This is a genomic window from Streptomyces sp. NPDC087420, from assembly GCF_044744165.1.
GTDB lineage: Bacteria > Actinomycetota > Actinomycetes > Streptomycetales > Streptomycetaceae > Streptomyces.
In genome coordinates this window covers 1-55,321 of record NZ_JBIUXU010000023.1, presented here as the reverse complement: position 1 = coordinate 55,321, position 55,321 = coordinate 1, and the positions used below count along the sequence as shown (strand labels likewise).

At 71.4% G+C, this 55,321-nt stretch carries 56 protein-coding genes (1 of these 56 cut by a window edge); 37 read left to right on the top strand and 19 right to left on the bottom strand.

Annotated features, from left to right (window positions below; translation table 11 throughout):
- From ACIO1C_RS34400 to ACIO1C_RS34380, 5 genes are all read left to right on the top strand, one after another.
- Positions 1–1,113, top strand: the 3' portion of a protein-coding gene (locus tag ACIO1C_RS34400; RefSeq protein WP_401871371.1) for an alpha/beta hydrolase. The gene continues 15 nt to the left of window position 1, outside the view; the window shows 1,113 of its 1,128 coding nt (coding positions 16–1,128); the start codon falls outside the window, past its left edge; it ends in the stop codon at positions 1,111–1,113.
- 222 nt (positions 1,114–1,335) lie between these two features.
- Positions 1,336–2,847, top strand: a complete 1,512-nt coding sequence (locus ACIO1C_RS34395) for a hypothetical protein (RefSeq protein ID WP_401871369.1) — start codon at positions 1,336–1,338, stop codon at positions 2,845–2,847.
- Positions 2,848–3,032: 185 nt separating this feature from the next.
- Positions 3,033–4,631, top strand: coding sequence for an ABC-F family ATP-binding cassette domain-containing protein (locus ACIO1C_RS34390; RefSeq protein WP_401871366.1), 1,599 nt, complete (start codon positions 3,033–3,035; stop codon positions 4,629–4,631).
- A 401-nt stretch (positions 4,632–5,032) separates the two neighbouring features.
- Positions 5,033–5,254 (top strand): helix-turn-helix domain-containing protein, encoded by a 222-nt coding sequence (locus ACIO1C_RS34385; protein ID WP_208298717.1) that lies wholly within the window; start codon positions 5,033–5,035, stop codon positions 5,252–5,254.
- Positions 5,255–5,382: 128 nt separating this feature from the next.
- A complete protein-coding gene (locus tag ACIO1C_RS34380; RefSeq protein WP_401871363.1) occupies positions 5,383–6,174 on the top strand; it encodes an enoyl-CoA hydratase/isomerase family protein in 792 nt (263 codons plus the stop codon).
- A 93-nt stretch (positions 6,175–6,267) separates the two neighbouring features.
- Here the strand turns inward: ACIO1C_RS34380 and ACIO1C_RS34375 are convergent, their stop codons facing one another.
- Positions 6,268–7,050, bottom strand: a complete 783-nt coding sequence (locus ACIO1C_RS34375) for a hypothetical protein (RefSeq protein WP_401871360.1) — start codon at positions 7,048–7,050, stop codon at positions 6,268–6,270.
- A 93-nt stretch (positions 7,051–7,143) separates the two neighbouring features.
- Between ACIO1C_RS34375 and ACIO1C_RS34370 the strand changes: the two genes are divergently transcribed.
- From ACIO1C_RS34370 to ACIO1C_RS34325, 10 genes are all read left to right on the top strand, one after another.
- Positions 7,144–7,641, top strand: a complete 498-nt coding sequence (locus tag ACIO1C_RS34370; protein ID WP_161308281.1) for an Asp23/Gls24 family envelope stress response protein — start codon at positions 7,144–7,146, stop codon at positions 7,639–7,641.
- 41 nt (positions 7,642–7,682) lie between these two features.
- A complete protein-coding gene (locus ACIO1C_RS34365) occupies positions 7,683–7,874 on the top strand; it encodes a hypothetical protein (protein WP_161308280.1) in 192 nt (63 codons plus the stop codon).
- A gap of 6 nt (positions 7,875–7,880) precedes the next feature.
- On the top strand, positions 7,881–8,228 hold the full coding sequence (locus tag ACIO1C_RS34360; protein ID WP_401871357.1) for a hypothetical protein: 348 nt from the start codon (positions 7,881–7,883) through the stop codon (positions 8,226–8,228).
- Positions 8,225–8,980: a DUF6286 domain-containing protein gene (locus ACIO1C_RS34355; RefSeq protein ID WP_401871354.1), complete on the top strand. Its 756-nt coding sequence runs from the start codon at positions 8,225–8,227 to the stop codon at positions 8,978–8,980. Before ACIO1C_RS34360 ends, ACIO1C_RS34355 begins: the two co-directional genes overlap by 4 nt.
- 172 nt (positions 8,981–9,152) lie before the next feature.
- Positions 9,153–9,731, top strand: coding sequence for an alkaline shock response membrane anchor protein AmaP (gene amaP / locus ACIO1C_RS34350; protein WP_401871397.1), 579 nt, complete (start codon positions 9,153–9,155; stop codon positions 9,729–9,731).
- Between the two features lie 335 nt (positions 9,732–10,066).
- On the top strand, positions 10,067–11,371 hold the full coding sequence (locus ACIO1C_RS34345; protein WP_401871352.1) for an ATP-binding protein: 1,305 nt from the start codon (positions 10,067–10,069) through the stop codon (positions 11,369–11,371).
- The gene (locus ACIO1C_RS34340) at positions 11,368–11,826 is read left to right on the top strand and encodes a roadblock/LC7 domain-containing protein (protein ID WP_401871350.1); all 459 of its coding nucleotides are present in this window, start codon (positions 11,368–11,370) and stop codon (positions 11,824–11,826) included. The genes ACIO1C_RS34345 and ACIO1C_RS34340 overlap by 4 nt, the downstream gene beginning before the upstream one ends.
- The gene (locus tag ACIO1C_RS34335; RefSeq protein ID WP_401871349.1) at positions 11,823–12,188 is read left to right on the top strand and encodes a DUF742 domain-containing protein; all 366 of its coding nucleotides are present in this window, start codon (positions 11,823–11,825) and stop codon (positions 12,186–12,188) included. The genes ACIO1C_RS34340 and ACIO1C_RS34335 overlap by 4 nt, the downstream gene beginning before the upstream one ends.
- The gene (locus ACIO1C_RS34330) at positions 12,157–12,774 is read left to right on the top strand and encodes a GTP-binding protein (RefSeq protein ID WP_401871347.1); all 618 of its coding nucleotides are present in this window, start codon (positions 12,157–12,159) and stop codon (positions 12,772–12,774) included. Before ACIO1C_RS34335 ends, ACIO1C_RS34330 begins: the two co-directional genes overlap by 32 nt.
- Positions 12,771–14,015, top strand: a complete 1,245-nt coding sequence (locus ACIO1C_RS34325) for a cytochrome P450 (RefSeq protein ID WP_401871345.1) — start codon at positions 12,771–12,773, stop codon at positions 14,013–14,015. The genes ACIO1C_RS34330 and ACIO1C_RS34325 overlap by 4 nt, the downstream gene beginning before the upstream one ends.
- 77 nt (positions 14,016–14,092) lie before the next feature.
- Here the strand turns inward: ACIO1C_RS34325 and ACIO1C_RS34320 are convergent, their stop codons facing one another.
- The 4 genes from ACIO1C_RS34320 to ACIO1C_RS34305 form a co-directional block, all read right to left on the bottom strand.
- Entirely contained in the window at positions 14,093–14,848 is a 756-nt protein-coding gene (locus ACIO1C_RS34320) for an SDR family oxidoreductase (protein WP_401871343.1), read from the bottom strand.
- Between the two features lie 4 nt (positions 14,849–14,852).
- A complete protein-coding gene (locus ACIO1C_RS34315) occupies positions 14,853–16,637 on the bottom strand; it encodes a glycoside hydrolase family 15 protein (protein ID WP_401871340.1) in 1,785 nt (594 codons plus the stop codon).
- Positions 16,638–16,708: 71 nt separating this feature from the next.
- Positions 16,709–17,524, bottom strand: a complete 816-nt coding sequence (locus ACIO1C_RS34310) for an SURF1 family protein (protein ID WP_401871338.1) — start codon at positions 17,522–17,524, stop codon at positions 16,709–16,711.
- A gap of 53 nt (positions 17,525–17,577) precedes the next feature.
- Complete coding sequence (locus ACIO1C_RS34305; RefSeq protein ID WP_401871335.1) at positions 17,578–18,585, bottom strand: DEDDh family exonuclease; 1,008 nt, start codon at positions 18,583–18,585, stop codon at positions 17,578–17,580.
- 131 nt (positions 18,586–18,716) lie between these two features.
- Between ACIO1C_RS34305 and ACIO1C_RS34300 the strand changes: the two genes are divergently transcribed.
- Positions 18,717–19,433: a VIT family protein gene (locus tag ACIO1C_RS34300; RefSeq protein WP_401871332.1), complete on the top strand. Its 717-nt coding sequence runs from the start codon at positions 18,717–18,719 to the stop codon at positions 19,431–19,433.
- Between the two features lie 8 nt (positions 19,434–19,441).
- Here ACIO1C_RS34300 and ACIO1C_RS34295 read toward each other — a convergent pair whose 3' ends face one another.
- Positions 19,442–22,540 (bottom strand): NACHT domain-containing protein, encoded by a 3,099-nt coding sequence (locus ACIO1C_RS34295; RefSeq protein ID WP_401871330.1) that lies wholly within the window; start codon positions 22,538–22,540, stop codon positions 19,442–19,444.
- A gap of 153 nt (positions 22,541–22,693) precedes the next feature.
- On the opposite strand from ACIO1C_RS34295, the gene ACIO1C_RS34290 reads away from it, so the two are divergent.
- Complete coding sequence (locus ACIO1C_RS34290; RefSeq protein WP_401871329.1) at positions 22,694–23,737, top strand: zinc-dependent alcohol dehydrogenase family protein; 1,044 nt, start codon at positions 22,694–22,696, stop codon at positions 23,735–23,737.
- Between the two features lie 99 nt (positions 23,738–23,836).
- Here the strand turns inward: ACIO1C_RS34290 and ACIO1C_RS34285 are convergent, their stop codons facing one another.
- Positions 23,837–25,375, bottom strand: coding sequence for a S8 family peptidase (locus ACIO1C_RS34285; RefSeq protein ID WP_401871327.1), 1,539 nt, complete (start codon positions 25,373–25,375; stop codon positions 23,837–23,839).
- A gap of 286 nt (positions 25,376–25,661) precedes the next feature.
- Between ACIO1C_RS34285 and ACIO1C_RS34280 the strand changes: the two genes are divergently transcribed.
- The 3 genes from ACIO1C_RS34280 (at position 25,662) to moaA (ending at position 28,896) form a co-directional block, all read left to right on the top strand.
- Positions 25,662–26,054 (top strand): DUF485 domain-containing protein, encoded by a 393-nt coding sequence (locus tag ACIO1C_RS34280; protein WP_401871325.1) that lies wholly within the window; start codon positions 25,662–25,664, stop codon positions 26,052–26,054.
- Positions 26,051–27,682: a cation acetate symporter gene (locus ACIO1C_RS34275; RefSeq protein WP_401871323.1), complete on the top strand. Its 1,632-nt coding sequence runs from the start codon at positions 26,051–26,053 to the stop codon at positions 27,680–27,682. Before ACIO1C_RS34280 ends, ACIO1C_RS34275 begins: the two co-directional genes overlap by 4 nt.
- 224 nt (positions 27,683–27,906) lie before the next feature.
- Positions 27,907–28,896: a GTP 3',8-cyclase MoaA gene (gene moaA / locus ACIO1C_RS34270; protein ID WP_401871320.1), complete on the top strand. Its 990-nt coding sequence runs from the start codon at positions 27,907–27,909 to the stop codon at positions 28,894–28,896.
- On the opposite strand, the gene ACIO1C_RS34265 is transcribed toward moaA, so the two are convergent.
- The 5 genes from ACIO1C_RS34265 to ACIO1C_RS34245 form a co-directional block, all read right to left on the bottom strand.
- A complete protein-coding gene (locus tag ACIO1C_RS34265) occupies positions 28,879–29,148 on the bottom strand; it encodes a hypothetical protein (RefSeq protein ID WP_401871317.1) in 270 nt (89 codons plus the stop codon). The genes moaA and ACIO1C_RS34265 overlap by 18 nt on opposite strands.
- A 261-nt stretch (positions 29,149–29,409) precedes the next feature.
- A complete protein-coding gene (locus ACIO1C_RS34260) occupies positions 29,410–29,751 on the bottom strand; it encodes a DUF3099 domain-containing protein (protein WP_401871315.1) in 342 nt (113 codons plus the stop codon).
- Positions 29,752–29,912: 161 nt separating this feature from the next.
- Positions 29,913–31,181, bottom strand: a complete 1,269-nt coding sequence (gene tyrS, locus ACIO1C_RS34255) for a tyrosine--tRNA ligase (protein ID WP_401871313.1) — start codon at positions 31,179–31,181, stop codon at positions 29,913–29,915.
- A 60-nt stretch (positions 31,182–31,241) separates the two neighbouring features.
- Positions 31,242–32,669 carry a metallopeptidase TldD-related protein gene (locus ACIO1C_RS34250; RefSeq protein ID WP_401871310.1) on the bottom strand — a complete coding sequence of 476 codons (1,428 nt, stop codon included), beginning with the start codon at positions 32,667–32,669 and terminating at the stop codon, positions 31,242–31,244.
- Positions 32,666–34,189 (bottom strand): TldD/PmbA family protein, encoded by a 1,524-nt coding sequence (locus ACIO1C_RS34245; protein ID WP_401871307.1) that lies wholly within the window; start codon positions 34,187–34,189, stop codon positions 32,666–32,668. Before ACIO1C_RS34245 ends, ACIO1C_RS34250 begins: the two co-directional genes overlap by 4 nt.
- A 248-nt stretch (positions 34,190–34,437) precedes the next feature.
- Between ACIO1C_RS34245 and fabG the strand changes: the two genes are divergently transcribed.
- From fabG to ACIO1C_RS34230, 3 genes are all read left to right on the top strand, one after another.
- Positions 34,438–35,157, top strand: coding sequence for a 3-oxoacyl-[acyl-carrier-protein] reductase (fabG, locus tag ACIO1C_RS34240; RefSeq protein ID WP_401871304.1), 720 nt, complete (start codon positions 34,438–34,440; stop codon positions 35,155–35,157).
- Positions 35,158–35,161: 4 nt separating this feature from the next.
- On the top strand, positions 35,162–35,932 hold the full coding sequence (gene fabI, locus ACIO1C_RS34235; RefSeq protein WP_401871301.1) for an enoyl-ACP reductase FabI: 771 nt from the start codon (positions 35,162–35,164) through the stop codon (positions 35,930–35,932).
- Positions 35,933–36,117: 185 nt separating this feature from the next.
- A complete protein-coding gene (locus ACIO1C_RS34230) occupies positions 36,118–36,582 on the top strand; it encodes a hypothetical protein (protein WP_401871298.1) in 465 nt (154 codons plus the stop codon).
- A 98-nt stretch (positions 36,583–36,680) separates the two neighbouring features.
- On the opposite strand, the gene ACIO1C_RS34225 is transcribed toward ACIO1C_RS34230, so the two are convergent.
- The gene (locus ACIO1C_RS34225; RefSeq protein ID WP_401871296.1) at positions 36,681–37,355 is read right to left on the bottom strand and encodes a FadR/GntR family transcriptional regulator; all 675 of its coding nucleotides are present in this window, start codon (positions 37,353–37,355) and stop codon (positions 36,681–36,683) included.
- A 92-nt stretch (positions 37,356–37,447) separates the two neighbouring features.
- Here ACIO1C_RS34225 and ACIO1C_RS34220 point away from each other — a divergent pair, with 92 nt between their 5' ends.
- From ACIO1C_RS34220 to ACIO1C_RS34205, 4 genes are all read left to right on the top strand, one after another.
- Positions 37,448–38,725 (top strand): CynX/NimT family MFS transporter, encoded by a 1,278-nt coding sequence (locus tag ACIO1C_RS34220; RefSeq protein ID WP_401871294.1) that lies wholly within the window; start codon positions 37,448–37,450, stop codon positions 38,723–38,725.
- Positions 38,726–38,729: 4 nt separating this feature from the next.
- The gene (locus ACIO1C_RS34215) at positions 38,730–38,846 is read left to right on the top strand and encodes an SGM_5486 family transporter-associated protein (protein ID WP_327237232.1); all 117 of its coding nucleotides are present in this window, start codon (positions 38,730–38,732) and stop codon (positions 38,844–38,846) included.
- Between the two features lie 232 nt (positions 38,847–39,078).
- Entirely contained in the window at positions 39,079–39,285 is a 207-nt protein-coding gene (locus tag ACIO1C_RS34210; RefSeq protein WP_401871291.1) for a hypothetical protein, read from the top strand.
- Positions 39,286–39,359: 74 nt separating this feature from the next.
- The gene (locus ACIO1C_RS34205; protein WP_401871289.1) at positions 39,360–39,878 is read left to right on the top strand and encodes a SixA phosphatase family protein; all 519 of its coding nucleotides are present in this window, start codon (positions 39,360–39,362) and stop codon (positions 39,876–39,878) included.
- Between the two features lie 152 nt (positions 39,879–40,030).
- On the opposite strand, the gene serB is transcribed toward ACIO1C_RS34205, so the two are convergent.
- On the bottom strand, positions 40,031–41,311 hold the full coding sequence (serB, locus tag ACIO1C_RS34200; protein WP_401871286.1) for a phosphoserine phosphatase SerB: 1,281 nt from the start codon (positions 41,309–41,311) through the stop codon (positions 40,031–40,033).
- Between the two features lie 257 nt (positions 41,312–41,568).
- Here serB and ACIO1C_RS34195 point away from each other — a divergent pair, with 257 nt between their 5' ends.
- A complete protein-coding gene (locus ACIO1C_RS34195; RefSeq protein ID WP_401871284.1) occupies positions 41,569–44,088 on the top strand; it encodes an FHA domain-containing protein in 2,520 nt (839 codons plus the stop codon).
- 91 nt (positions 44,089–44,179) lie between these two features.
- Here ACIO1C_RS34195 and ACIO1C_RS34190 read toward each other — a convergent pair whose 3' ends face one another.
- The gene (locus tag ACIO1C_RS34190; protein WP_401871282.1) at positions 44,180–45,004 is read right to left on the bottom strand and encodes a transglycosylase SLT domain-containing protein; all 825 of its coding nucleotides are present in this window, start codon (positions 45,002–45,004) and stop codon (positions 44,180–44,182) included.
- 447 nt (positions 45,005–45,451) lie between these two features.
- Between ACIO1C_RS34190 and ACIO1C_RS34185 the strand changes: the two genes are divergently transcribed.
- The 4 genes from ACIO1C_RS34185 (at position 45,452) to ACIO1C_RS34170 (ending at position 47,944) form a co-directional block, all read left to right on the top strand.
- Positions 45,452–46,597, top strand: a complete 1,146-nt coding sequence (locus ACIO1C_RS34185) for a GAF domain-containing sensor histidine kinase (protein ID WP_401871279.1) — start codon at positions 45,452–45,454, stop codon at positions 46,595–46,597.
- Positions 46,590–47,234: a response regulator gene (locus tag ACIO1C_RS34180; protein ID WP_401871277.1), complete on the top strand. Its 645-nt coding sequence runs from the start codon at positions 46,590–46,592 to the stop codon at positions 47,232–47,234. Before ACIO1C_RS34185 ends, ACIO1C_RS34180 begins: the two co-directional genes overlap by 8 nt.
- A gap of 150 nt (positions 47,235–47,384) precedes the next feature.
- Positions 47,385–47,630 carry a chaplin gene (locus ACIO1C_RS34175; protein WP_401871274.1) on the top strand — a complete coding sequence of 82 codons (246 nt, stop codon included), beginning with the start codon at positions 47,385–47,387 and terminating at the stop codon, positions 47,628–47,630.
- A gap of 59 nt (positions 47,631–47,689) precedes the next feature.
- On the top strand, positions 47,690–47,944 hold the full coding sequence (locus tag ACIO1C_RS34170) for a chaplin (RefSeq protein WP_401871271.1): 255 nt from the start codon (positions 47,690–47,692) through the stop codon (positions 47,942–47,944).
- Between the two features lie 157 nt (positions 47,945–48,101).
- Here ACIO1C_RS34170 and ACIO1C_RS34165 read toward each other — a convergent pair whose 3' ends face one another.
- Positions 48,102–48,899, bottom strand: coding sequence for a hypothetical protein (locus ACIO1C_RS34165; protein ID WP_401871268.1), 798 nt, complete (start codon positions 48,897–48,899; stop codon positions 48,102–48,104).
- 125 nt (positions 48,900–49,024) lie between these two features.
- Between ACIO1C_RS34165 and ACIO1C_RS34160 the strand changes: the two genes are divergently transcribed.
- The 4 genes from ACIO1C_RS34160 to ACIO1C_RS34145 all read left to right on the top strand — a co-directional run bounded on the left by ACIO1C_RS34160 (position 49,025) and on the right by ACIO1C_RS34145 (position 52,175).
- A complete protein-coding gene (locus ACIO1C_RS34160) occupies positions 49,025–49,816 on the top strand; it encodes an ABC transporter ATP-binding protein (RefSeq protein WP_327237242.1) in 792 nt (263 codons plus the stop codon).
- 82 nt (positions 49,817–49,898) lie between these two features.
- Positions 49,899–50,327 carry an NfeD family protein gene (locus tag ACIO1C_RS34155; RefSeq protein WP_401871265.1) on the top strand — a complete coding sequence of 143 codons (429 nt, stop codon included), beginning with the start codon at positions 49,899–49,901 and terminating at the stop codon, positions 50,325–50,327.
- Positions 50,328–50,412: 85 nt separating this feature from the next.
- Positions 50,413–51,345, top strand: coding sequence for an SPFH domain-containing protein (locus ACIO1C_RS34150; RefSeq protein ID WP_327237243.1), 933 nt, complete (start codon positions 50,413–50,415; stop codon positions 51,343–51,345).
- Between the two features lie 62 nt (positions 51,346–51,407).
- Positions 51,408–52,175 (top strand): sulfite exporter TauE/SafE family protein, encoded by a 768-nt coding sequence (locus ACIO1C_RS34145; RefSeq protein WP_401871262.1) that lies wholly within the window; start codon positions 51,408–51,410, stop codon positions 52,173–52,175.
- Between the two features lie 69 nt (positions 52,176–52,244).
- On the opposite strand, the gene ACIO1C_RS34140 is transcribed toward ACIO1C_RS34145, so the two are convergent.
- From ACIO1C_RS34140 to ACIO1C_RS34130, 3 genes are all read right to left on the bottom strand, one after another.
- The gene (locus tag ACIO1C_RS34140) at positions 52,245–52,757 is read right to left on the bottom strand and encodes an HNH endonuclease (protein ID WP_327237244.1); all 513 of its coding nucleotides are present in this window, start codon (positions 52,755–52,757) and stop codon (positions 52,245–52,247) included.
- 142 nt (positions 52,758–52,899) lie between these two features.
- Positions 52,900–53,439: a YbhB/YbcL family Raf kinase inhibitor-like protein gene (locus ACIO1C_RS34135; RefSeq protein ID WP_401871259.1), complete on the bottom strand. Its 540-nt coding sequence runs from the start codon at positions 53,437–53,439 to the stop codon at positions 52,900–52,902.
- 92 nt (positions 53,440–53,531) lie between these two features.
- Positions 53,532–54,314, bottom strand: coding sequence for a sporulation protein (locus ACIO1C_RS34130; RefSeq protein WP_401871256.1), 783 nt, complete (start codon positions 54,312–54,314; stop codon positions 53,532–53,534).
- Between the two features lie 78 nt (positions 54,315–54,392).
- Between ACIO1C_RS34130 and ACIO1C_RS34125 the strand changes: the two genes are divergently transcribed.
- On the top strand, positions 54,393–55,034 hold the full coding sequence (locus ACIO1C_RS34125) for a DNA-3-methyladenine glycosylase (protein WP_401871253.1): 642 nt from the start codon (positions 54,393–54,395) through the stop codon (positions 55,032–55,034).
- Positions 55,035–55,321 lie beyond the last annotated feature (287 nt).

Here is a 55,321-nt window from a genome sequence, read left to right as displayed (position 1 = left end):
GTGACGGCAGCGGCCGTCTCCACACTCATCGGTGTCGGCGCGGCCGCGGTGGCGGCCGGCCGGTACGCCAGCGATGCCGCGCTCAAGGCATCGCCCGGGCGCTCCCTGCCCGGCGACCCCTGGCTGACCGTGCACGCCACGGCCGCCGGACACGTCACCCTGACCCGCTGCCTCGCCTCCGTGCGGCCCGGGACGTACGGCCTTGAGGCGCCCGGCCTCCACGCGGTCGTCGGGCCCGTCCTCGACGGGGAGGCGCGCGACGCCGACACCGTCGTACGGCGGCTGGAGCGCGTCAGCCGGGGCACCCTCGCCCCCGGCGCGCGCGTGCGGCTCACCCCCCAGCTGTACAGCGGCGATCCCACCACGGCCCTCGGGATCGACCACAAGGACGTGCTGATCCCGGGTGAACTGGGCGCGCTGCCCGCGTGGTTCGTACCGGGGGACCGCGAGACCTGGGTGATCACCACCCACGGCCTGGGCACCACCCGCGAGCACCCGCTGAACCTCCTGCCGTTCCTCACCGGCCAGCAGTTCCCGGTGCTCGACCTCGCCTACCGGGGCGACGCGGGCGCGCCCCGCTCCCCGGACGGCCTCGGGCACCTCGGCGACTCCGAATGGCGCGATCTCGACGCGGCGATCCGCTACGCCGTCCGGTACGGCGCCGAGCGGGTGATCCTGTACGGCTGGTCCACCGGCGCCTCCATGGCGCTGCGCGCCGCGGCGGACTCCACGCTCACCGCGCGGATCTCCGGCCTGGTGCTGGACTCGCCGGTGCTCGACTGGGAGTCCACGCTGCGGGCGCTCGCCTCGGCCCGCCGGGTCCCGGCGGCGCTGATGCCGCTCGCCGTCAGGGCGGCCCAGGGGAGCACCGGACTGCACGGGAACCGGCTGCGCCAGGCCGCGGACCCCCGGAACCTGCGGGTCCCCACCCTGATCTTCCACGGCCCCGGCGACATCCTCACGCCGTGGGAACCCGCCCGCGCCCTCGCCGCCCACCGGCCGGAGCTGATCTTCCTTCACCCCGTGGCGCACGCCCCGCACGGCGCGATGTGGAACGCCGATCCCGAGGACTACGAGGAAACCCTCCGCCGCTTCCTCGTCCCCCTGATGTAGCGGACGCGGATGTGACGGACGCGGATGCAACGGATGCGGATGAGACGCGGATGGAGCGGACGCACCACCCCGCGAACCGCCCCCGCCGGGACTCCGGAAGCGCGCTTTCACCCCATCCGTACCACTCCGTTGAGCTCGTGTGAGGGGCTCCCTCCACCGGGTCAGGAGCGAGGGGAGAGGTTCCGTTTGGGCTTTCGGGCAGTCACCGGGAAGACTGCCCCCGTGACGTCCCGAAAGCCTGATGAGCAATTGGCGCGCAACTCCAGACTCCGACTTGTCACCCCGAGGCCGTTGACCACGGCACGACGGGCTGTGACCGACGGGCGCAGCCGCCCCGCACCCCGGCCGCCCGAGGGCACTCCGCCACCGGCGGAGCTGGCCCGCCAGGCGAGGGCCGTCCTCGCCGACGCCGTACGGATCGCCCGCTGGGCGGCCGCCGACCGTGACCCCGGAGCGGGTCATCTCGCCGCGCACACCCAGGAACGGGCCTCGGCCGCGCTGGACCTGACGGCGGAACAGGTCCGGGCGAGCTGGGACCGCGCCCGGCTGGCCGGACTGGTCGAGCTGCACGGCGGGACCGTGCGCCCCGGCTGGCGGCTCCAGGCCTGGGACCGCGACGACAGCGCCGTCCTGCGCGGCTGGGTGGCGCTCTTCGACGCCTGGTCGCTCGTCCACCCCGCCCCTGAGGACGTCGCCCCGGCGACCGTCGCCGAGGTGGTCGAGGCCGTCCCGCAGGTGCTCTCCCTGTTGCAGCTGTCCGCCGGCCCCGTGACCGCCCCGGCGCTGCTGGACCTGCTCCAGCAGCGCGTCGCGGAACTCCACGAGGAGCGCTGCGAGGTACCGGAGGTGCCGTACGGCCCCGACGGCGCGGAAGCGTCCGGCGCGCCCGCCCCGGCGGACGACGCGACGGAGCCGGCGGACGACGCGACGGAACCGGCCCCCGACGCCACGGACGCTCCGGAGGTCTCCGGCGCCACGGACGCACCGGACGGGTCCGACGTCCCCGCCGAGGTGCCGCTGCCTCCGCTCCTCGACTGGGCCCTGGAGGGCCTGGCCGCCGTCGGCGCGCTGACGCTGGGCAAGGGCCAGGCCACCCTCACCCCCCTCGGCAACTGGGCGGTCTGGGTCAAGCTGGAGCAGATCTGCGTCGCCGCCCAGAGCCCCGCGGGCAACATCGAGCAGCACGCCCAGGACATGCTCCGCGGCTGCGCCCGGCTCACCCCGGGACCGGCGCGCGCCGAATACCGCGCCTGGCTCGCCGCGCGCACCGTCGGGAGCGCCATCATCGAACTGCTCGCCGTCGCCCGCGGCGAGGACGCGCTGCTGCGCGGTCTCGCCTTCGAGGCGCTGCGGGTCGTCGGAGCGCCCGCCGAGCCGTCGGTGCGGGCCGCGGTGAACGACACGTCCCTGCGGCCGTACGCGCTCCTCTGGCTGGCGGAGTACGAGGGCGCCGACCCCGACGACGCCGCCGACGTCCTGACCCGTGAGGAGGCGACCTGGCTCTGGGTCGACACGGCGGCGGCCGTCGCCGACCACGGGGAGACCGACCTGCTGGTACGGCACCTGGAGTCCGCCGTGCAGGGCACGGTGCCCGCGCTGCTCAGGGAGGTCAGGGCCATCGGCCATCCCCGTACGGTCCAGGTCCTGGTCGCCCTCGCCGCCGCACACCCGGACCCGGCCCTCGCCAAGGCCGTGCGCCGGGCCGCGTTCCAGGTGCACACCGGGGGCGCGTGAGCCCCAGCCCGTCCGGACGGGCGGGAACGCCCCGCCCGTCCGGCGGGGCGCCCCCGCCCAGACAAAGCAGTTGCGTGGCCCCGGTAGACTGGTGGCTATGGCACTTCTCCTTGTGCATTAGCCGGCGTCGAAGACTCTCCTCCGCCTGCCCTCTTCCGCCGTCCATACCGCCTTGGAGTCTTTCCGTGATCACCGCAACCGGCGTAGAACTGCGCGCCGGCGCCCGCGTCCTCATCGAGTCCGCCTCGTTCCGTATCGCCAAGGGAGACCGCATCGGTCTTGTCGGGCGCAACGGGGCGGGCAAGACCACCCTCACCAAGTGCCTCGCCGGCGAGGGGATCCCGGCCGCCGGGTCCATCACCCGCTCCGGTGAGGTCGGCTACCTGCCGCAGGACCCCCGCACCGGCGACCTCGACGTCCTCGCCCGCGACCGCGTCCTGTCCGCCCGCGACCTCGACTCCGTCCTGAGGAAGATGCGGGAGAACGAGGAGCGGATGGCCAACGGCCAGGGCGCCACCCGCGAGAAGGCGATGAAGAAGTACGAGCGCCTGGAGACGGAGTTCCTCACCAAGGGCGGGTACGCCGCCGAGGCCGAGGCCGCCACCATCGCCGCCGCGCTGGGCCTGCCCGACCGGGTGCTCGGCCAGCCCCTCCACACCCTCTCCGGCGGTCAGCGCCGCCGGATCGAACTGGCCCGCATCCTCTTCTCCGACGCGGACACCCTGCTCCTCGACGAGCCCACGAACCACCTGGACGCCGACTCCGTCGTCTGGCTGCGCGACTATCTCAAGAGCTACCGCGGCGGCTTCATCGTGATCTCCCACGATGTCGAGCTGGTCGAGACGGTGGTCAACAAGGTCTTCTACCTCGACGCCAACCGCGCCCAGATCGACGTCTATAATATGGGCTGGAAGCTCTACCAGCAGCAGCGCGAGTCGGACGAGAAGCGCCGCAAGCGCGAGCGGGCCAACGCCGAGAAGAAGGCCGCGACCCTGAACTCGCAGGCCGACAAGATGCGCGCGAAGGCCACCAAGACCGTCGCCGCGCAGAACATGGCCCGCCGCGCCGAGCGGCTGCTGTCCGGTCTTGAGCAGGTGCGCCAGTCCGACAAGGTCGCCAAGCTCCGCTTCCCCGAGCCCGCGCCCTGCGGCAAGACCCCGCTGACGGCGGAGGGACTGTCCAAGTCGTACGGCTCGCTGGAGATCTTCACCGACGTCGACCTCGCCATCGACAAGGGCTCCCGGGTGGTCATCCTCGGCCTCAACGGCGCCGGCAAGACGACGCTGCTGCGGCTGCTGGCCGGGGTCGAGAAGCCGGACACCGGAGCGGTCACCCCGGGCCACGGTCTCAAGCTGGGCTACTACGCGCAGGAGCACGAGACCCTGGACCCGGAGCGCTCCGTCCTGGAGAACATGCGCTCCTCCGCGCCCGACCTGGACCTGGTCGAGGTCCGCAAGACGCTCGGTTCCTTCCTGTTCTCCGGGGACGACGTCGACAAGCCCGCCGGGGTGCTGTCCGGCGGGGAGAAGACCCGTCTCGCGCTGGCGACCCTGGTCGTCTCCGCCGCGAACGTGCTGCTCCTCGACGAGCCGACGAACAACCTCGACCCGGCCAGCCGCGAGGAGATCCTCGGGGCCCTCCGTACGTACAAGGGCGCCGTCATCCTCGTCACGCACGACGAGGGCGCGGTCCACGCGCTGGAGCCCGAGCGGATCATCCTGCTGCCCGACGGGGTCGAGGACCTCTGGGGCGCCGACTACGCGGATCTCGTGGCGCTCGCCTGAGTGCTCCCGTCCGCGCGGCGCGCGGCTCCCGTCCGGGGGGTCGCGCCCGGTGATCCACATCTGGTGATCCACTCCCGATGGATCATTCGGCTCAGCGGTGATCCTTCATCTGAGTGAGACGGTCTCGTACTCCGGCGCGTCGTGAGACGGACCGGACCGTACGCGACCCCGAGCTGGCCATTTTCCGACATCAGGCTTCTGACCTGCGTCTTCGGTTAAAGAGCGGGTCAAGAGCGGCTGCGGCCCTGTCCGGAATTCAGCCAGAACTTGTCGTCCGGGACGTCCCCGCACCCCGAAGCGCGCGAAAGCTCGTCGCACGGACCTTGCCGAATGGGTGGCCAGGATGGCGCCAAGGGGTGATCATGAGAAGTCCAGAGCGCACTTCCCACGAGGAGGCACGGGTGGCCGAGACTCTGAAGAAGGGCAGCCGGGTAACCGGCGCCGCGCGCGACAAGCTCGCGGCAGACCTGAAGAAGAAGTACGACAACGGTGCGAGCATCCGGGCGCTGGCCGAAGAAACGGGCCGCTCCTACGGATTCGTCCACCGGATGCTCAGCGAGTCCGGAGTCACACTCCGGGGACGCGGCGGAGCGACGCGAGGCAAGAAGGCCGCTGCGGCCTGACGACCGAGTGTGGCTCCTCCCGGCCACCGGTTCGGTGGTGGCCACCCGGCCGACCGCAACGTCGGCCTGGTGGTTACTGTGCAGTCACTTAGCTCGAACGGCTGACTGCCCGAACCGGAGGCGCCCCTATGACTTCGCTCGATCCAGTACTCGACAAGGACGGCGTACGGCTCACCGTCGAGGACGCGGTCGCCACGGTGACGTTGACCAACCCGGCCAAACGCAACGCTCAGTCTCCCGCTCTGTGGCGGGCGTTGTCGGAAGCCGGACGGTTGTTGCCGGGCAGTGTGCGGGTTGTCATCCTGCGCGGTGAAGGTGTCTCCTTCTCCGCCGGGCTCGACCGGCAGGCGTTCACCCCCGAGGGGTTCGACGGGGAGCCTACTTTCCTCGATCTCGCGCGCGAGTCCGACGAGGCTCTCGACGCGGCGATCGCCGGGTACCAGGACGGATTCACCTGGCTGCGGCGCAACGACCTCGTGTCGATCGCGGCGGTCCAGGGGCATGCCATCGGGGCGGGCTTCCAGCTCGCCCTGGCGTGTGACCTCCGGGTGGTGACGCCCGACGTCCAGTTCGCCATGCGCGAGACCAGTCTCGGTATCGTCCCCGACCTCACCGGCACACATCCGCTGGTGGGGCTGGTGGGGTACGCCCGCGCCCTGGAGATTTGCGCGACGGGCCGCTTCGTCCAGGCGGCGGAGGCCGAGCGGACCGGGCTCGCCAACCTCGTGGTCGACGCGGACGAGCTCGACGCGGCGGTGAAGGACCTGGCGGCCGCGCTGCTGGCGGCTCCGCGCGACGCGGTGATCGAGACCAAGGCGCTGCTGGCGGGCGCGGCGGGCCGCACCTTCGACGAACAGCGCGCCGCCGAGCGCGCGTCCCAGGCCCGCCGCCTCCGCGACCTGGCGGGCCTGTCGGACTGACGTCGCGCCGGCCCCCGACGGGGCTACCGGCGCTCGCACGGCCGTACGGGAAGCCGCTCCTCCCGTACGGCCCCGCGCCCCCGTGCACGCCCCTCAGCTCCCGGCCGCCCCCTGGTCGGCCTCCGCCTCCACCGCCGTGACCAGCACCGTCACCGGCGACGTCCCCGTCGCGGTCACCGCCTCGCGGACCGCCCGTGCCACCGTCGGCGCGTGGTGGCCCGGTGCCGTCGCCACCTCCACCCGTACCTGGTCCCAGGTGACGGTCACCGCCGCGCCCAGGGTCCCGGTCAGATACGCGACCCCCGGCACCCCGGCCGCCACCCGGGCCGCCTCGCCCTGCGCCGCCGCGGCCCGTCGCCCGACCGGCCCAGTGGCCGCCGACTTTCTGACGGCCTCCGCCCCCGGCCCGGTGGCCGGCTCCACCAGGCCCGTGATCCGCAGGTCGACCTCCGCCACGTCCAGCCCCAGCCGCTCCTCCGCCGCCCCGGCCAGCACCTCGCGCAGCCGCTGCGCCACCGCCATCAGCGGCTCACCCGTCGTCGCCGTGAACTCCCCGTCGATCCGCAGCGGTACGGAAACGGCCGCGCCCGGCGGCGGGGGCACCACGGGCAACCCAGGCCCGTCCTGGTCGGCCGGGGAGAGCCACAGCCCGCCCAGCGACGCGCCCGGCACCGCCACCGCCGCGCGCCGCAGCTCCGCCGTCGCCGCCTGCTCCGTCACCCAGATCCCTTCGGACGGGCCGCCCGAAGGGAGCAGCCGGCCCAGACCCAGCCGCTGCCGCACCGCGGCCGTCCATCCGGGGGAGCCCTGGCCGCCGGCGCCCCGGTCCGAGGTGTCCGAAGGGCCCTGGCCGTCCGTGCTGTGCGCTGTCGTCATGGCCCCAGCCTGCCGTATGTACGGTGCGTAACCGCACAAGCACCCCTAATGTGTGCAAAGGAGTCCATCACCGAGCGGAAAGGGCGAATGGCGATGTCAGACACCGCATCCCGCAATCAGTCCGAGCCTTCCGTCAGGGAGGGGGTGGGCGACGAGGGGCGAAGGGTTTCCGCGGGCAAGCGCGGCGGAGGCGCCCCCGGCTCGCGCGGCCGTACCACCATCGCCGACGGCGTGGTGGAGAAGATCGCCGGTCTCGCGGCCCGTGACGTGGTCGGCGTGCACGCCATGGGCAGCGGAATGTCCCGCACCTTCGGCGCCGTCCGCGACCGGGTGCCCGGCACCGGGTCGTCCAAGTCCGTCAGCCGGGGCGTGAAGGCCGAGGTCGGCGAGGTCCAGGCCGCGCTCGACCTGGAGATCGTCGTGGACTACGGCGTGTCGATCACCGACGTCGCCCGGGTGGTCCGGGAGAACGTCATCTCCGCCGTGGAGCGGATGACGGGCCTGGAGGTCGTCGAGGTCAACATCGCGGTCAGCGACGTCAAGCTGCCCGACGAAGAGGACGACGACGACTCGGACACGCGAGTCCAGTAAGGGGTGGTGGAGACGGACGCGAAGCGGAGGAGGAGCGCACGATGAGCATGGCGATGGTCGGTGTGTTGGCCGGTATCGCGCTCGGGTTCGCCGGATATTTCGGCGGTTTCGGAGCGTTTGTGGTGGTGGCCGTGCTGGGCGCGGCCGGGTTCGTCGCCGGGAAATTCGCGGACGGCGATCTGGAGCCCGGCGACTTCTTCCGCAGTCGCGACCGCGACGGCCGGCGGCGGTGATCCCGCGTGGCCGGTGACCGGGTGGTGGCCGCCGAGCGCGGAGTGACGACGATCGCGGACCGCGTGGTGGCGAAGATCGCCGCGCGCGCCGCGAGGGAGGCGCTCGACCGCGTACCGGAAGGCGGCGAGGCACCGCACGCCTCGGTGACGGTGCATCACGGCGCCGCGCGGGTGCGGGTCGGCCTGGAGCTGGACTACCCGTCCGACGTCGGCGCCCGCTGCGGCGCCGTGCGGCAGCGGGTCGCCCAGCGGGTGCACGGGCTGGCGGGTGTGGAGGTGGCCGAGGTGGTGGTCCAGGTCGAACGCCTGCACTCCGTCCACACGCGGGGCACCGACCGGGGGAGGATCCGATGAGTCATCCATTCAACGAGTCCGACGAGTCAGACGAGTCCAACGGATCGAACGGATCGAACGAGTCGACCGGGCCGGACGAGGGACGCGACCGGGTCGACCTCGCCAAGCACGGCGAGCGAGGCGGGGTCGTGCGTACGGACCGGTCCGCCTCGGCCGCACCCGGCGAACCGCGGCCCCCCTTGCCCGACGGCGCCACGGTCTCCGGCGGCAAAGCGGGCCGCTTCTGGTCCGCGCGCCGGATCCCCGCCGCCGTGGCCGCCGCGATCATCCTGGGCGCCGCCGGGCTGGTGCTGTACGACGTCGCGGCGGTACGGGCCGGGCACCACGCGATGTACTGGCGCCGCAGACTGGCCGAGGAGCTGGCCGAACAACCGCTCGACGAGACGTGGCTCATGCTCTCGGCCTGTGTCGCGATGGCGCTCGGCGTCTGGCTGATCCTCCTCGCCCTGACTCCGGGGCTCCGCGCGCTGCTGCCGATGCGCCGCGACTTCGCGCACGTACGGGCCGGGCTCGACCGGTCCGCCGCCGCGCTGGTGCTGCGCGACCGGGCCATGGAGGTCTCGGGCGTGCGCTCCGCGCGGGTCCGGGTGCGCCGGCGCAAGGCACGGGTCCGCGCGCTGGCCCACTTCCGTGAACTCGACGACGTACGGGCCGATCTGGACAGCGCGCTCGGCGCCGGCCTGGGGGACCTCGGTCTCGCCAGGCCGCTGGCCCTGTCGGTACGGGTCCGCAGGCCCAAGAAGAAGGGGTGACCGGATGAGCCGGCGCGGCGAGAAGCGCGGGACGGACCGTCAGGAAAAGAAGGAGCAGAAGGAACAGAAGCAGTGGCGGGCGAGACAGGCGAAGAAGGCGAAGCACGAGCAGAGCGAGAAGAAGGCCGGCCACGGCCACGGGGGCGCGTCCAAGCCCGGCCGTACCGGCGGGGTGTTCCGGATCGTCAACCGGGTCCTGCTCGGTCTCCTCGGCCTGGTGCTGCTCCTCGCCGGGGGTGTGGTGGTCGCCCGGGGGCAGGGCTGGGCGGTGCCCGGCTGGTGGCCGTACAGCGGAGCGCACGACGTCCTGCTGACCCGCCACAACCGGCAGCGCTATCGCGACGACGGCTGGTGGTGGCCAGTGATCATCGCCGCCCTCGCGGTCATCGTGGTGCTCACCCTGTGCTGGCTGCTGGCCCAGTTCCGGCGGGCGCGGCTGGCCGAAATCCTCGTCGACAGCGGCGACGGTGAAGGCGCGCTGCTGCGCGGGCGGGCCCTCGAAGGAGTGCTGGAGAGCGAGGCGGGGTCCCTCGATGGGGTCGCACGTGCGCGCGCCAGGTTGACGGGCCGTCGTACGGCGCCCGCCGCGCGGGTCCAGCTCCTGCTGGAGCCGCACGCCGATCCCGGCGGTGCGATGAACCGCCTGACGGGCGAGGCGCTGGCCCACGCGCGCGGCTCGGCGGGGCTGGAGGCACTGCCGGCGGAGGTCAGGCTGCGGGCCGCCAAGCACCGCCCCGAGAGAGTGAATTGACGGAGAGTGCCCGGCCGGTAACGCATCTGGTGTCTCTGTGGCCCCATTCGTCCCATGGTTTCTGATTCTCCCGTTGACTGGTCCCATGGATCACCGATAGGGCTATACGGCGGCCCGGAGCGGCGGCCGGATTTTCTGTGGCCCGTTTCGGCCGGTGATCCGTGCGGCGGCGGTGATCCGCGCGCGACAACAGTGAAACGGCGACGACAGTGATGTGACGGGGTTACAGCTATGGCAAGTGGTGCCACTGCCGGTCCACGGCGGTGTGAGTGATGCCCGTTCCGTGGTGGCGGCAGAGACGGCGGGCCGAAAGCGCCCTGGCCGAGGCTCAGTCCGTGTTCGACGCGCGGCTGGCGTACGGCGAGAGACTCCAGCAGGACCGGGTGGCCGCGCTGGAGGGGGAGATCGCCCGGCTGGGCGCGGAACTGACCGGGAAGGACGACCTGGTGCGGTCGGTCCTCGCCGAGGTGCGCCACACGGCCGCCACCCGGCTGCCCGAGCTGGCGATGGCCACCGCGCACCCCCATGTGGTGGTCCCCGGGCTGCGCGACGAACACCTGGCCGGCTCCGAGGTGGATGTGTCGCTCGGTCAGGTGCTCGACCAGGTGCGGCAGTTGGTCGTGGACGAGCGGGTACGGGGCGACGACGCGGCCAAGGCGGTGATGCGGGGCGTCATGGGCAAGCTCCAGGCGCTCCACTACCGGCAGCAGACCTTCCTCCAGGGCATGCAGGAGCGGTACGACCATCCGGACGTGGCCGAGGACCTGGTGCGCCTGGACGAACTCAACGAGCTGAACCTCCGGCTCGTCCAGGGCCTGGCCGTGATGTGCGGGAGGTGGCCGGGGCTGGCCCGGGGGGACTCGCCGGTGCAGGGCATCGTCAAGAGCGCCGCCGGGCGGGTGGTCGGCTACCAGCGGATCGCGCCGCCCAGCTACCACGTCCGCGGCCGGCTGGGGGTGGTGGCCCGCGCCGTCGAACCCCTGGCCATGGTCCTCGCCGAGCTGCTCGACAACGCCCTCAGCCACTCCCCGAGCAACATCGACATCGAGGTGGAGGTGAAACACGGCGCGAGCGGCTGCACCTTCTTCATCACCGACTGGGGACTGGGCATGGAGGCGGACGAGCTGGCGCGGGCCAACGGGCTCGCCGCCGGTGACCTGGCGCTGCTCTTCACCGAGCTGGAGGGCGAACCGCCGGGCATCGGCCTGCCGGTGGCCGGTGCCATCGCCCGGCAGTACGGCCTGCGCACCGTCCTGGAGCGGGCCCCGTACAGCAACGGGCTGCGCGCCGCCGTCCTCGTACCGGAGTCACTGCTGATCATGGTCAAGGAGGACTCGGTGACGCCGAGCACGGTGTCACCCAACGTTCCCTCCCCGCGCGTACCGATCCTGGGCGACGAGGAGCCGCTTCCCGTGCACGTTTCCACGTACGTCCCCGCGTCAGGACCGGGCGGTCTGCCCCAGCGCAGGGGGATGCGCGCCCGGGCGGCCGGCGCGGCCGGCGTCCCCGACGCGCCCGGTGTGCCTGATCCCAGCCCGGCGGAGAACCAGAGCCGGTGGGCCGCGGTCCAGTCCGGCACGGCGGCCGGCCGCGCCGCCCCGGACCAGCCCGACCACCCCTCCGAAGAAGGACAGCCATGATGATCGAAGGACGCCGTGAGCCGAAGCTCCGGACGACGGACGAACCGATGTCGTGGGTGCTCGAACCGCTGATGGACATCCCGCACGTGCGGCACGGAGTGGTCCTCGCCTCCGACGGTCTGGTCCAGGGACGCTCCACCAACCTGCCCCGGGTGGACGCGGAGGGCGCGTCGGCCATGCTCGCCGGCATCATCTCCTCCTCCCGTGGCCTCCTCGGCGCCTTCGCGGGCTCCGACGGCCCGGAGGACGTACGACAGGTGGTCGTCGAGGGCCACCACGGCTACGTGTTCCTCACCGGCGCCGGCCGGAACGCGGTGATCGCGGTCTACACCGACACCGACGTCGACCTGGGCGTCGTGGCGCACGAGGTGCAGGTCCAGGTGAAGAAGCTGGGCCGCGCCATGAGCACCCCGGCGCGCCAGCACGGGAGCGGCGCCGTGGGTGCGGTGTCATGACCTCGGAACGGGCGTCGAGGCCGCTCGTACGGCCCTACGTCGAGACCGGCGGCCGGGCCAGGGCCGAACGCTGCGCGCTCGAACGGATCACCCTGCTCCACCGCGTCGGCGGCGACCTCCCACGCGGCCTGAGCGACAAGCAGCGCGAGGCCATGGAGCTGCTCAGGGCCGGTGCCCTGTCCCTGGTGGAGACCGCCTCGTACCTGCGGCTGCCCGTCTCGCTGTCGAAGGTCGTGCTGGCTGACCTGATCGCGGCGGGATGCCTCAAGGCCCGCCCGCCCGCGCCCATCGCGGCGCAGCACGACCCCGAGATGCTGAGAAAGGTGCTCGATGGACTTCGCCGGGCCAAGTCCTCTCCGTGAGGCCCCGCACAGCCCGCCCCCGGCCCGCCTCCCCGAGAACGCCCTGATGCTCAAGGTGGTGGTCGCCGGACCGTTCGCGGTCGGCAAGACCACCTTCGTCAGCGCCGTCTCCGAGATTCAGAGCCGGCACACCGAAGAGCTGATGACACAGGCCGGCGCGCTGGTCGACGACCTGGACGGGGTCGACGCCAAGACCCACACCACGGTCGGCACCGACTTCGGCCGGCTCACGCTGGACGACCGCCTCGTGCTGTATCTGTTCGGCAGTCCCGGGCAGAAGCGGTTCCGCGTCCTGTGGGACGACATCGTCCGCGGCGCGCTGGGCATCCTGGTGCTGGTCGACACCGGCAGGCTGGACGCCGCGTTCGAGGTGATGGACATGGTGGAGGCCGCGGGGCTGCCGTACGTCGTCGGCGTCAACCGCTTCCCCGCCTCACCGGTCCACTCGCCGGACGACGTCCGCGCGGCGCTCGACCTGCCGCCGGGCACCCCGGTCGTCGGCCTCGACGCCCGGGACCGCGACGCGTGCCTGGACGCGCTGATCACGATGACCCAACACGTCCTGTCCCCGCTGGAGATGGTGTGACCACCCCGCTGACGTCCGACCTGACCCGGCTGTACGGCCCCGAGTTCGCCGCCGACGCCTACGGGATCTACCGGCGGCTGCGCGCCGTGGGCAAGGTGGTGCCGGTCGAGTTCGCCCCCGGGGTCCAGGCGATGCTGGTGACGGATTTCGACACCGCGCTGGAGGTCCTGTACGGCACCGGCCTCTGGTCCAAGGACCCGCGCCCCTGGCAGAGGTCCCACATGCCCGCCGACTCGCCGCTGCTGTCCATGCTGGGCTACCAGCGCAGCCCGATGTTCACCGACGGCGAGGAACACGCCCGGTACCGGGGCGCGGTCTCCGACAGCCTCGCCCGCTTCGAGCCGCACGTGCTGCGCGGCATGGTGCGGCGCAGCGCCGACCGGCTCATCCAGGGCTTCGCGGCGCGGGGGGAGTGCGATCTGGTCGCGGAGTTCGCCATGGGGCTGCCGGTCCTGCTGTTCAACGAGATGTTCGGCGTCCCCGACCGGGAGAGCACGCGGCTCGCCACCTCGCTCGCCGGGTTCACGAGCGCGCACCAGGAGCAGGCCAAGGTCGCCTGGGACGCCTATCTCGGGTACATCGGCGAGCTGGTGGACCTCAGGGTGCGCGAGCCGGGTCAGGACCTGACGTCCTGGCTGCTGTCCCATCCGGCGCGGCTCACCAAGCAGGAGGTCGTGGAGGAGCTGCTCCTCTTCGTCGGCGCGGCCTACGAGCCGACCAGCGGGCTGCTCGCCAACAGCCTGCACCGCATGCTGACCGACGACCGGTACTACAGCACGCTCACGGACGGGGCCCTGACCGTGCACGACGCGCTGCGGGTCGTGCTGTGGAAGCAGGCGCCGGTGGCCAACTACGGGGCCCACTACCCCCGTCAGGACACCGTGCTGGCCGGGGTGCCGGTCCCGGCGCACAGCCTGGTCCTGATCTCCTTCGCCGCGATCAACGACGGGCTGGCGCCCGAACGGCCCGAGGAGGCGGGGAACGGGGGCCGTTCGCATCTCGCGTTCTCGGCGGGGCCGCATGCCTGTCCGGCGAAGGACCCGAGCGTGCAGATCGCGGTGACGGCCGTCGAACGGCTCACGTCGTGGCTCCCCACGCTGGAACTCGCCGTCCCCGCCTCCGAGATCGTCTGGCGCCCCACGGGCTTCCTCCGCGCCCTCACGCGCCTGCCGGTGCGCTTCACTCCCATCCACCCGGACCAGGAGGGCACGACCCCGTGGACGTCCCCGGCGTCGGCGTAGTCCTGGGTCGTATCAAGCCCGTCCGGCGATCGAGGACACAGTGCGGCCGGAGGCCGCGCAACCCGCGACGCGCCCGCCTAGAAGCCGTGCCGCGCGCCCCCGTCCACCGGGACCATCAGCCCCGTCAGGTACGACGCCGCGGGTGAGAGCAGAAACGCCGCCGTTCTGCCGAACTCCGCCGGCGTCCCGTACCGCCGCAGCGGGATACGGGCCTCCTGCCGCGCCCGCGCGGCCTCCGCGTCGCCCGACAGCGCGTCCAGTTCGCGGACGCGGTCCGTGTCGATGCGGGACGGCAGCAGGCCGAGGACCCGTATCCCGCGCGGACCCACCTCGGCCGCGAGGGACTTCGCGAAGCCCGCCAGCCCCGGCCGCAGCCCGTTCGAGAGCGTCAGGCCCGGTATCGGCTCGTGGACCGACCCGGACAGCACCAGCCCGATCACCCCGCCCTCACCCAGCTCCGCCGCCGCGGCCCGCGCCAGCCGTACCGCCCCGAGGAACACCGACTCGAACGCCGTCCGCCACTGCTCGTCCGTGTGGGCCGTCGCCGCCCCGGCCGGCGGGCCGCCGACGCTGATCAGCATCCCGTCGAACCGCCCGAACCGCTCCCGGGCGGCGGCCGTCAGCCGCGCCGCCACCTCCGGGTCCGCGTTGTCCGCGGCCATCCCGTACGCGCCGGGGCCCAGCTCCCGCGCCGCCCCGGCCACACCCGCCGCGTCGCGCCCGGTGACGACCACCTTCGCGCCGTCCGCGACCAGCGCCTCCGCCGCCGCGCGGCCAAGCCCCCGAGAGGCACCGGTGACGACATAGACGCGGTCCTTCAGTCCAAGATCCATGGGCCTATCGTGCCGTGCCGCCCTTCGACAGCAGGACGGCGGTCCCCACCAGCCCGATGTGGCTGAACGCCTGCGGGAAGTTGCCCAGTTGGCGCCCGGCCACCGGGTCGTACTCCTCCGACAGCAGCCCCACGTCGTTGCGCAGCTCCAGCAGCCGGGCGAACAGCTCCTCCGCCTCGTCGTGGCGCCCGGTCATCCGCAGGGCGTCGGCCAGCCAGAACGAGCAGACGAGGAACGTGCCCTCCCCGCCCGGCAGTCCGTCCACCAGCGGGCCCTCGGTGCTGTAGCGCCGGACGAAGCCGCCCTGCATCAGCTCCTCCCTGACCGCGTCGACCGTGCCCACGACCCGGGGATCGTCCGGCGGCAGGAAGCCGACCTGCGGGATCAGCAGCGCCGCCGCGTCCAGCTCCGCGGAGCCGTACGACTGCGTGAAGGTGTTCCGTACCGGGTCGTACCCCTTCGCGCAGACCTCGTCGTGCACCTCGTCCCGCATCGCCCGCCACCGCGCCACGTCCCCGGGCAGCGACGGGTCGTCCTCCAGGGTCCGTACGGCACGGTCGGCGGCGACCCAGGACATCACCTTCGAGTGCACGAAGTGCCTGCGGGGGCCGCGCACCTCCCACAGGCCCTCGTCCGGTTCGCGCCACCGCGACTCCAGGAAACCGAGCAGGCTGAGCTGGAGCTTCCAGGCGTGCGAGGTCGCGGGCAGACCGGAGGCGCGCGCCAGGTGGAGGGAGTCCATGACCTCGCCGTACACGTCGAGCTGGAGCTGCTCGACAGCCTCGTTGCCGGTACGGACGGGTGAGGACCCCTCGTACCCCCGCAGCCAGGACAGTTCGGTCTCCGGCAGCCGGCGCTCGCCCCCGACCCCGTACATGATCTGGAGGTCCGCCGGATCACCGGCGACCGCGCGCAGCAGCCAGTCGCGCCAGGCCGCCGCCTCGTCCAGATAGCCGGCCGACAGCAGGGCGCCCAGCACCAGCGTCGAGTCGCGCAGCCAGCAGTAGCGGTAGTCCCAGTTCCGCACCCCGCCGATCTCCTCGGGCAGGGAGGTGGTGGGCGCGGCGATGATGCCGCCCGTCGGGGCGTAGATGAGCGCCTTGAGGGTGATCAGTGAGCGCATGACGGCGTCGCGGTGCGGCCCGTCGTACCGGCAGCGCGCGGACCACTCCCGCCAGTCCTCCAGGCTCTGTTCCAGCGCCTCGTACGGATCGATCAGGTCGGGGCGGTCCTTGTGGGAGGGGTGCCAGGTGAGGACGAACGCCACTTTCTCGCCGGCGCCGACGGTGAACGACGAGTACGTGGTGAAGTGCTGGCCCCACGTCTTGACGTGCGGCTCGCTGCGCAGCCACACGGAGTCCGGCCCCGCGACGGCGACCCGGTGGCCGTCCGAGCGCCGCATCCAGGGCACGACCGAGCCGTAGTCGAAGCGCAGCCGCAGGGTGGACCGCATCTCCACCGAGCCGCTGAGGCCCTCCACGATCCGCACGATGTCGGGTGCGGTGTCGCGCTGGGGCATGAAGTCGGTGACCTTCACCGAGCCGGTACGCGTCTCCCACACGGACTCCAGGACGAGCGTGTCGCCCACGTAGGACCGCCGGGTGCTGTCACCGGCGTCCTTGGGGGCGATCCGCCAGTGGCCGTTATCCTCGTCGCCGAGCAGCGCCGCGAAGCAGGCGGCCGAGTCGAAGCGAGGAAGGCACAGCCAGTCGATGGAGCCGTTCCTGCCGACCAGGGCGGCGGTCTGGAGATCGCCGATGAGCGCGTAGTCCTCGATGCGTGGAGTCACTCTGGGCCTGTTCCCACGTCACCGGGGGGTTAGGCCCTGTCCGTCGGCCCTGTCGGCCGGATCTTCGCGGGTCACACAGGTGCGGGGGACTGCGCGGGGACGTCCTGCTGTTCCGCGTCCGCGTCCGCGTCGGAGTCCGCCGCCGCCGCGCGGTCGCGCTTCTCCCGGCGTACGAGGACCACGAAGCCGACCGGCACCCCGGCGGCGAACAGCCACCACTGGACCGCGTACGCCATGTGCGGGCCGATCGAGCCGTCGTCGGGGTCCGGGATCTGCTGGGGGGAACGGCCGGCCGGGACCGGCGAGGTCAGCTCGACGTAACCGCCGAGGACCGTACGGTCCAGGTACGTGGCCTGTTCCTCGCTGTTGATCAGCATGACCTGGCGGGGCGGCAGGTCCCGCAGGTCGCGGATGCCGCTGCCCTTCGTCGTCTCGTCGGCCTTGAGGCGCCCGGTGATCGTGACCTCGCCCGAGGGCGGGGCCGGGATCTTCGGGAAGGCCCGCTGGTCGTTGCCGGACGGGATCCAGCCCCGGTTCACGATCAGCGCGCGGCCGTCGTCCAGGATGAGCGGGATCAGGACGTGGTAGCCGACCTGTTCGTCACTGGACGTACGGCGGCGGACGACGACCTCGTGGGCGGTGTCGAACCGGCCCGTGGCGGTGACCCGGCGCCAGTAGTCGGAGTACGGGACGGTGTGCCCCGGGGAGGTCAGCTCCGTGACCGGGACGGGCTTCGCCTTGAGGTTGTCCGAGATCAGCGTGTTCTGGGCGACCTTGTGCTCGTGCCGGTGAAGCTGCCAGAAACCCAGCTCGATCATCGTCGGGATGAGCGCGAGCGAGAGCAGGGCGAGAATCACCCACTGCCGGGTGAACAGGAAGCGGTACACGCCTTCGACGGTACCCGCCGGGGGCCGGGCGCCGGACGGCGGGTACGAATCGGTCACCTGTCCGTGGAAGCGGGGGCGTCACCACCGGCGGGCGCGACGTCCCGCAGCAGCTGGGTGAAGGCGGCCTCGTCGACGACCGGCGTGCCGTACGACACCGCCTTGACGGTCTTGGACGTCGAGGACTCCGGATCGTTGGTCACCAGGAGACTGGTCAGCCGGGACACACTCGTCGCCACATGCAGCCCCGCCTCCACCGCCCGGTCCTCCAGCAGTTCACGGTCGACGGACGTGTCGCCCGAGAACGCCACGCGCATGCCCTGCACGAGCGCCTTGCCCGTCTCGTAGCGCCCCGGGTTCGGATACGGGCAGGACGGGCGCTTGCGCGAGGGGCGCCAGGTCGACTGACCCGCCGGACGGTACGACGACTGGGGCCCGATCCGGGGGCGGGCGGGCGTGTCCGACCACTCCGTGAGCGGCAGGCATTCGAGGAGCGGCAGCCGTACGCCGTCCCGCGCCGCCGCGTGCAGACTCGGCCGGAACGCCTCGGCGAGCACCCGCGCGTCGTCCAGCGCGTGGTGCGCGCGCTGCTGCACCACACCGAAGTGCGCGGCCAGCGACTCCAGTTTGTGGTTGGGCAGCGGCAGGGCCAGCTCCTTGGACAGCGCGATCGTGCACAGCCGCTGCCGGGTGGGCGCCGCGCCGCCCGCGCGGGCGTACTCCCGGGCGATCATCGACCAGTCGAAGATCGCGTTGTGCGCCACCAGCACCCGGCCCTCCAGGCGCTCGGCGAACTCGGCGGCGATCTCCGGGAAGAGCGGGGCGCTCTCCAGGACGTCGCTCGTCAGTCCATGGATCCAGACGGGTCCCGGATCGCGCTCCGGGTTGACGAGTGTGTACCAGTGGTCCTCGACCTCGCCCCGGACGTCCAGGCGGTAGACGGCGGCGGACACTATCCGGTCGTCGCGGGCGAGGCCGGTGGTCTCCACGTCGACGACCGCGTACCCCTGGGGGTAGGCGGCCGGCCACATCGTCGCTGTCGTCTGGTCGTCGAGCATGGTCACAGAGAATACGGGCCGCGACTGACAGTGTGGTCGCCCGGGCGGTCCGGCGGCGGCGCGCGCCCGCCGCCGGGCGGTCCGTCAAGTGCGGGTCGCTGTCGCGCCGGTGACGGCCCGGGTGAGACTCTCGCCGGATGACCGACTCCACCACCGCCCACGCCGAGCCCCACGGCGACGCCCTGGGCACCCGCCTCAACTGGCTGCGCGCCGCCGTCCTCGGCGCCAACGACGGGATCGTCTCCACCGCGGGTCTGGTGGTCGGCGTGGCCGGCGCCACCGATGCCCGGGGGACCCTGCTGACGGCGGGTCTGGCGGGCCTGCTGGCCGGGTCGATGTCGATGGCGGCGGGGGAGTACGTGTCGGTCTCCACCCAGCGCGACTCGGAGCGGGCGGCGCTGGCCGTGGAGAGCCGCGAGCTGCGGGAGCAGCCGGAGGCCGAACTCGAAGAGCTGACCGGGCTGTTGGCGGAGCGCGGCCTGTCGGAGAAGGTGGCGCGCGCGGCGGCGGAGCAGCTGACGGCGCGGGACGCGCTGCGCGCCCACGCGAGCGAGGAGCTGGGCATCAACCCCGACGCCCTGACCAACCCGTGGCACGCGGCGGGGGCGAGCTTCCTGTCGTTCACGGTGGGCGCCCTGCTGCCGCTCCTCGCGATCGTCCTCCTGTCGACGGCCTTCCGGGTGCCGGTGACGGTCCTGGCGGTCCTGGTGGCCCTGGCCCTGACGGGCTGGGGCAGCGCGAAACTGGGCGCGGCCCCGAGGACACGCGCGGTGCTGCGGAACGTGGGCGGGGGAGCGGTGGCCATGGGGGTCACGTACGGCGCGGGCGCGCTGCTGGGGGCGGCGGGGGTGTGACGCGTCGTTCACTCCCGTACGAGCCTGCCGGGCGGGAAGGCGTCCTCGTCCCGCACGCGCGTGCCCTGCGCGACGAAGACGGTCAGATGCTCCAGGTGGGCGAGGGGGGATAGGTCGACCGGTCCCGCCCCCTGCACGCAGTCCGCCAGCAGGACCGACCTGAGGTGCGGCAGGTCCGCCAGCGGGGCCAGGCTGCCCGCGAGGCGGCTGTGGGCGAGCGCGACGGTGGTCAGCGCGTGCCAGTCGCCGATCCAGTCGAGGAAGAGCGCCTTCTGCCCGTGCAGCCGTAAGAATTCGAGGGGCAGGGGATCGGCCCGGCCGCTCAGCTCGCCCGCCTGGCGGTCGCCGGAGACGGTCAGGCGGCGCAGCGCGGGCCAGGAGCCGAGCCCGTCCAGCTTCAACTGGTCGGCCCGGCTGTACAGCTGGAGCTCGGTGAGGCGCGGGCCCAGCGGGAGTTCGCCGACGGAGCGCGCGGGCACGGGGTAGTCGAACAGCACCGATTCCAGCGACTCCATCCGCCGCAGGGGCTCGGTCACCAGATCCGGCGGCATCCCGTACAGGTAGAGCGTGTCGATCCCGGTGTCCAGGAGCGGGGACAGGTTCCGCAGCTCCGGGCAGTCGAGCAGGCCCAGCATCCGCAGCGAGGGAAGCCGCGTCAGCGGGGAGAGGTCCCTCAGGACGGCGTTGTTGGTGCAGAACACGGAGCTGACGCTGTGCAGCGCGCGCAGTCCCGACAGGTCGGAGAACGGACCGATGAGGGAGACACACGCGGTCTCCGGGAGGACCCGCAGCGCGCGCAGTTGTTCCTCCGTCCGTACCTGGAGGTACGTGTCGCTCCACGTGCTCGACGCCAGCACCGTACGCGCGTAACGCTCGGTCTCGAACCGGCCCCACGCGTGGGACAACTGGATGGAGACGGCGGGGCGGCCGTCCTCCCGGAACCGGGAGACCACCTCCAGCGCGGCGTCGCCTCCGACCAGGGCCGCCACGCGCACCACGGCGGCGGCGCTGTCCTCGTCCAGCCCCTCGGGGCCCGGCACCAGTTCGAGCACGAGCTGGCCGGCCTTCGCCAGCTCCTCCGCCTCCGCCAGGCCCCGGGGCGGGATCAGTTCCCCCGTACGTCTCTCGATCTCCCCGCGGACCGCCGGATCGAGGACGGGCGCGTGTTCCAGGCTGGCGGCCGCCAGCAGCATCAGCCGGTTGCGGTGCGGCGCCTCGCCGTCGGCACGGCGCAGCAGCCCCCGCAGCAGGATGACGCGTTCGTCGGCCCTGGCGTGCCCGACCGCCATCCTGACCACGTCGTCCCACTGGTCGTCGTGCGCGTTCCTGATGAGGACTCCGAAGTCCCGCTCCTCGACGGCGGCCTTCGCGCCCAGGTAGTCCTGGAACGTGCGGTGCACGAAGTCGACCGTGCCCGGGACCGGTTCACGGAGCAGACCACTGCGGATCAGCAGGTGCTGGAAGACCTGCCCGGCGGTGCCCTGGACCTGGGGCATGGAGTCCAGCCACCTGCCGACCCGCTCCTCGGTCTCCGAACGGGCCGCCTGCGCCTGCCCGTTGCGGATCAGCCAGTACGCCAGCTGCTGCAACAGCGCGGTCTGTTCGTCCCGGGTCAGATCGACCCCCTCGACCGCCAGCACCTCCCGCTCGGTGTCCCGCCGTACCAGCAGCAGGTCCAGCGCCGCGTCGTACAGCTCCTTGCGCGCCCGGGGCAGGCGCGTCCTGCGGTCGCGGTTCAGGGCACACAGCAGCGCGCACATCAGCGGGTTGGTGGCCAGTCGTCCCAGGTCCCGGCGGTTTGTCACCGACTGGACCAGTGAGGCCTCGTACGTGTCCAGCACCTCGGAGTCCCCCGGGCTCTCCTCCCGCGCCGCCTCGTGCCAGTGGGCGACAAACGCCCGGATGTCGTCCCGCTCCATCGGCAGCAGCGCGTGCGCGGTGAACCCCTGGCCCGTCATCCAGTCCTCCGGCACCGCCGAGGGCCTGGTCGTCACCACGTACCGCGCGTCCGGGTACGCCGTGACGAGCCACTTGAGCCACCGTTCCGTACGGCTCCGCAGCCGCGTCGGCACCTCGTCCACCCCGTCGACCAGGACCAGCGCCCGGCCCGACCTGAGCAGCGACTCCGTCCACCCCGGCGGCGCCTCGCCGGACAGCGGCACCCCCGCCGCGCGCAGGAAGTCGGCCGGCTGCGGCAGCTCGTCGGACCTCGTGAACGCCCGGAGGCGCAGGACGAACGGCACACACTGGTTCCACTCCGCCAGCGCGTCGGGAAAGCCGCGCCGCGCGGCGTTCAGCGCCAGCCACTGCACCAGGGTGGTCTTGCCCGAGCCGGCGGGGCCGCGCAGTACCACCCAGCGCGCCTCGGCCAGCGCCTGCTCGGCGGTCACCGACACCCGGCCCACGGCCGGGGAGAGTTCGAAGCCTTCCCGGGAGGCGGACCGGTCGCCGCTGACCGTCAGGCTGATGTAGGCGGTGTCCAGCGGCCACTCGCCGGCCGACCGGCCCAGGGTCAGCCCGAACAGCTCCAGCCGGCTCTGGGTCTCCTCGACGAACTTCGTGTACCGGGCCTCGAAGTCGAGGGCGGCCGTGGCGGGCCGCGGCCCGGCCCTGGTCCGTAAGTCCTCGACCACGTCCTGGGTGCGGGCCGCCGTGCGGGTCTGCTCGACCGCCGCCCGCGCGGCGAACGACGGGTGGGCCGTGAACTGTTCCACGAGGTGCGCGCAGCACAGCGCCAGCAGTTCGTCGTAGAGGTCCAGGCTCCGCGCGCCCAGCCCCGCCGCCGGGGCCCGCAGCCGGCCGCGCAGCCGTTCCGGGTCCAGGTCCGCCGCGAACAGGCGGGCGGCGTCGATCTCGCCCGCCGCCGCGAAGGTGTCCCGCACGGAGTCGACCGCGGCGAGCCGCTCGTGTTCGGGGAGGGAGCCGTACGCCTCCAGGACGCGTCCCGACAGCACCTTCGCCAGCCGGTCGGGCCCCGGGGGCCGGGGGAGCGGGCGTACCGGATCCCGTACCAGACCGGCCCCGGGCCTGGGCGCCAGCAGCGACTTCGCCACCGCTCCCAGGACCGTCGCCGCGAGTCGGGTGACCACAACTTCCAGGCTCGCCACGGGAGTTATTGTACGACGTTCCTGGTGGGCCGGGTGGCGTGCGTCACAGCGGACGAGCCCTCCGCCCGGCTTCCCGGCACCGGGTCCCGGGTGCCCGCAAACCGGGCGTAACGTGTTCGGGTCCCACCCCCCCGGACCGGCAAGGACCCCCCCATGCGCGCCACCGTCATCCACGCTCCCCACGACATCCGGGTGGAGGAGGTGCCCGATCCCGTGATCCAGTTGCCCACCGACGCCGTGGTGCGGGTGCTGCGGGCCTGCATATGCGGCAGCGACCTGTGGCCGTACCGGGGTGAGTCGCCCCGGGAGCCCGGTGCGCGCATCGGGCACGAGTTCCTCGGGGTCATCGAGGAGACCGGCTCCGGGGTGGCGGGCTTCACGGCCGGCGATCTGGTCGTCGCGCCCTTCGTCTGGGCCGACGGGACCTGTGACTTCTGCCACGAGGGGCTCCCCACGTCCTGTGTGCGCGGCGGCTTCTGGGGCGGGGACGGCACCGACGGCGGCCAGGGCGAGGCCGTCCGCGTGCCCTTCGCCGACGGCACCCTCGTCAGGCTTCCGGCCGAGGCGGTCTCCGACGGCCGGCTGCTGACCGCGCTGCTCGCCCTCTCCGACGTGATGGGCACCGGCCACCACGCGGCCGTCGGCGCCGGGATACGGCCCGGCAGCACGGTCGCCGTCGTCGGGGACGGCGCCGTGGGGCTGTGCGCGGTGCTGGCCGCCCGGCGGCTGGGTGCCGGGCGCATCATCGCGCTGGGCCGCCACCAGGCCCGTACGGACCTCGCCAGGACCTTCGGCGCCACCGACGTGGTCGCCGAGCGCGGCGACGCGGCCGTGGAGGCCGTGCGCGAGCTGACGCGGGGCCAGGGCGCGCACGCCGTCGTGGAGGCGGTCGGCACCGAGCAGTCGATGCGTACGGCCCTGAGGATCACCCGCGACGGCGGGGCGATCGGCTATGTCGGCGCGCCCCACGGCAGCGGCACGGGCCTGGACCTGCGGCACATGTTCGACCGGAACATCGCCCTGCGCGGCGGCCTCGCGCCGGTCGGCGCGTACCTCCCCGAGCTGCTGCCCGACGTGCTGGACGGCTCCCTCGACCCGTCGCCGGTCTTCGACCTGACGGTCTCTCTGGACGACGTGGCGGAGGGCTACAAGGCCATGGACACCCGTACGGCGCTCAAGGTGCTCATCACGATGTGATCCGGTGCCGGGCGGGCGGTGGAGGACGACCGCGGGCCGCCCCCGGAGGGACGGCCCGCGTCGTGAGGTGCCGCTCTCATCCGTGCCGGTGGCCGGATGTCAGTGCTTGAAGCGGCTCACCGCGTCCAGCGCGTTGGTCAGACCGGCGCCGTAGAAGCTGTTGTAGCGCTTGCTCCCGGTGCAGGTCGCGTCGATCGTGCCGTCGTTGTTGTAGTCGTACGCCGCCGGGCAGGCCGTGTCGTCGGCCTGGGCGAGCAGCAGCGACTTGATCACCGCGGCCGAGGCGTGCGGGTAGGTCGACTTGAGCAGCGCCGCCACACCCGCGACGTGCGGGGAGGCCATCGACGTACCGGACATGTAGCCCCACGAGCCGCCCGGCAGCGTGCCCAGGATGGAGCCGCTGGTGGCCGGCGCGTTCGGCACCTGGTAGCGGTCGCCCCCCGGCGCCGCGATGTCGATGATGCCCAGACCGTAGTTCGAGAAGGAGGACTTGCCCGCCTTCGCGCCGGTGGCCGCGACCGTCACGACACCCGGGAGCTGGGTCGGTATGTCCAGGCACTCGGACGGGTCGATCACCCGGTCGCCGGGGGTGGTGTCGTTCGGGCTGGACGAGTCGGTGATCGAGTCGGTCGCGAGGTCGTACGCCTCGTTGCCGGCCGCCGCCACGTTGACCGTGCCCTTGCTCTCCGCGTACTTCGTGGCCCGGGTGATGGCGTCGACGAGCGCCCTCTGGTCCGGGTCGTTCTTGCAGTTGAAGTACCACGGGTCGGTGTAGTAGCTGTTGTTGGTCACGTCGACACCGTGGTCGGCGGCCCAGACGAAGCCGCAGACGACCGCCTCGGTGTAGAAGAACCCGGCCGGCGTGGAGACCTTGATGCCGGCCACCTTCACGCCCGGGGCGACCCCGGTCATGCCGATGCCGTTCTTGGCGGCCGCGATCTCACCCGCCACGTGCGTGCCGTGCGGGCTCTCCCCGGCGTTCGGACGCCAGGCGCCGTCCGTCGTGTCGGGCTTGCCCGTCACGCAGTTGACCGACGCGGCGCGGTCGAAGTTCGGCGCGAGGTCGGGGTGCGTGTCGTCGACGCCCGTGTCGATGACGGCGACGGTGACCTTCCGGCTGCCGAGGGTCTTCTCGTGCGCCTTGTCCGCCTTGATGGCGGGCAGGTCCCACTGCAACGGCTCCAGCGGGTCCTGCGCGGCGGTCTTGTCCGAGGTCGCCGAGGCGAGCTCCGCGGAGGTGAGCGCGCGGGGCGCGCCCTCGTCCGTGGTGGACTGCGCCGGCAGCGGCGCGGTGCGGGTGGCACCGGCCGAGTCGACGCCCCTGACCTTGCGCACGGACTTCGCGAAGTCGGGGTTCTGCGAGGACGCGACTATGACGCCTATGCGGTCGTAGGAGGTCACGACCGTGCCACCGGCCCGGCCGATGGCCTTCTCCACCGACTTGAGCGTGGAGCGCCCGCCGTGCGTGTTGACGACGTACGACAGCTTGGGGCCGTCGGTGACGACCGGCGCCGAGGCGGCCGGGACCGCCGGAGCGGCCGTCGCCGTGGCACCGGGGAGGAAACCGAGCGAAGCGGTGAGCGCCAGACCTGCGGGCAGCGCGAGTACGCGTCTGCGTCTGGATCCCAGATGAGCCATGGGTTCTCCACATCATCCGTGAGAGCCGCCCACACGCATGACGCGCGTGGACAGGTGCATGATCAGCGAAAACTACCGTCGACCACCCCCGCGTATCAATGACTTCAGGGACGGCGAGCCGCCGGTCAAGAAGAAAATCCGCCCCGTTCCAGAAGAAAATCCGCCCCGTTGAACCGCTTCGCCACGCCTTCCGTGCCGTTGTCAGAGGGACGCGCAACATCACACGCCTACCCGTGCGAGGTCCCTCATGTCAGTCCCCACCGCGCCCCCGTCACGAGGAGATTCCGTGGCTTCCGATGCACCGCCGCCCCCGGGCGGAACGGACACCAGCCCCGCTCGGCCCACGCCGGACCAGCCCGCGCACCAGCCCACCACCGCCCAGTACGCGGAGGTGCAGGAGAGTGAGGAGTTCGGCGAACTGCGCCGTACCTACCGCTCCTTCGCGTTCCCGCTGACCGTCGCCTTCATCGCCTGGTACCTGCTGTACGTCCTGCTGTCCAGCTACGCGGGCGGCCTCATGGGCACCAAGCTCTTCGGCAACATCAACGTCGCGCTCGTCCTCGGCCTCGCCCAGTTCCTGACGACGTTCCTGATCGCCTGGTTCTACGCGCGGTACGCGTCGCAGAAGCTCGACCCCAAGGCGGACGTCATCAAGTCCCGTATGGAGGCGGACGCATGAGCCACCCACTCCCGCTCCAGCTCGCGGCCACCTCGGACGCCAGCGAGCACCGGCCGCTGATCATCACCCTCTTCGCGGTGTTCGTCGTCGCGACCCTCGTCATCACCGTCTGGGCCGGCCGCCAGACCAAGAGCGCCTCCGACTTCTACGCGGGCGGACGCCAGTTCACCGGATTCCAGAACGGACTCGCGGTCTCCGGCGACTACATGTCCGCCGCGTCCTTCCTCGGCATCGCCGGCGCCATCGCCCTCTTCGGCTACGACGGCTTCCTCTACTCGATCGGCTTCCTGGTCGCCTGGCTCGTCGCGCTGCTGCTCGTGGCCGAACCGCTGCGCAACTCCGGCCGGTACACGATGGGCGACGTCCTCGCGTACCGCATGCGCCAGCGTCCCGTCCGTACCGCCGCGGGTGTCTCGACCATCGTCGTCTCGATCTTCTACCTGCTCGCGCAGATGGCCGGCGCGGGCGTGCTGGTCTCCCTGCTGCTCGGCATCACCAGCGACGCCGGCAAGATCGCCATCGTCGCGCTGGTCGGCCTGCTGATGATCGTGTACGTCACCATCGGCGGGATGAAGGGCACCACCTGGGTCCAGATGGTCAAGGCGGTCCTGCTGATCGCGGGCACCATCCTGATCACCTTCCTGATCCTGCTGAAGTTCCACTTCAACATCTCCGACCTGCTGGGCACGGCCGCCTCCAACAGCGGCAAGGGCTCCGCCTTCCTGGAGCCGGGGCTCAAGTACGGCGCCACGGAGATCTCCAAGCTGGACTTCATCTCCCTGGGCATCGCGCTGGTGCTCGGCACCGCGGGCCTGCCGCACATCCTGATCCGCTTCTACACCGTGCCCACCGCCAAGGCCGCCCGTAAGTCCGTGATCTGGGCGATCGGCATCATCGGCGCCTTCTACCTGATGACCATCGTCCTCGGCTTCGGCGCCGCCGCCCTGCTCAAGCCCGGCGACATCATCGCCTCCAACAAGGCGGGCAACACGGCGGCCCCGCTCGCCGCCCTGGAGATCGGCGGCGGAGCCGGCTCGACCGGCGGCGCCATCCTGCTCGCCGTGATCTCCGCGGTGGCCTTCGCCACCATCCTCGCGGTGGTCGCGGGCCTCACCCTGGCGTCCTCGTCGTCGTTCGCCCACGACATCTACGCCAACGTGATCCGCCGCGGCCAGGCCACCGAGAAGGAGGAGGTACGGGCGGCCCGCTGGGCCACCGTCGCCATCGGCATCGTCTCCATCGCGCTGGGCGCCCTCGCCCGCGACCTGAACGTGGCGGGACTGGTCGCGCTCGCGTTCGCCGTGGCCGCCTCCGCGAACCTGCCGACCCTGCTCTACAGCCTCTTCTGGAAGAGGTTCACGACCGCGGGCGCCCTCTGGTCGATCTACGGCGGCCTGGCCTCGTCCGTCCTGCTGGTGCTGTTCTCGCCGGTCGTCTCGGGCAAGCCCACCTCGATGTTCCCCGGCGTCGACTTCCACTTCTTCCCGCTGGAGAACCCGGGCCTGATCTCCATCCCGCTGGGCTTCCTGCTCGGCTGGGTGGGCACGCTCGTCTCCAAGGAGGAGCCGGACACGGGCAAGTACGCGGAGCTGGAGGTCAAGTCCCTGACCGGCACCGGGGCGCACTGACCCCGCCTGCCCCATCCCGCCCGTCCGGACCCCCCCACACCGGGTGGGCGAGCCCTCCCCGCGGCCGCGTCGCAGATCCCCGCGACGCGGCCGCGGCGTCTCCCGGGACCTCGGGAATCTGCTGTTGTCGGTGGTCTGACGTAGGCTCGAGCTGTTGGATTGCATACACGGTTCGCGACGGATCGGGACGGCCGCATCGCGGTCACGAGGGAAGGGGGCCCCAAGTGCTCATCGACACCTATGGCCGGGTGGCGACCGACCTGCGCGTCTCACTGACGGACAAGTGCAACCTCCGGTGCACGTACTGCATGCCGGAAGAGGGCCTCCAGTGGCTCGGCAAGTCCGAGCTGCTCAGCGACGACGAGATCGTCCGGCTGATCCGTATCGCCGTGACCGACCTGGGCATCACCGAGGTCCGGTTCACCGGCGGGGAGCCGCTGCTCAGGCCCGGCCTCGTCGGGATCGTCGAGCGCTGCGCCGCGCTGGAACCGCGCCCCCGCATGTCCGTGACCACCAACGGCATCGGCCTCAAGCGCACCGCCGCCGCCCTCAGGAGCGCGGGCCTCGACCGGGTCAACGTGTCGCTCGACACGCTGCGCCCCGACGTCTTCAAGACCCTCACCCGCCGCGACCGGCACCAGGACGTGCTGGACGGCCTGCGCGCGGCCCACGACGCGGGGCTGACCCCCGTCAAGATCAACACGGTCCTGATGCCGGGCCTCAACGACGACGAGGCCCCCGAGCTGCTCGCCTGGGCCGTCGCGAACGACTACGAGCTGCGCTTCATCGAGCAGATGCCCCTCGACGCCCAGCACGGCTGGAAGCGCGACGGCATGATAACGGCCGGTGACATCCTCACCTCGCTCCGTACCCGCTTCACCCTCACCGAGGAGGGCGGGACCGAGCGCGGCTCCGCCCCCGCCGAGCGCTGGACCGTGGACGGCGGCCCGCACCGCGTCGGGGTCATCGCCTCCGTCACCCGCCCGTTCTGCCACGCCTGCGACCGCACGAGGCTCACCGCCGACGGACAGGTCCGCAACTGCCTCTTCGCCCAGGAGGAGACGGACCTGCGGGCGGCCCTGCGCTCCGAGGCCCCCGACGACGAGATCGCCGCGCTCTGGAAGCGCGCCATGTGGGGCAAGAAGGCCGGCTCCGGCCTCGACGACCCGGCCTTCCTCCAGCCCGACCGGCCGATGTCAGCGATCGGCGGCTGACCCCCGCTCCCACTCCGCCAGTGTCACCACGTCCTTGAGGAAACCGCGCACACCGAGGAACGAGGACAGATGCTCGCGATGCTCGTCGCAGGCCAGCCAGGTCTTGCGGCGCTCCGGCGTGTGCAGTTTCGGGTTGTTCCAGGCGAGCACCCACACGGCGGGGGTACGGCACCCCTTGGCGGAGCACACCGGTGCGGGATCCGTGGCACGGGGCCGGGCGTCGGGGACATCGGGAGCGTCGGGGGAGTTCACCCATCCACCCTAGGCGCTGGTGTCACACGGCCCCAAGGACCGATCCGGTAGCCCGAAAAGGCGACGCCGAGCAGCCACGGGGGGAGCTGCCCGGCGTCGGTCCGTCGCTCCGACGGGGGATGCGGAGCGCCTACGAAGTATGTCACGGGCAACGGGGTGCGGTGCACCGGAACTTCACGATTGATCTGAGCTTTTCTTGAGCTTTGCGCTCCGCTTCCCGCCCCCGGAGCGAGCCGTTACCCGCCGGTTCTACCGGTGGGTCTACTCGTGGGTCGGTGGTGCGGATTCCGTCGCCACGGGCGCCGCCGCGGGCGCGATCGCCGGCCGGACCGGTGCCGGTACGAAGGTCGAGGGCAGCGAAGGAGCGTTCTCCCGGCCCGCGTTGGCGATCACCACGGCCACGTACGGCAGCAGCACACCGAGGACCAGGGTGACGATGGCGACCGGCCGCTCCACGTTCCACAGCACAACGGTCAGGATCACCGACAGGGTTCTGACGGACATGGAAATGATGTAACGCCGCTGCCGGCCGCGTACGTCGTCGGCGAGGCTCTGCCTGGCCCCGGTGATCCGGAAGACCTCGGTGCTGCTCCGCTTCCGCATCACACTTCACCACCCGATTCCCACGCCGGTCCCTACCCCGGACCGGACCGCATCCACGGTACGCCGGGCCGCCCCCACGCACGAGGGCGGGGCACCGGCCATCCTGGCCGATGTGCCCCGCCCCGTGACGCAGGCGCCCCGCGTGTGTCAGCCGGCGTGTGTCAGCCGGCCGTGACCTCGATCGCGGCCAGGTTCTTCTTGCCCCGGCGCAGCACGAGCCAGCGGCCGTGCAGCAGATCGCCCGCCGCCGGCACGCTCTCCGCGTCCGTGACCTTGACGTTGTTCACGTACGCCCCGCCCTCCTTGACCGTGCGCCGCGCCGCCGACTTGCTCGGCGCGAGCCCCGCCTCGGTGAACAGGTCGACCACCGGGGCCGGTTCGGAGAACCGCGCGTGGGGCACCTCGGAGAGCGCGGCGCTCAGCGTCGCCTCGTCGAGGTCCGTCAGCTCGCCCTGGCCGAAGAGCGCCCGGGACGCGGCGACAACGGCCGCGCACTGGCCGGCGCCGTGCACCAGCGTCGTCAGCTCCTCCGCCAGCGCGCGCTGCGCGGCCCGCGCCTGGGGCCGCTCCGCGGTGGCCCGCTCCAGCTCCTCCAGCTCCGCGCGGTCCTTGAAGCTGAGGATCCTGCTGTACGTGGAGATGTCACGGTCGTCCACGTTGAGCCAGAACTGGTAGAAGGCGTAGGGCGTCGTCATCCCGGGGTCCAGCCAGACGGCCCCGCCCTCGGTCTTGCCGAACTTGGTCCCGTCCGCCTTGGTCATCAGGGGCGTGGCCAGCGCGTGCACGGTGGCACCCGGCTCCAGGCGGTGGATCAGGTCGAGACCGGCGGTGAGATTGCCCCACTGGTCGCTGCCGCCCTGCTGGAGGACACAGCCGTAGCGCCGGTACAGCTCCAGGAAGTCCATGGACTGGAGCAGCTGGTAGCTGAACTCGGTGTAGCTGATGCCCTCGTCGGACTCCAGCCGCCGGGCGATGGACTCCTTGGCGAGCATCCGGCTGACCCGGAAGTGCTTGCCGATGTCCCGCAGGAACTCGATCGCGGACAGGCCCGCGGTCCAGTCCAGGTTATTGACCATCGTGGCCGCGTTCGGCCCCTCGAAGGACAGGAACGGCTCGATCTGCGACCGCAGCCGGCCCACCCACCCCGCGACCGTCTCCGGATCGTTCAGCGTCCGCTCGGCGGTCGGCCGGGGGTCGCCGATCTGTCCGGTGGCCCCGCCCACCAGCGCCAGCGGCCGGTGCCCGGCCTGCTGGAGCCGGCGCACGGTGAGCACCTGCACGAGGTGTCCGACGTGCAGGCTGGCGGCGGTGGGGTCGAAGCCGCAATAGAACGTGACGGGACCGTCCGCGAGCGCCTTGCGCAAGGCGTCCTCATCGGTGGACTGGGCGAACAGCCCGCGCCACTGGAGCTCGTCGACGATGTCCGTCACGGTCTTTTCTCTCCTCGAACAGTCTGATGCGTGGGTCCGGCAGCGGTCAGTCTAGATCGGTCACACCCCGCGGCTGACCGAGCTCATGTTGAAATCGGGGATGCGCAGGGCCGGCATCGCGGCCCGGGTGAACCAGTCGCCCCACTCGCGCGGCAGCGTCTTCTCCGTGATCCCGGCCTCGGTGGCCCGCGACAGCAGGTCGACGGGCGACTCGTTGAACCGGAAGTTGTTCACCTCGCCGACGACCTCGCCCTTCTCCACGAGATACACCCCGTCCCTGGTCAGGCCGGTGAGCAGCAGCGTCGCCGGGTCGACCTCGCGGATGTACCAGAGGCACGTCAGGAGCAGGCCGGGGCCGTCGTGCCCGGTGGCCGCGACCATCTCCTCCAGCGTCCGCTCGCCGCCGGCGTCCAGGACCAGGTTGCCGATGCTGGGCGCGACGGGCAGGCCGGTCAGGGCCGCGCTGTGCCGGGTGGTGAGCAGGTGCTCCAGCTTGCCGTCCCGTACCCAGTCCGTCGCCGTCAGCGGCAGACCGTTGTCGAAGACGGACGCGTCGTCGCCCGAGGAGTGGGCGATCACGAACGGCGCGCACTCCAGACCCGGTTCGCCGGGCGCGCTGCGCAGCGTCAGCGGCAGCTCGGAGAGCGTCTCGCCGACGCGGGTGCCGCCGCCGGGGCGGGAGAAGACCGTACGGCCCTCCACGGCGTCGCGGGCCGCCGACGACCACAGCTGGTAGATCAGCAGGTCGGCCACGGCGGTGGGCGGCAGCAGCGTCTCGTACCGCCCGGCGGGCAGGTCGATCTTCCGCTCGGCCCAGGCCAGGCGCTTGGCCAGTTCCGCGTCCAGGACAGCCGGGTCGACGTCCTTGAAGTCGCGGGTGGCCCGGCCCGCCCAGGCGGAGCGGGTGCGGTCGGGCGACTTGGCGTTCAGCTCCAGGGTGCCGCTCGGCTGGTCGTGGCGCAGCCGTACGCCCGTGGACGTGCCGAGGTACGTGGAGGTCAGCTCGTGGTTGGCGAAGCCGTACAGCTCACGGCCGCCGGCCCGGGCGCGGGCGAAGGACTCGCCGAGCGCCGGCGCGAAGTCCGTGAAGACGGCGGAGGTCGTCTCCGCCGGCGCGTCCGCGAAGTCCCCGGACACCGGACCGCCCGCCACCAGCGGCCGGGCGTCCTCGGCGGGCCCGGCGCCCCGGGCGGCCGCCTCGGCGGCGCGGACCAGCGGTTCCAGGTCGCCGTCGGTGACCGCGGACCGCGACACCACCCCGGAGGCGGTGCCCTGCGCGCCGTCGACCGTCGCGATGACGGTGAGCGTACGGCCCCGGGTGACCCCGTTGGTGGTCAGCGCGTTGCCCGCCCAGCGGAGGTTCGCCGACGACTGCTCGTCGGCGATGACCACACAGCCGTCGGCGGTGGACAGCTCCAGCGCGCGCTCGACGATCTCGTGCGGCTTGGCCGTACGGCCCGTGGTCGTCCCGCTCTTCGCGCCGCTCATCGGCCCGCCTCCTGCGTCGTGTTGAGGATGTTCACTCCGCGGAAGAGCGCGGACGGGCAGCCGTGCGAGACCGCCGCGACCTGGCCCGGCTGGGCCTTGCCGCAGTTGAAGGCACCGCCCAGGACATACGTCTGCGGGCCGCCGACGGCCTCCATCGACCCCCAGAAGTCCGTCGTCGTCGCCTGGTAGGCGACATCGCGCAACTGGCCGGCGAGCTTGCCGTTCTCGATACGGAAGAAGCGCTGCCCGGTGAACTGGAAGTTGTAGCGCTGCATGTCGATCGACCACGACCGGTCGCCGACCACGTAGATCCCGCGCTCCACCCCGCCGATCAGATCCTCCGTGGCGAGGCCGCCCGGATCGGGACGCAGCGACACGTTCGCCATCCGCTGCACCGGCACATGGCCCGGCGAGTCCGCGTACGCGCACCCGTTGGACCGGCCCAGACCCGTCAGCTTCGCGATCCTGCGGTCCAGCTGGTACCCGACGAGCGTGCCGTCCTTCACCAGGTCCCACGACTGGGCCTCGACGCCCTCGTCGTCGTACCCGATGGTGGCGAGCCCGTGCTCCGCGGTCCTGTCACCGGTCACGTTCATCACCGACGAGCCGTACGCCAGCTTCCCGAGCTGGTCGAAGGTGGCGAAGGAGGTCCCCGCGTACGCCGCCTCGTACCCCAGCGCCCGGTCCAGCTCCGTGGCGTGGCCGATCGACTCGTGAATCGTCAGCCACAGGTTGGACGGGTCGACCACCAGGTCGTACGTCCCCGCCTCGACGCTCGGCGCCCGCATCTTCTCGGCGAGCAACCCCGGGATGCGCTCCAGCTCGGAGTCCCAGTCCCAGCCCGTCCCCGTCAGGTACTCCCAGCCCCGCCCGGCCGGCGGCGCGATCGTCCGCATGGAGTCGAACTCGCCCGAGTCCGAGTCGACCGCGACGGCGGTCAGCTGGGGGTGCAGCCTGACCCGCTGCTGGGTGGTGACCGTGCCCGAGGTGTCCGCGTAGAACTTGTTCTCGTGGACGGTGAGCAGCGACGCGTCCACATGCGCCACCCCCTCCGCCCGCAGCAGCCGCGCGCTCCACTCCGCGAGCAGCCCGCTCTTCTCCTCGTCCGGTACGTCGAACGGGTCGATCTCGTACGCCGACACCCAGGTCTTCTCCGCGTGCACCGGCTCCCCGGCCAGCTCCACCCGCTCGTCGGACCCGGCCGCGGCGATCACCTTCGCGGACAGCTTGGCCATGGCCACGGCCTGCCCGGCGACCCGCGCCGCCGCGTCCATCGTCAGGTCGACCCCGGAGGCGAACCCCCAGGCCCCGCCGTGCACGACCCGGACCGCGTACCCGAGATCCGTACTGTCCGAAGAACCGGCGGGTTTGGCGTCCCGCAGCCGCCACGCCGCGCTGCGCACCCGCTCGAAGCGGAAATCCGCGTGGTCGGCACCGAGCGCCCGCGCCCTCGCGAGCGCGGCGTCGGCGAGTGCCCGCAAGGGCAACGCCAAGAACGTCTGATCTACCTCATGGGGCACGGCGGCCTCTCCTCAACTCACACTCGGCACGTTACCGGCAGTGAATCACGCGTCACCGGCCTGGTTACGGACACCCATACAACGCCCCACCGGCCCGTCGCGCCACGAGAATTCGCTCGCGCCCGGCCCGGGGTTCTGTAGGGAACCGACAGGGTTGGCCGTCCGGCACTGTCAGAGGCGATTCTTCGCGAGCCGGGCAGTACCGATAGGTTTTCGGCAGACCAGACCGCTGAGGAAAGGGTGATCCGATGAGCCGCTCGGTTCTCGTCACCGGAGGAAACCGGGGCATCGGCCTCGCCATCGCCCGCGCCTTCGCGGACAACGGCGACAAGGTCGCCTACACCTACCGCTCCGGCGAGCCGCCGCAGGCCCTGACGGACCTGGGCTGCCTGGCCGTTCGCTGCGACATCACCGACACCGAACAGGTGGAGCAGGCCTACAAGGAGATCGAGAAGAAGCACGGTCCTGTGGAGGTGCTGGTGGCCAACGCCGGCATCACCAAGGACCAGTTGCTGATGCGGATGTCCGAGGAGGACTTCACCTCCGTCCTCGACACCAACCTCACCGGCACGTTCCGCGTCGTCAAGCGGGCCAACCGCGCCATGCTGCGCGCCAAGAAGGGCCGGGTCGTCCTGATCTCCTCGGTGGTCGGCCTGACCGGCCAGGCGGGACAGGCGAACTACGCCGCGTCCAAGGCCGGCCTGGTGGGCTTCGCCCGCTCCCTCGCCCGCGAACTGGGCTCGCGGAACATCACCTTCAACGTCGTCGCCCCCGGCTTCACGGAGAGCGACATGACGCGGGTGCTCACCGACGAGCAGCGCGCGGACATCGTCTCGCGGGTCCCGCTCGGCCGTTACGCGCAGCCGGAGGAGATCGCCGCAGTGGTGCGGTTCCTCACCTCCGACGACGCCTCGTACATCACTGGAGCCGTCATTCCCGTTGACGGCGGATTGGGCATGGGTCACTGATCACATGAGTGGAATCCTGGCCGGCAAGCGCATCCTCGTCACGGGGGTCCTCACCGAGTCCTCCATCGCCTTCCACGCCGCGAAGGTGGCGCAGCAGCAGGGCGCCGAGGTCATCCTCACCGGTTTCGGCCGGCTGACCCTCGTCGAGCGCATCGCCAAGCGACTGCCCGAGCCCGCCCCGGTCATCGAACTGGACGTGACCAACCAGGAGCACCTGGACGGGTTGGCGGACCGGATCCGCGAGCACCAGGGCGCCGACGCGCGCCTCGACGGCATCGTGCACTCGATCGCCTTCGGCCCGCAGGGCGCGTTCAACTTCCTGGAGGCCCAGTGGGAGGACGTCGCGACGGCCGTCCAGGTCTCCGCGTACTCGCTCAAGTCCCTGACCGTGGCCTGCCTGCCGCTGATGGAGCACGGCGGCTCGGTCGTCGGCCTCACCTTCGACGCGCAGGTCGCCTGGCCGAAGTACGACTGGATGGGCGTGGCGAAGGCCGCGCTGGAGTCCACCAGCCGCTACCTCGCCCGTGACCTGGGCGCGCGGAACATCCGCTGCAACCTGGTCTCGGCCGGTCCGCTCAAGTCGATGGCCGCCAAGTCCATCCCGGGCTTCGAGTCGCTCGCGGACGTGTGGAACCACCGGGCCCCGATGGAGTGGGACATGTCCGACCCGGAGCCGGCGGGCCGCGGCATCGTCGGTCTGCTGTCGGACTTCTTCCCGAAGACGACGGGCGAGATCGTCCACGTCGACGGCGGCGTGCACATGATGGGCGCCTGACCCTTCCGCGCCACCTCCTTCCGCGCCACCTCCTACGGAAGCCGCGTGCTCGTCCCCCGGGACGGCCACGCGGCTTCCGTATGTCACGGAGCGTGTCCGTCCGAGTCGAAAAGAGCGGCACTTCCCCGCACACTGGGCAGAACGGACCAGATCGTTCCGGTCGTGGCGGGGGAGGAGGTACGGGGATGCGCAGAGTGCGTCGTGTGCTGGTCGCGTTCCTGGCCGCCCCGCTGATCCCGCTGGGACTGACGGTCTTCTCGGAGGTACGGGAGCCCCCCGCCCCGCCCGCCGCGACGGCGCGGCCCGGCCCCCGCGCCCCGGCGGGAGCGGCGGCGGCGCCGGACCGGGACCGGATGCAGGACCAGGACCGAGACAAGGGCCAGGATCAGGACCGCGACCAGGACCGCGACAAGGACCGGGACCGTGCGACCTGCCGTACGCGGATCCAGGGCTCCCGCGCCACCGCCTTCTGCCACAACCCGTACCCGGAGACCGACCGCGTCCGCCTGCACGTCGAATGCGCCCGCTGGTGGGACATCGACGTCGACAGCGCCCCGGCGGAGCTCCATCCGGCCGGTTATGTCCAGCTCTCGGACCGCTGCTGGAAAGAGGTCAGGTCGGTGTGGGTCAGCCATGAGCGCGTGAGCTGAGCCCGAGTCGTACCGGCCCGCTCAGTCGTACCGGCCCGTTCGGACCCGTACCGGCCCGTTCAGCCCGTACCGGCCCGCTCAGACCCGCTCAGACCCGCTCAGACCCGCTCGACCAGGCAGTGCAGCGCGTGGCTCGCCGCCTCCGCGCCCGCCGCCTCCCCGTCGCCCGCCCGGATCGCGGTCACCAGCCGCGCGTGGTCCATGTGGTTCTCCGGCCGCAGCTCCGCCCCCACATCCGTCCGCAGCCGGTCCCGCAGCAGATGCCCCAGGTCCGCGTAGAGCGTGACCATCACGTCGTTGTGCGAGGCCGACACCACCGCCAGGTGCAGCGTCGCGTCCGCCGTGACGAACCGCTCCGCGTCACCCGCGGCCCACGCCTCCTCGCGCCGCGCCAGCAGCGTGTCCAGCAGGCGCAGGTCCTTGGCGGTACGGCGCTCCGCCGCGAGCCGGGCGGCCGACGACTCCAGCGTGGAGCGCAGCTCCGCGATGTGCCGGTCATCGGCGTCCGCGAACCTGCGCTGCATCACGCCCGCCAGCTCACTCGTCGCGGCGACGTACGTCCCCGAGCCCTGCCTGATGTCCAGCAGGCCGTTGTGCGCCAGGGCCCGGACCGCCTCACGGACGGTGTTGCGTGCCACGCCCAGCTGCTCGACCAGCTCGGGCTCGGTGGGGATACGGGATCCCACCGGCCACGCGCCCGAGGTGATCTGGTTCCGCAACTCGGTGATCACCTGGTCCGAGAGGGCGGAACGCCGGGGAGAGGTCAGCGCCATGGTGTTCCCAACTCTGGTCTGTAAAAGGGGAGGGTCAATTGGACAAAGGGATAATTGGACAACCAATCATCCCATGATTCTATGATGGCCCCATGTCTGACGAGACCCGGACCGAGACCCGGCTGCCCGCCACCACCCCGAGTGTGCCCGGCGATGCTCCGGCACCGGGCCCCGCCGCGTGGGTGACACCGGTCGTTGTCGCGGGACTGGTCCTCGCCGCCCTCAACCTCCGTCCCGCCATCACGAGCCTGGGCCCCCTGCTGGAGGACGTCCGGGGCGGCCTGCGCATGAGCGGCACGGTGGCCGGGGTCCTCACCTCCGTACCGCCCTTCTGCTTCGCCGTCTTCGGCTTCACCGCGCCCCGCCTGGCCCGCCGCTTCGGCCCCGGCGCGGTCGTCTGCGCCGGCATGGTGGCCATCACCGCGGGGCTGCTGATCCGGCCCTTCACGTCCGGTACGCCCGCGTTCCTCGCGGCGAGCGCCCTCGCGCTCATGGGCATCGCGGTGAGCAACGTCCTGATGCCGGTGATCGTCAAGCGGTACTTCCCCGACCGGGTCGGCACCATGACCGGCCTCTACTCGATGGCCCTGGCGCTCGGCACCGCCTTCGCCGCCGCCGCGACCGTCCCCATGACCGAGGCGCTGGGCGGCAGTTGGCGCGTGGGCCTCGGGGTCTGGGCCGTGCTCGCCGCCCTCGCCGTCCTGCCCTGGATCGCTCTCGTACGCGACCGCAGCGGCGCCGCCACCCCCTCCCCGGCGGACGCCCCGGGGGCGCGCGGGCTGAGCCTCGTGCGGAGCCGTACCGCCTGGGCGCTCGCCTGTTACTTCGGCATCCAGGCCTCCGGCGCGTACATCACCATGGGCTGGATGCCGCAGGTCTTCCGGGACGCCGGCCTCTCCGCGGGCACGGCGGGGCTGCTGCTCGCCGTGACGATGGTGATGGGCGTCCCGCTGGCCTTCGTGATCCCCCGGCTCGCCACCCGGCTGAAGAACCAGGGCCCGATCGCCGTGGCCCTCGGCCTGTGCGGCCTGACGGCCTTCACGGGCCTCTCCCTCGCCCCCGCGTCCGGCGCCTGGCTCTGGGCCGTGCTCCTCGGCATCTCGAACTGCTCGTTCCCGCTCGCCCTCACCATGATCGGCATGCGGTCGAGGAGCGGCGCCGGAGTCGTACGCCTCTCCGCCTTCGCGCAGTCCACCGGCTATCTGATGTCGATCCCCGGCCCCCTGCTGATCGGGGTGCTCTACCAGAACACCGGCGGGTGGGGGCTGCCGCTGGCGATCATGGGCGGGTTCCTGGTGCCGCAGATGGTGGCGGGTGTCATCGCCGGGCGGGACCGGACGATAGAGGACGAAACCAGGATGCGAGACTGAGCGCATGCCAGTCCTTGACCCGAATCCCCAGAACGGCCAGCAGAAGCTGCTCATCGTGTTCGGCACGATCATCGGCATCCTGGTGATCATCGGCATCATCGCCTCGATCGCCAGCCCGTGATCAGGGGCTCGTGATCACCCGTCCTTGATCGCCCGTCCTTGATCAGCTGCTCGTGATCGCGGGTCCTTGATCACCACCGCTGACCGGTCTGCCCCGGTCTGTGGTGGGGCTGGCACCACCGTCCCCTAGGGGGCCAGGGTCAGGGGCGAGTGGGTGGGTCACCGGATGGGCCGGGACGCCCGCGATCCGTAGGTTCTGAGGTGTCGGAAACCACGGACCCACGGAGGCGGACATGCCGGCCAGAACGTACCCCCGCACCCGCCCCAGGACCGCCGACACCCTGCCGGTCCGGCTCCCGTGGTGGGCCCTGGCGCTGCCCGCCGTGGCCTTCTCCGTCCTGCTCGTCCTGATGGCGGGACCCGGCGAGGCGCAGGCCGCGACCACCGACCCGGGGATCGCCCGGATCCTGGACCTGATGCGGTACGTGCTCGGGGGATAGCACTGTTCACCCGTGCCGGGGGCCCGTTCCAACACCCTGCGCCCGCGGGCGCATTTCATGCGAAGCTGGATGGCATGAGCGCCGATACGTCCCGCAGGATCGTTCTACTCCGGCACGCCAAGGCCGACTGGCCGGAGGTGGCCGACCACGACAGGCCACTCGCCGACCGGGGCCGTGCGGATTCCTCCGTCGCGGGCCGCCGCCTCGCCGAGACCGGTATCGCCATCGATCTCGCCCTCTGCTCCACCGCGGCGCGGACCCGTGAGACCTGGAAGCTGGCCGTGCACGAGCTGCCGCAGCGTCCGAGGACCGTCTACGAGGACCGGCTGTACGACGCGACCCTCGGCGAGCTGCTCGCCCTGATCAACGAGACCCCCGACGAGGTGAACAACCTCCTCCTCGTCGGTCACAACCCCGCCATGCACGCCCTCGCCGACGCGATGGCAGGCCCGGACTCGGACGACCACATCGCCCGGATGACCCGCAGCGGGTTCCCGACGGCCGCCTTCGCCGTCATCGGGGTCGACCGGGGCTGGAAGTCGGTGGAGCTGGGAGTGGGCACGCTCCAGGAATTCTGGGCGCCGCACGACTGAGCCGTACTCCTTCCGGGACTGTCCAGGTCCCGGGACTGTCCAGCTTCCGGGACTGTCCAGCTTCCGGGACTGCCCGTTACGGGACTGCCCGGATACGGACGACGGGCCCCGCACGGCATCCGTGCGGGGCCCGGGTGTCTTCCGCCCTGGCGTCAGTCCTGTCCGCGCCCGCCGTCCTCCGGCGCCTCGGCCTCCTCGACCTCTTCGCGCGTGATCCCCAGCAGGTAGAGGACGGTGTCCAGGAACGGTACGTTCACCGCCGCGTGCGCCGCCTTGCGGACCACCGGCTTCGCGTTGAAGGCCACCCCGAGCCCGGCCGCGTTCAGCATGTCGAGATCGTTGGCGCCGTCGCCGATCGCCACCGTCTGCGCCAGCGGCACCCCCGCCTCCGCGGCGAACCGCCGCAGCAGCCGGGCCTTGCCCGCGCGGTCCACGATCTCGCCGGTCACCCGCCCGGTCAGCTTCCCGTCCACGATCTCCAGGGTGTTGGCGGCGGCGAAGTCCAGCCCGAGACGGTCCTTGAGCGCGTCCGTGACCTGGGTGAACCCACCGGACACGACGCCCACTTGGTAGCCGAGCCGCTTGAGCGTACGGATCAGGGTGCGGGCCCCGGGAGTGAGCCGTACCTCCGCCCGTACCTTGTCCACCACCGACGCGTCGAGCCCGGCCAGCAGCGCCACCCGCGCGTGCAGGGACTGCTCGAAGTCCAGCTCTCCCGCCATGGCGCGGGCGGTCACCTCGGCGACCTCCGCCTCACAGCCCGCGTGCGCCGCGAAGAGCTCGATGACCTCGTCCTGGATCAGCGTCGAGTCGACGTCCATCACCACCAGGCGCTGGGCCCGGCGCGCCAGCCCGGCCGAGACGACCGCGACATCCACCCCGATGCCCGCCGCCGAGGTCGCCAGCGCCGTGCGCAGCGGCGCGGTCTCCACGCCGGACACCGCGAACTCCACCGCCGTGACGGGGTACTTGGCCAGCCGGAAGATACGGTCGATGTTGCCGCCGGTCGAGGTGATGCTCGCCGCTATGGCGGCCGTCGACTCCGCCGTGAGCGGGTTGCCGAGCACGGTGACATGGGAACGGCCGCTGCCGCGCGGCCGGTTGTCGCCCTTGCCGGAGATGATCTCGGCCTGGAGTTTGAGCGACTCCGTCCAGCTGTGGACGGTGGCGCGCAGCTCGCCCTCGGTGGCGCCGCCCGCCGCCGGCGCGGTGACCAGCGCGCACAGGACGATACGGCCACGGGTGACGACCTGCTCGATGTCGATGACGTCGACGGCGTAGGCGGCGAGGGTGTCGAAGAGCCCCGCGGTGATCCCGGGGCGGTCCTTCCCGAAGATCTTGACGAGAAGGGTCGGGACCTCGGTGGCCGGGACCTCGGTGGTCCGGACGTCGGTCGGGACGTCGGGGGTCTGGTGGGGCTGCGGTGCGCTCATGGTGATCCCACCGTAGCGGGCGCGGCCCCGGGACCGGCCCGGCGTCCCGTACAGCGGACACCACGACCGTCCGGCGGACCCGTTCCCATGATCACGGGCGGGACGGGACAGCGCGCATGGACCCCGTCGTACCTGGGTATTCAGGAGGCCCGGTTTTCACGGGAAGCCGCCCGCCTGAAATAGTTCCCCACGATGTTCGCCATCCCTAGACTCCCCAGCGATGGGGGAACTTCGGGGGACAACTAGTGGGGCATGGAGTGCACGAACTCGTACTGGAATTGAACGGAAGGACCTGGGCGCTCGATCCGGCCAGGTCGTACACCCTGGGACGTGATCCGCAGGGCGACCTCGTGGTCGACGACGCCCGGGTCTCGTGGCGTCACGCCACCATCAGCTGGGGGGACCGGGGTTGGGTCATTGAGGATCACGGAAGCACCAACGGTACGTACGTACGGGGGCAGCGGGTCCATCAGACGGAGATCGCGGCCGGTTCCGCCGTGCATCTCGGCAACGCGACGGACGGGCCCCGGCTGAGCCTCTCCGCCGCCGCGTACAGCCCGCAGGCGGCCGCGCCACAGCAGGCGCCGTACCAGCAGCAGGCCCCGCAGGCGGCGCAGGCACCCGTTCAGCCGGCCGTCCCGCAGCAGGGCTGGCAGCGGCCCCAGCAGCCGCAGGTGCCCCAACAGGGCGGTCCCGGGGGCCCGTTCGGAGGGCAGGGGCAGCGGCAGGGGCAGGCGCCGGACGCGGGAGCCTCGCCGTACTACGGTGACCGCAACCCGACCACGTTCCACCAGCTCTCCCTCGGCCGGGTCATGCGCATCGGCCGCGCGCTGGAGAACGAACTGGTCGTCTCCGACCTCCAGGTCTCGCGCCACCACGCCGAGTTCACCGCCACGCCCGACGGCCGCTACGAGCTCCGCGACCTCGGATCCCACAACGGTACGTACGTCAACGGCCAGCCGATCGCCAAGTCCGGCACCGTACCCATCGGCCCCAACGACATCGTCGGCGTCGGCCACTCGACCTTCCGCCTCGTCGGCGACCGCCTCGAAGAGTTCGTCGACACCGGTGAGGTCTCCTTCTCGGCCCGCCACCTCACGGTGACGGTCGACGGCGGCAAGCAGATCCTCAAGGACGTCTCCTTCGGGGTCCCGGAGAAGTCGCTGATCGCGGTCATCGGCCCGTCCGGCTCCGGGAAGTCCACGCTGCTCAAGGCGCTCACCGGCTACCGCCCGGCCAACGAGGGCGATGTCCTCTACGACAACCGGAACCTGTACAAGCAGTTCGCCGAGCTGCGCCAGCGCATCGGCCTGGTCCCGCAGGACGACATCCTGCACAAGGAACTGACCGTCAGGAAGGCGCTCAGATACGCGGCGAAGCTCCGCTTCCCCGGCGACACCAAGCCCGCCGAGCGCGAGGCCAGGATCGACGAGGTGCTGGGCGAGCTGAAGCTCGACATCCACAAGGACAAGAAGATCACCGCGCTCTCCGGCGGCCAGCGCAAGCGGGTCTCGGTCGCCCTGGAGCTGCTCACCAAGCCGTCGCTGATCTTCCTGGACGAGCCGACCTCCGGCCTCGACCCGGGCATGGACCGCGATGTGATGAAGCTCCTGCGCGACCTCGCCGACGACGGCCGTACGGTCCTGGTGGTCACGCACTCCGTCGCCGAGCTGGCGATCTGCGACAAGCTCCTCGTCATGGCCCCCGGTGGCTCGGTGGCGTACTTCGGCCCGCCGGAGGAGGCGCTCAACTTCTTCGGCTACACGACGTGGGCCGACGTCTTCTCGGCCTTCGAGAACTACCGCGAGTACGACTGGGCGGGCCGCTGGCGCGGCTCGCAGCACTACCAGATGTACGCCGCCGACATCGACGCCATCGCCGCGCAGTCCGTGGCCATGCCCTCCGCGCAGCAGATGCGCCCGCCCAAGCCGCAGAGCTGGGGCTCCCAGCTGTGGACCCTGGTCCGGCGCTATGTGTCGGTGATCGCGTCCGACCGGGGCTTCATGGGCCTGATGGTTCTGCTGCCGGCGATCCTCGGCGGGGTGAGCGCCGTCATACCGGCGAAGTTCGGCCTCGTACCGCCCACACCGCCCTCCCGCTTCAACAGCACCGCCGGGATCATCATGATGATCCTCGTGGTCGGGATGTGCTTCGCCGGCTCGGCCAACTCCGTACGAGAACTGATCAAGGAACGGGTCATCTACGAACGGGAACGGGCCACCGGCCTGTCCCGTTCGGCCTACCTGATGTCCAAGGTGATCGTGCTGGGGGTGATCACGGCTTTCCAGGCCGTCATCATCTGCGCCATCGCGCTGCCGGTCCGTGAGCTCCCCGAGAAGGGAGTGATCACCCACCCGGCCGTCGAGATCTGCCTCGCGATCATCGCCATGGGCTTCACGGCGATGATGCTCGGCCTGGTCATCTCCGCCCTGGTCAAGACCGCCGAGAAGACCATGCCGCTGCTCGTGATGTTCGCCATCGTGCAGCTGGTCTTCACCGGCACCCTCTTCCAGATCTTCGGCAAGCTCGGACTGGAACAGTTCGCCTGGCTGATGCCGTCCCGCTGGGCCCTGGGCGCGGCGGGCTCGACGCTCGACCTGTCGCACCTGATGGCGCCGTGGGACCCGGAGAAGCCGGACGACCTGGACCCGCTGTGGGAGCACACCGCCGCCCAGTGGTCGGTCGACATGATCGTGCTGGTCTTGATCGGCGTCCTCTGCGGCTTCGTGGTCGCGCGCCTGCTGCGCCGCCACGAGCCGGAGGTCATGCGCAAGTAGCGGTCGTACGGATGTGAGAGCACCGCGCCGGAGGGCGGCACCCCGCACAGGGGTGCCGCCCTCCGGCATTCGCGGTCGGTGACTGTCGCGCTCAGTAGGCGCTGTTGACGTTGTCCATCGAGCCGTACCGGTCGGCGGCGTAGTTGGCCGCGGCGACGATGTTGGCGACGGGGTCGTAGATGTTCTTCGACGTGCCGTTGACGTGGTACGTGGCGAACGTCGGGGGGATGACCTGGAGCAGGCCCTTCGACGGGATGCCGTTCTGGGCGTTGATGTCCCAGTTGTTGATCGCGTTCGGGTTACCGCTCGACTCGCGGATGATGTTGCGGTGCAGTCCGTCGTACGAGCCCGGAATGCCGTGCTTCTTCATGATGGACAGCGATTCCTTGATCCAGCCGTCCAGGTTGTTCGCGTAGACCGGGGTGCGCGCGGCGGACCGGCTGGCGGCGGCCTTGGCACGCTTCTCCGCGTCGGCGGCGGCCTTGGCCTTGGCCTTCGCGGTCTGCGCGGCCTTCGCCTTCGCCTTCGCGGCCTTCTCGGCCTTGGCCTTCTGCTCAGCCTTCTTCTCGGCCTTCGCCTTGGCCTCGGCGGCCTTCTTGGCCTTCTCGGCCTTGTCGGCCTTCGCCTGCGCGGCTGCCTTGACCTTGGCCGTGGCCTGGACCTTCGCCGTGTTCTCGGCGGAGGTCTGCTGCTTGAAGACGCTCGCGTGCAGCGACGCGGCCTGGGCCGCGGTGTCCGGGGTCGCCGTGAAGGCGGCCTGCGAGGCGGTGACCGCCTGCGAGGGCTTGGAGTCGGCCGCGGCGCCCGGAACGAGCGTGAAGGTGATGGCGGCGACTCCGGCGGCGGCGACGCCGGCGATCGAAGCCTTGTGCGCCCGGTTGAGACGGTCAAGGCCAGGGGTGCGTGACGAGAACATAGAGACGTACCTCTTCGAATAGCGGGGAGTCGCGGGGGCCGGGTGGCCGACAGCCTGCTCGGCGGCGACGGACGCAATTCTTAGCGGCCGCAAAATGCTGTGGCAAAGGTGTGACGTACGACCCCGGGTAGTGGGACGGGGAGGGGGGCGAATGGTGCGTTTTCCCCGTGTGGCAAGCTCACAGCCCCCTTATTTGTCGACTAGCGGCCTTCGTAAGTGACGTACGTCCTATGTGCGGGCTCACATCGGGGGCAGGGTGACCTCACCCCGCGTTGCTGGAGCAATGCGTACGGTGAATGGCTCCGCGGCGGTCGCGTCCGGTCCTCATCCGGGTCCCGCCGGGGTCTGTGCCCGGCCCGCCAGGGTCTTCCGGCCTAGGCCGTACGCCCTGGTCACCCCCCTCTTAGGCCTCATCACACGGGACCGACCCGCCGGTACGGTGAACACATGAGCCACCGAACCGGGTCCGGCCTCGCGGCGGTGAGCACCGCGTTGCTGGCGATGAGCCGGCACCTGGAGGTACGGGACGTCCTGAAGACGATCGTCGCCTCCGCCCGTGAACTGCTGGACGCCGAGTACGCGGCGCTCGGCGTCCCCGACGACCACGGCGGCTTCGCCCAGTTCGTGGTCGACGGCGTGAGCGACGACCAGTGGAAGGCCATCGGCCCCCTCCCGCGCCAGCACGGCATCCTCGCCGCGATGCTCAGGGCCGAGACGCCCCAGCGCCTCGCCGACGTACGCCAGGACCCCCGCTTCGAGGGCTGGCCCGCCTCCCACCCCGACATGTCCGACTTCCTGGGGCTGCCCGTGAGGGACGGCGACGAGACCCTCGCCGCGCTCTTCCTCGCCAACAAGACACCCCCTGGGCCCGGCGGGGGGTGCGGGTTCACCGAGGAGGACGAGGAACTGCTCGGCATCCTCGCCCAGCACGCCGCCATCGCCCTCACCAACGCCCGGCTCCACGAGCGCAGCCGCGAGCTGACCATCGCCGAGGAACGCTCACGCCTCGCCCACGAACTCCACGACGCCGTCAGCCAGAAACTCTTCTCCCTGCGCCTGACCGCCCAGGCCGCCGCCGCCCTGGTCGACCGCGACCCGGCCCGCGCCAAGGACGAACTCCAGCAGGTCACCGCCCTCGCCGCCGAGGCCGCGGAGGAACTGCGCGCGGCCGTCGTCGAACTGCGGCCCGCCGCCCTCGACGAGGACGGCCTCGTCCACACCCTCCGTACCCAGATCCACGTCCTGGACCGCGCCCACTCCGCCCGGGTCACCTTCGACAGCTTCTCCGTACGGGCCCTGCCCGCCGCCCAGGAGGAGGCGCTGCTGCGGGTCGCCCAGGAGGCCCTCCACAACGCGCTGCGGCACTCCGGCGCCGACCGGGTCGACGTCACCCTCGCCCGCCGGGGCCCCGGCGTGGTCCTCGGCGTCACCGACAACGGCACGGGCTTCGACCCCCGGGCGGTCCGCCGGGCCGGCCGGCACCTGGGGCTGGTCTCGATGCGCGACCGGGCCGGCGGCGTCGGCGGCAGACTCAGCGTGCAATCGGCGCCCGGACGGGGCACCACGATCGAGATGGAGGTGCCCGGTGGGTGACAAGACCATTCGTGTCCTGCTGGTGGACGACCACCAGGTGGTCCGCCGCGGCCTGCGCACGTTCCTGGAGGTCCAGGACGACATCGAGGTCGTGGGGGAGGCGTCCGACGGGGCCGAGGGCGTCGCCCGCGCCGAGGAGCTGCGCCCCGACGTCGTCCTCATGGACATCAAGATGCCCGGCACCGACGGCATCGAGGCCCTGCGCACCCTCCGCGACCTCCAGAACCCGGCCAGGGTGCTGATCGTCACCAGCTTCACCGAGCAGCGCACCGTCGTCCCCGCCCTGCGCGCCGGCGCGTCCGGTTACGTGTACAAGGACGTCGACCCCGAGGCGCTGGCCGGCGCCATCCGCTCCGTGCACGCCGGGCACGTACTGCTCCAGCCCGAGGTCGCGGGCGCCCTGCTGGCCCAGGACAACCCCGGCGGCGGCCAGGGCCGGGGCACCACCCTCACCGAGCGGGAACGCGAAGTCCTCACCCTCATCGCCGACGGGCGCTCCAACCGGGAGATCGCCCGCACCCTGGTGCTCTCCGAGAAGACCGTCAAGACACACGTCTCGAACATCCTGATGAAACTGGATCTCGCGGACCGCACCCAGGCCGCCCTCTGGGCCGTCCGACATGGGATTACCGGCTGATCGGACGGCCCACAGGACCGCTCATCGTCCGGTCTGAGATTCATACCGTCGGGTGTATGTCACCCACACGGCGCATCCTGATCGTCCCCCGGGCGTTCTCCATGGCATGCCGCGGCGCACCGCCGCGGCCGCCCCGAGGAGGAACCCGCAATGAAGAACCTGAAGAAGGCCGCCACCCTCACCCTCGTCGCCGGTGGCATCGTCGCCGCCGCGTCCGGTGTCGCGTCCGCCCAGGGCGGCGCGCAGGCCGAGGGCGCCGCCCTCAAGTCCCCGGGCATCGCCTCCGGCAACCTCGTCCAGGCCCCGGTGCACATCCCGGTCAACGCCGTCGGCAACAGCGTCAACGTCATCGGCGTACTGAACCCGGCCTTCGGCAACGCCGCCGTCAACCACTGACAGCGACCCGCCGCACCGCCCTTTCACACCCTTACCGATTCTCGATTGAGGAACACCCCATGAAGGTCGCCAAGAAGGCCGCCCTGGTCATCGTCACCGCCGGTCTCGCCGCGAGTGCCTCCGCCGGCGCGGCGTTCGCCACCGGTGGCGGCTCCGGCGCGCAGGCCGACGGCCTGGCCCAGCACTCCCCGGGCATCGGCTCCGGCAACGCGGTCCAGGTCCCGGTGCACGTCCCGGTCAACCTGACCGGCAACACCGTGAACGTGATCGGCCTGCTGAACCCGGCGTTCGGCAACCACTCCGTGAACCGCTGAACGACTGACTGACGCGCCGCGTGCGAGGCCCCGAGACCGCCGTCATCCCCCGGCGGTCCGGGGCCTCGGACGTGATACGCGCCACGCGCCGGGGCCCGTGTCGTCCGTCCGTACGTCTCCGTCCGTACGTTTCCGGCACGGCCCACGCCCACGTGATTCAGACCACAGGCGGCAGCCCCCGCTCCCGCTCCTCCACATACGCGTTGTACGAGGCCACCTGCGCCCGCCGCGCCACCCGCTCCACCGGCCGCAGCGCCGCACCCCGGGCCGACATCTCCGACGCGCTCACGGCGCCCCCGTCCCCGTGCTCGTACGCCAGCGCCACCAGCAGCCCCACCCGCTGCGCCAGCTCCAGCACCCGCACCGCGCGCGGCGGATACCCGGGAGCCAGCACCTCACGGCCCCGCTCGGCCCGCGCCCGGTACGCGTCCAGCGCCGCCTCCGCCACCGGCCCCGAAGCCGCCACGTCCAGCCGCGACAGCACGTCCGTCGCCTCCCGCAGGGCCTCCGCCAGCTCCCGCTCCGCCTCCCCGAGCGACGGCACGTCCGCCGGGGGCGCCTCCCGCACCGGCAGACAGTGCCAGACCACCTCGACGTGCTGGTCCCCGTCCGGGCCCACCGCGGTCACCTCGGGCACCAGACCGTACGGCGCGCCCGTGGCGACCACCGCCTCCTCGGCGTCCAGCGCGCGGGCGTTGAAGTCGGGGGGACCGCTGAGCCCCAGCGGATGGCCCGGCGCGGGCAGCGCGACCCGGTACCCGGTGACCCCGAGCGTCCGCAGCCGCCCCAGCGCCAGCGTGAGCCCGACAGGACCCGCCTCACCCGGCAGCCCCTCCACCCGGTGCACCGCGTCCTCGCCGACGATGGCGTGCACGGCGTCGTCCGGCGACACAAATCCGGCCAAGAGGGCGTTTCCCCATGCGGCCAGCAATCCTGAGCGTGGTTGCGAAAGCATGGCCCCAGCCTAGGGAACGGACCTCAGGGCCGGACCACTCCATAGGTGGCGTAGGTTTTCCCTGGGAACCGCGCCCACAGGCGCACCCGGAACTCGAGACGATTGCATGGGGAGACAACGCGCTCATGAGCGATGTACTGGAGCTGGTGGACGTATCCGTGGTCCGCGACGGACGCGCTCTGGTGGACGATGTCTCCTGGTCGGTCAAGGAGGGCGAGCGCTGGGTGATCCTCGGGCCGAACGGCGCCGGAAAGACCACCCTGCTCAACCTCGCGTCCAGCTACCTCTTCCCGACCACCGGCAGTGCCCGGATCCTCGGCGAGACCCTCGGCAAGGTCGACGTCTTCGACCTCCGCCCGCGCATCGGCATCGCCGGCGTCGCCATGTCGGAGAAGCTGCCCAAGCGCCAGACGGTCCTGGAGACCGTCCTCACGGCCGCGTACGGCATGACCGCCACCTGGCAGGAGCAGTACGACGAGGTCGACGAGCAGCGCGCCCGCGCCTTCCTCGACCGCCTCGGCATGACGGAGTTCCTGGACCGCAGGTTCGGCACGCTCTCCGAGGGCGAGCGCAAGCGCACCCTCATCGCCCGCGCCATGATGACCGACCCCGAACTGCTGCTCCTCGACGAGCCCGCCGCGGGCCTGGACCTCGGAGGCCGCGAGGATCTCGTACGCCGCCTCGGCCGCCTCGCCCGCGACCCGTACGCCCCCTCCATGATCATGGTCACCCACCATGTCGAGGAGATCGCCCCCGGCTTCACCCACGTCCTCATGATCCGCCAGGGCAAGGTGCTCGCCGCGGGACCCATGGAGACCGAGCTGTCCTCCCGCAATCTCTCCCTCTGCTTCGGCCTCCCGCTCGTCGTGGAGCGCACCGGAGACCGCTGGACCGCGCAGGGCCTTCCCCTCAAGTGACCACCCCCGCAAGGGGCCTGTCGCCCAGGTGACCTGATATCGCCCCTGTCCGCGGGGGGTTCACCGGACCTACCATGCACAAGTGGAAATCGACGCATGGGTGTGGTGGCTGATCGGCGCGGTCGGCCTGGGCATTCCGCTCGTCCTGACAGCGATGCCGGAGTTCGGCATGTTCTCCGCCGGAGCCGTCGCCGGAGCGATCGTCGCGTCCCTCGGCGGCGGAGTCGTGGCCCAAGTCCTGGTCTTCGTCGCGGTGTCCGTGGCGCTCATCGCCGTCGTACGGCCCCTCGCGGCCCGGCAGAACGCGCGCCGCCCGGTGCACGCGACCGGCATCGACGCGCTGAAAGGCCGTCAAGCCGTCGTCCTGGAACGGGTGGACGGCAACGGAGGCCGCGTCAAACTGGCCGGGGAGGTCTGGTCCGCACGGACCCTCGACGCGGGCCAGTCGTTCGAACCAGGACAGCAGGTGGACGTCGTCGACATCGACGGCGCGACCGCCGTCGTCATGTAGACCGGCCGAACACCCACCACGCACACCCCTGGTCTGACAAACTCGATCATCGGAACATCCGGCAGCGAAGGGCCCGAGGAACGCGATGCCATCAATCATCATCGTCCTGGTCATCCTGGTGGTGCTTGTATTCATCGCCCTGATCAAGACGATCCAGGTCATCCCGCAGGCAAGCGCCGCCATCGTCGAACGGTTCGGCCGTTACACCCGCACGCTCAACGCGGGTCTCAACATCGTCGTCCCGTTCATCGACTCCATCCGCAACCGCATCGACCTCCGCGAACAGGTCGTCCCCTTCCCGCCCCAGCCGGTGATCACCCAGGACAACCTGGTCGTCAACATCGACACCGTCATCTACTACCAGGTGACCGACGCCCGCGCCGCGACCTACGAGGTCGCCAGCTACATCCAGGCGATCGAACAGCTCACCGTCACCACGCTGCGCAACATCATCGGCGGCATGGACCTGGAGCGCACCCTCACCTCCCGCGAGGAGATCAACGCGGCCCTGCGCGGCGTCCTCGACGAAGCCACCGGCAAGTGGGGAATCCGCGTCAACCGCGTCGAGTTGAAGGCCATCGAGCCCCCGACCTCCATCCAGGACTCGATGGAGAAGCAGATGCGCGCCGACCGCGACAAGCGCGCCGCGATCCTCACCGCCGAGGGCATCCGCCAGTCCCAGATCCTCACCGCCGAGGGCGAGAAGCAGTCCGCGATCCTCCGCGCCGAAGGTGAGGCCAAGGCCGCCGCCCTGCGCGCCGAGGGCGAGGCCCAGGCGATCCGTACGGTCTTCGAGTCCATCCACGCCGGCGACCCCGACCAGAAACTCCTCGCCTACCAGTACCTCCAGATGCTCCCCAAGATCGCCGAGGGCGACGCGAACAAGCTCTGGATCGTGCCCAGCGAGATCGGCGACGCCCTCAAGGGACTCAGCGGAGCCTTCGACAACTTCGGCTCCGGCGGCGGACCCGGCTTCAACACCGGCAAGGAACGCAAACAGGCCCCCCCGGTGGAGTGACCCACGTTCCCCTTCGTGCATGATCGGTGCGTTATGCACCGATCATGGAGGGCCGCCACACCGTGACCATCTGGGAGATGCTCGCCGTTCTCGTCGCGGGCATCTGCGCCGGCACCATCAACACCATCGTCGGCTCAGGCACACTGATCACCTTCCCGGTCCTGCTCGCCACCGGCCTGCCCCCCGTGACCGCCACCGTCTCCAACGCGCTGGGCCTCATATCCGGCTCGATCAGCGGAGCCATCGGCTACCGCGCCGAACTCGCCGGACAGCGCCGCCGCATCCTGCGCCTGAGCGCCGCCGCCCTCGTCGGCGGCCTCACCGGAGCCGTACTCCTGCTGCTCCTGCCCTCGACGGCGTTCGAGACGATCGTGCCCGTCCTCGTCACCCTCGCGCTGCTGCTGGTCATCCTCCAGCCCAGGCTCTCCGCCGCCGTCCAGAAACGCCGCGCCGAGAAGGGCACCCTGATCCGCCCGGACGGCGGCCCTCTCCTCTTCACCGGACTGCTGCTCGCCAGCGTCTACGGCGGCTACTTCACCGCGGCCCAGGGAATCATCTACCTCTCCCTGATGGGCATGCTGCTGGACGACACCATGCAACGGCTCAACGCCGTGAAGAACATCCTCGCGGCCGTCGTGAACAGCGTCGCCGCGCTCTTCTTCCTCTTCGTCGCCGACTTCGACTGGACGGCGGTCCTGCTCATCGCGGTCGGCTCGGCCCTCGGGGGCCAGCTCGGCGCGAAGGCGGGACGCCGCCTGTCACCCACGCTCATGCGGGGACTCATCGTGGCCGTCGGCGGATGCGCGCTCGTCCAGCTGATGCTGCGCTGAGACGACCAAGGCCTGTTCCGCGACGGTCCGCGGGACAGGCCTCACGCGGGCGGCCCCACGCGGCAGGCGTCACGCCGCGGGCTGCACGCCCGCCAGCCAGCCCGGCAGCTCCGTCCGCTCGCCCGCCCGCAGCGAGAGCAGCATCGCGTCCGCCGGGGACGGCACGAACGGCTGCCGCAGCAGGGGCATCCCCGCCTGCTCCGGCGTACGGTCCGCCTTGCGATGGTTGTCCTCGGCGCACGAAGCGACCGTATTCAGCCAGCTGTCCGCCCCACCCCGCGACCTCGGCACCACATGGTCCACCGTCGTCGCGCGCCGGCCGCAGTACGCGCACCGGTGTTGGTCCCGTATCAGCACACCCCGTCTGGACCACGGTGCCTGTCTTCGGAAGGGCACCCGTACATACCGGCAGAGCCTGATCACCCGGGGCACCGGCAGCACCACCGTCGCCGCCCGCACGCGGAGACCGGGATGGGCCTGCTCGACCACGGCCTTGTCCTGGAGCACCAGCACCACCGCACGGTTGAGAGTCACCGTCGACAGCGGCTCGAAGCTCGCATTCAGTACCAGCGTGTCCCGCATCCCGCCCACCTCCCGTGTGCCGGCCCGCCGTCCGGCGGGCTTGGATCAACTCTGGCCGGGCACGCCGAGAGGGACAACACAATAAAAAATGCCCTGCCCTGATCTCTCCAAGACCAGGGCAGGGCAAACAACAGGCTAACGGTCAGCTTGCGTCAGGGGCCGCGTACTCCCCGATGAGCTGCGCACGAGCCAGTGTGTGGAATCGCAGATTGAAACCGACAAACGCCGGAGAAGCGTCCTCGTCGGCCCCCAGCACCTCCGTGTCCACCGCGTACACGGTGAACACATAACGGTGCGCCGGATCCCCGGCGGGCGGGGCCGCGCCACCGAAATTCTTGGTCCCGTAGTCGTTACGGGCATGCACGGCGCCCTTCGGCAGCCCCTCGAAACCGCCACTGGCCGCACCCGCCGGCAGCTCGGTGACCGAGGCCGGGATGTCGAAGAGCACCCAGTGCCAGAAACCACTGCCGGTCGGCGCGTCGGGATCGAAGCACGTCACGGCGAAACTCTTGGTCTCCGCCGGGAAACCCGCCCACCGCAGCTGCGGCGAGACATTCCCCGCGGCGTAGACCTGGGCGTCCTTCAGCACCGCACCCGGTGCGACGTCGTCGCTCACCACGGTGAACGACGGCACCTCCGGATGGAAGTCATGAGGAAGCGGAGCCCTCTTTGACTCGGTCACGTTCGAACCTCCGAATAGGCTGGCCTGGCTGTTCCGGCCGCTCTGGCTGATCTGGCTGATCTGGCCTTGCGACCCCGAGCTTAGGTCTCGGACTAGAACCAGTTGCGACGGCCGCCCACCTCGGCGAGCCACTGGTTGAGGTACGCCGACCAGTCCGTGCCCTGGAAGTCCCCGAGACCGACCTTGAACGCCCGGAACGAGTCGCTGCCCTCACCGAACAGACCCGGCTTCTTGTCCATCTCCAGGATCACGTCCATCTCACGGTCGTCCGCGATGAACGACAGCTCGACCTGGTTCAGCCCCCGGTACTGCGACGGCGCGAAGAACTCGATCTCCTGGTAGAACGGCAGCCGCTGGCGCGTCCCCCGGATGTGACCCCGCTCCATGTCCGCCGCCTTGAAGCGGAAGCCCAGCTGGAGGAAGGCGTCCAGGATCGCCTGCTGCGCCGGCAGCGGGTGCACGTTGATCGGGTCCAGGTCACCGGAGTCCAGCGCCCGCGCGATGTCCAGCTCCGTGGTCACCCCGATGTTCATGCCACGCAGCGGCTGTCCGTCGATGATCGTGATCGGGGTCTCCCAGGGGATCTCCAGACCGAACGGCACCACGTGCGTCGCCCCGGCCTGCACCTCGAAGGCGCCGCCGATGCTCTGCTTGGTGAACTCGATGTCCTGCTTGATCTCCTGGTCGTTCCCCTCGACCTCGACCCGCGCCTGGAGACCGACGTTCAGGCCCTGGATCTGCTGGTTCACCGAACCGCCCTGGAGCCGTACCTCGCCCTGGACGACCCCACCGGGGACGACGTTCGACTCGGTCAGTTCCGTCTCGACGGACGCACCGCCGGCGCCCATGCTCGCGAGCAGCTTCTTGAAACCCATGTGTGTTCACTCCTCCTAGTCCTGACCCCTACATACGCGCGACGACCGTAGCCGGTTCCACGGGTACCCTCGGACGTCATGATCGAGACCCCCGACCGTACGCCGCTGCCGCGGGACTTCTTCGACCGCCCGGTCCTGGAGGTGGCGCCCGATCTGCTCGGCCGCACGCTGGTACGGAACACGGACGACGGCACGATAGAACTCCGCCTCACCGAGGTGGAGGCGTACGCAGGCGCGATCGACCCGGGCTCGCACGCCTTCCGCGGACGTACGGCCCGCAACGACGTGATGTTCGGTCCGCCCGGACACGCGTACGTTTACTTCACGTACGGGATGTGGCACTGCCTCAACCTGGTGTGCGGGCCCGAAGGCACCGCGAGCGGGGTCCTGCTGCGCGCGGGACAGGTCACTGTCGGTGCCGAACTCACCCGCAAACGTCGACTCTCGGCCCGTCATGACAGAGAACTGGCCAAAGGCCCGGCCCGGCTGGCCACGGCCCTGAGCGTCGACCGCGCACTGAACGGTACGGACGTGTGCGACGACGCCGACGCCGACCTGGCGATCCTGGCGGGCACCCCCGTGGCGGATGACCTGGTCCGCAGCGGCCCCCGTACCGGAGTCGGCGGCGACGGCGCGGTCCACCCGTGGCGCTTCTGGATCGACGGGGACCCTTCGGTGAGTCCTTACCGCGCCCACGTGCCGCGACGCAGACGAACTTGACTCGCCCCGTTCATCCGCCTAACGTAGCCCGAGCCGCTTGACACGGGTCCTGCTGTTCAGCAGCCCCCGGAGCGGCCATCCTCTACCTCCGATCACACCCCAACGGGTATGGATTTCGGCATGCCGAAATTCCGACCCTGCGGCTCGATTATGAGCCGGACGGGGAATCGGTTAAAGTAGTGGACAGCCGAGAGGCAAAGAAACAAAGGCCAATCCAAAGGCCACCGGAATTCAAGCGGCAAGAACAGCCAAATGGATCTGGTAAGGTTGGAAACACGAAATACCGA

Excerpts from the sequence above, each read along its gene's own strand:
- ACIO1C_RS34380 (WP_401871363.1), top strand. The coding sequence starts at position 5,383 with ATGACTTCGCTCGATCCAGTACTCGACAAGGACGGCGTACGGCTCACC.
- ACIO1C_RS34375 (WP_401871360.1), bottom strand. The coding sequence starts at position 7,050 with ATGACGACAGCGCACAGCACGGACGGCCAGGGCCCTTCGGACACCTCG.
- ACIO1C_RS34370 (WP_161308281.1), top strand. The coding sequence starts at position 7,144 with ATGTCAGACACCGCATCCCGCAATCAGTCCGAGCCTTCCGTCAGGGAG.
- ACIO1C_RS34365 (WP_161308280.1), top strand. The coding sequence starts at position 7,683 with ATGAGCATGGCGATGGTCGGTGTGTTGGCCGGTATCGCGCTCGGGTTC.
- ACIO1C_RS34355 (WP_401871354.1), top strand. The coding sequence starts at position 8,225 with ATGAGTCATCCATTCAACGAGTCCGACGAGTCAGACGAGTCCAACGGA.
- ACIO1C_RS34340 (WP_401871350.1), top strand. The coding sequence starts at position 11,368 with ATGATGATCGAAGGACGCCGTGAGCCGAAGCTCCGGACGACGGACGAA.
- ACIO1C_RS34335 (WP_401871349.1), top strand. The coding sequence starts at position 11,823 with ATGACCTCGGAACGGGCGTCGAGGCCGCTCGTACGGCCCTACGTCGAG.
- ACIO1C_RS34330 (WP_401871347.1), top strand. The coding sequence starts at position 12,157 with ATGGACTTCGCCGGGCCAAGTCCTCTCCGTGAGGCCCCGCACAGCCCG.
- ACIO1C_RS34320 (WP_401871343.1), bottom strand. The coding sequence starts at position 14,848 with ATGGATCTTGGACTGAAGGACCGCGTCTATGTCGTCACCGGTGCCTCT.
- ACIO1C_RS34300 (WP_401871332.1), top strand. The coding sequence starts at position 18,717 with ATGACCGACTCCACCACCGCCCACGCCGAGCCCCACGGCGACGCCCTG.
- ACIO1C_RS34290 (WP_401871329.1), top strand. The coding sequence starts at position 22,694 with ATGCGCGCCACCGTCATCCACGCTCCCCACGACATCCGGGTGGAGGAG.
- ACIO1C_RS34285 (WP_401871327.1), bottom strand. The coding sequence starts at position 25,375 with ATGGCTCATCTGGGATCCAGACGCAGACGCGTACTCGCGCTGCCCGCA.
- ACIO1C_RS34275 (WP_401871323.1), top strand. The coding sequence starts at position 26,051 with ATGAGCCACCCACTCCCGCTCCAGCTCGCGGCCACCTCGGACGCCAGC.
- ACIO1C_RS34260 (WP_401871315.1), bottom strand. The coding sequence starts at position 29,751 with ATGCGGAAGCGGAGCAGCACCGAGGTCTTCCGGATCACCGGGGCCAGG.
- ACIO1C_RS34250 (WP_401871310.1), bottom strand. The coding sequence starts at position 32,669 with ATGAGCGGCGCGAAGAGCGGGACGACCACGGGCCGTACGGCCAAGCCG.
- fabG (WP_401871304.1), top strand. The coding sequence starts at position 34,438 with ATGAGCCGCTCGGTTCTCGTCACCGGAGGAAACCGGGGCATCGGCCTC.
- fabI (WP_401871301.1), top strand. The coding sequence starts at position 35,162 with ATGAGTGGAATCCTGGCCGGCAAGCGCATCCTCGTCACGGGGGTCCTC.
- ACIO1C_RS34230 (WP_401871298.1), top strand. The coding sequence starts at position 36,118 with ATGCGCAGAGTGCGTCGTGTGCTGGTCGCGTTCCTGGCCGCCCCGCTG.
- ACIO1C_RS34225 (WP_401871296.1), bottom strand. The coding sequence starts at position 37,355 with ATGGCGCTGACCTCTCCCCGGCGTTCCGCCCTCTCGGACCAGGTGATC.
- ACIO1C_RS34220 (WP_401871294.1), top strand. The coding sequence starts at position 37,448 with ATGTCTGACGAGACCCGGACCGAGACCCGGCTGCCCGCCACCACCCCG.
- ACIO1C_RS34215 (WP_327237232.1), top strand. The coding sequence starts at position 38,730 with ATGCCAGTCCTTGACCCGAATCCCCAGAACGGCCAGCAGAAGCTGCTC.
- ACIO1C_RS34210 (WP_401871291.1), top strand. The coding sequence starts at position 39,079 with ATGCCGGCCAGAACGTACCCCCGCACCCGCCCCAGGACCGCCGACACC.
- ACIO1C_RS34205 (WP_401871289.1), top strand. The coding sequence starts at position 39,360 with ATGAGCGCCGATACGTCCCGCAGGATCGTTCTACTCCGGCACGCCAAG.
- serB (WP_401871286.1), bottom strand. The coding sequence starts at position 41,311 with ATGAGCGCACCGCAGCCCCACCAGACCCCCGACGTCCCGACCGACGTC.
- ACIO1C_RS34190 (WP_401871282.1), bottom strand. The coding sequence starts at position 45,004 with ATGTTCTCGTCACGCACCCCTGGCCTTGACCGTCTCAACCGGGCGCAC.
- ACIO1C_RS34185 (WP_401871279.1), top strand. The coding sequence starts at position 45,452 with ATGAGCCACCGAACCGGGTCCGGCCTCGCGGCGGTGAGCACCGCGTTG.
- ACIO1C_RS34175 (WP_401871274.1), top strand. The coding sequence starts at position 47,385 with ATGAAGAACCTGAAGAAGGCCGCCACCCTCACCCTCGTCGCCGGTGGC.
- ACIO1C_RS34170 (WP_401871271.1), top strand. The coding sequence starts at position 47,690 with ATGAAGGTCGCCAAGAAGGCCGCCCTGGTCATCGTCACCGCCGGTCTC.
- ACIO1C_RS34165 (WP_401871268.1), bottom strand. The coding sequence starts at position 48,899 with ATGCTTTCGCAACCACGCTCAGGATTGCTGGCCGCATGGGGAAACGCC.
- ACIO1C_RS34160 (WP_327237242.1), top strand. The coding sequence starts at position 49,025 with ATGAGCGATGTACTGGAGCTGGTGGACGTATCCGTGGTCCGCGACGGA.
- ACIO1C_RS34150 (WP_327237243.1), top strand. The coding sequence starts at position 50,413 with ATGCCATCAATCATCATCGTCCTGGTCATCCTGGTGGTGCTTGTATTC.
- ACIO1C_RS34140 (WP_327237244.1), bottom strand. The coding sequence starts at position 52,757 with ATGCGGGACACGCTGGTACTGAATGCGAGCTTCGAGCCGCTGTCGACG.
- ACIO1C_RS34130 (WP_401871256.1), bottom strand. The coding sequence starts at position 54,314 with ATGGGTTTCAAGAAGCTGCTCGCGAGCATGGGCGCCGGCGGTGCGTCC.
- ACIO1C_RS34125 (WP_401871253.1), top strand. The coding sequence starts at position 54,393 with ATGATCGAGACCCCCGACCGTACGCCGCTGCCGCGGGACTTCTTCGAC.